This window comes from Microbacterium sp. MYb64, assembly GCF_002979495.1.
In the GTDB taxonomy this organism is placed as follows: Bacteria; Actinomycetota; Actinomycetes; order Actinomycetales; family Microbacteriaceae; genus Microbacterium; species Microbacterium azadirachtae_A.
Genome location: NZ_PCOW01000011.1, coordinates 1 through 56,932, shown reverse-complemented (window position 1 = coordinate 56,932; position 56,932 = coordinate 1). Strand labels below are relative to the sequence as shown.

Genomic DNA, 56,932 nt, shown 5'->3' with positions numbered 1-56,932 from the left:
GCCTCGGTCCTGGCGCTGCTCTTCCTCGTCGCGGCGATCGTGCCGCAGGTGTTCGCGCAGTTCGACCCGACCAAATGCGATCTCATGTTCAGCAACGAGGGTCCGGCCGCCGGTCACCCGCTGGGGTACAACTTCCAGGGCTGCGACATCTACTCGCGTGTGATCTGGGGCGCGCGCACTTCGCTCGCGGTCGGTGTGATCGCCACGACGCTCAGTGCGGTGATCGGTCTCATCATGGGTGCGATCGCCGGCTTCTACGGGGGCTGGCTCGATTCGCTCCTGTCCCGGATCGGGGACATCTTCTTCGCGATCCCGTACATCCTCGCGGCGATCGTCGTGATGACCGTGCTTCACGACTACCGCAACGTCTGGACCCTCGCCCTGGCGATCGGTGGATTCGCCTGGGCATCGACCGCACGCGTGGTGCGAGCGGAGATCCTCCGGGTGAAACAGGCGGACTACGTGATGGCATCCAAGGCGCTCGGGCTCGGCAAGTTCCGGATCCTCCTCCGCCACGTGATGCCCAACGCGATCGCTCCGCTGCTCGTCGTCGCGACCCTCGGGCTCGCCTCGGCCATCGTCGCAGAGGCGACGCTGTCGTTCCTCGGCGTCGGCCTCGGCAGCGACGTGGTCTCCTGGGGCAATGACATCAGCGGGGCGCAGGCCGCCCTGCAGATCGCTCCGATGGCACTCATCTATCCGTCGATCGCGCTCACCTTCGCGGTGCTCGCGTTCGTCACTCTGGGCGAGCTGATCCGCGACGCCCTCGACCCGAAGGCGAGGGCACTTCGATGAGCACTCCCGCACAGAACAGTCAGGCCCCCGTCCTCACCGTGCGCGACCTCAAGGTTGCGTTCAAGGGTCAGGAAGGGCTCCGCGAGGTCCTGCACGGCGTGTCGTTCGACGTCTACGCCGGCGAGACCGTCGCGATCGTGGGGGAGTCGGGATCCGGCAAGTCGACGACCGCGACAGCGATCATCGACCTGCTCCCGGGAACCGGACGCGTCACGGAAGGGTCGATCACCCTCGACGGCCGAGAGCTCACGCAGCTCGGCCGGCGCGGGATGGAGCACGTCCGCGGACGTGACATCGGCTTCGTGCCGCAGGATCCGATGGCGAGCCTCAACCCGGTGTGGTCGATCGGTTTCCAGGTGAAGGAGGCGATCCGTGCCAACGGCATCGCCACCAGCCGTGCCGCTGTCAAGGCACGCGCGATCGAGGTGCTGCAGCAGGCGGGCCTCGCGGACGCCGCGAGTCGACTGCACCAGTTCCCTCATCAGTTCTCGGGTGGAATGCGGCAGCGCGCGCTGATCGGCATCGGCCTGGCGGCCGATCCGAAGCTGTTGATCGCCGACGAGCCGACCTCGGCTCTCGACGTGACGGTGCAGCGCGTGATCCTCGATCACCTCGCCAGGCTGACGACGGAGAAGGGCACTGCGGTGCTGCTCATCACGCATGACCTCGGGCTCGCCGCTGAGCGCGCCTCGAAGATCATCGTGATGAACAACGGCAACATCGTCGAGTCCGGGCCCAGCCGGGAGATCCTGGAGAATCCGCAGCATCCGTACACGCGCAGGCTCGTGGCCGCGGCACCGAGTGTCGCGTCTCAGCGGATCCAGGCCGTGGTCGAGGACCGCGGCGTGCAGACCGAGAAAGACCTGTTCGACGGAACGCCGCGGGTGCGGGTGGCAGGCCTGACGAAGGACTATTCCATTCGTCAGGGGCAGTTCCGCAGCGTGCCGTTCCGTGCTGTCGACAACGTCTCCTTCGAGATCCCGAAGGGCAAGACGCTCGCTCTCGTCGGCGAGTCCGGTTCCGGCAAGTCGACGGTCGCGAAGATGGTGCTGAAACTCGAGGAGCCGACGTCCGGCACGATCGAGATCGACGGCAAGGACGTCTCGCGGCTGTCGTTCGGTCAGGCTTTCGGCCTGCGCCGGCGGATGCAACCCGTGTTCCAGGATCCGTACGGGTCCATGGATCCGCTGCGCAACATCGGCAACACCATTGCGGAGCCGCTCGACATCCACAACATCGGAGACCGTGCCTCTCGTCAGGAGCGGGTGCTGGAGCTGCTGGATCAGGTGTCGCTGCCGCGAGTGCTCGCCTCGCGATACCCGAACGAGCTGTCCGGCGGTCAGCGCCAGCGCGTCGCGATCGCGCGCGCTCTGGCTCTCAAGCCCGACATCGTCGTGCTCGACGAGGCGGTCTCCGCGCTCGATGTGCTCGTGCAGGACCAGGTGCTGAAGCTGCTCGCAGACCTGCAGCACGAGCTCGACCTCACCTATCTGTTCATCACGCACGACCTCGCGGTCGTGCGTGTATCGAGCGACCTCGTGTGTGTGATGGAGAAGGGCAAGGTCGTCGAGCAGGGAACCGTCGACGAGATCTTCGCCAACCCGCAGCAGGAGTACACGGATCGGCTGTTGCAGGCGATTCCCGGCGCCTCGATCGCCCTGGGCAGCGGCGGCGCGTGAGGTCGATGGATCACATGCCCGTGGGCGCGCGGACCTACCGCGCGCCCACGGGCATCGCCGTTCTGGTGGTCTGCGCCCTGCTGGCCGTCTTCGTGCTCGGTGACGCGGTCATGCGCAGCAGCTGGGCGCAGATGCTGCTGTACGCCCCGTGGGTACTGCTCGTCCTCTGGCTGATCTACGTGATCAGCGTGGTCTCGATGGTGCATGTCGACGAGGACGGCGCGAGAGTGCAGAACTTCTTGCGCCGTACCGCCTTCGGCTGGCGACGGGTCACCGATGTCGACCTGCGCTGGCAGCTGGACTTCGCCCTCGACGACGATCGGAAGCTCTCCTGCTGGGGCGGTCCGGGCCGCATCCAAGCGCCGCGGCAGGCGAGACGCTCCGGAGAGCTCAAGGTACCGCAGAGCCTGCAGGTGCTCACCGAGGTGCGCACCCGCTGGGAGAAGGGGGTGGAGCGGCCCGCCGGTGCCGCGGGGGAGGGCGTCGACGCCCCGATCCGCCGCAGCTGGGACTGGCCCGCGATCGTCGCCCTCGTCGTGATCCTCGGCTGGGCCGCGATTTCCGTCGCCGTCACCCGCTGACCGCGCCCTTTCTCTGACCGCGAGACTCCAACTCCGCGACGAGACTGCGCTGTTTGGGTGCAGTCTCGTCGCCCAGTTGGAGTCTCGCGGTCAACGCGGGGCGTCGAGGTCAACGCGGGGCGTCGAGGTCAGTGCAGGGCGTCGCGGAGCGAGGCCAGCAGGAACGGGTCGGCCGGGAGCGGGCGCGGTACGCGTGCTGTGCGGAGGATGTCGATGAGCGGATCCACCTCTCGCAACTCGGGCCAACCCCATCGGATCCGGTGCGAGGCGCGGCGCAGGAGCCTGGCTTCTCGGCGCTTCTCCTTGACGATCGCCTTCGTCGGGTCGCCGAGCTCGCCGGTGTACTTGACGGCGCCGTCCGCCTCGCCGATGAGGTCCCGCGAACGCCAGAAGAAGTCGATCCGGTCTTCGGCACCATCGATGAGGAACGTCACCTGGGTCTCCGGCAGCTCGAAGCCCGCGAACTCCATCGCGGCAAGGCTGAGCGATTCGAGCACGCTCTCGGGAACGCCGGTCGCCCGGTCGAGAGCCCATCGGGCCCTGCGCCGGTTGCGTGACGAGAGGCGCGACTCGTTGATCGCGCGGAGCTGCGCGGCGGTGAGGCGGGGCGTACGGCGCATCAGCGCGTCGACGTAGGCGAGGCCGGCGCCGGGCGACGACGCGCGGGCGACATCGACGGCGGTGTCGGCAGCCGACGTCAGCCGGATCCCGTCGATCTCGTCGATCGCGCGCTGGTCGGCGGAGGTGAGAACGCGGACGACGCCCGAGACGCGGCTGGTGCGATCGGGATCCAGGATGAGGACGGGATCGTGTTGCCGTCCCAGGAACACTCCGCGGAGAGCAGCCGCAGTCGCGCCGCAGAACACGAACCCAGGGTTGGCGAGGCTCACGGCATGCACTCGGGCCAGATAGCGGTCCCAGGGAGCCAGTGCCTCCCATCCTCCGACCGGTGCGTAGACGCCCGGGACGACGCGGATGAGTTCGCCCTGCCGCCAGGCCCGGTCGAGGACGGTCGTGTTCGCCGCGCCGTGCGAACGCATCAGCTCGGTCGGAGAAGGTGCAAGTCCTGGCGCGAGAGTCGACTTCGGCATGCGCCGATCCTCTGCGAACCGCGCCCCCGATGGTTCTCGCCCCACGAGACCCGTGCAGAACCTCCCTCCCGACCCGTCTGTGCGGATCGAAGCGAGCGCCAGCCGCATCTGACCGCGAGACTCCAACTCCGCGACGAGACTGCGCGTATCAGCCGCAGTCTCGTTGCCCAGTTGGAGTCTCGCGGTCAAGAGAGCCCCGGGCGCGGGCGGGCGCGCGTCAGTGCGCGGGCAGGCCGAACAGGGCCGGCCACGTCGACGCGGCCCAGGGGTAGCCGACGAACACCGCCGCGTCGATGAGGAAGTGCGCGACGAGGAACGGCAGGAGCCGGCCGGTGCGCAGGAACAGGAAGCCGAACAGCAGGCCCATGCCCAGGTTCCCGATGAACGCGCCGGGTCCCTGGTACAGGTGATAGCTCGCGCGCAGCACGGAGGTGGCGAGGATGATCGTCCACGGGCCCCAGCCGAGCTGGCGCAGCCGGGCGAAGAGGTATCCCAGCACCACGAACTCCTCCTGCACGGAGGCGCGTGCGGCGGACAGCAGCAGCACGGGGATCGTCCACCAGTACGCGCTCTGCGCTCCCGGATCCACCGCGACGAACAGACCCATCGCGCGCCCCGTGAGGTAGAGCGCGAGCCCGGGGATCCCGATCGCGAGCACCAGCAGGAGACCTCCGCCCGTGTCGCGGCCGACGCGGGCGCCGTCGAGCCCCAGCGCGCCGAGGTGCGGGCGCGCCGGCCGCCAGAGCAGGAAGCACACCAGCAGAACCGGGACGACGGAGAACCCGATCCCGAGCACCTGGTAGAGGAAGTCGAACAGCTCGCGGCTGGACTGCGACGGATTCAGCGTCGCCGTCTGGTCCGCGAGAGGGGTCGAGAGGGACAGACGGTCCAGGAGCTGGACGATCGCGTACACGGCGGATTGCCCGAGCCCGAGGCCGAGCACGATCGCCATCTCCCACCCGAGGCGCTTACTGGACGGGGCGTCCGGCGGGTCGAGCGGCAGGGCGATCCTCATGCGATGAGCGTACGCGTCGCCGCGCAGAGGACGTCCAGGAGCGGTGATGTATCCTGAAGAGTCCGGAATCCCGGGCGAAACCCCAGCTGCATTGGATTCCTTCATGGCGCACGCCCTCCGTTCCGATCTCCGCAACGTCGCCATCGTCGCGCACGTCGACCACGGCAAGACCACGCTCGTGGACGCCATGCTCCGCCAGACCGGTTCCTTCGGGGAGCACGCGCACGTCGAAGAGCGCGCGATGGACTCCAACGACCTGGAGCGTGAGAAGGGCATCACGATCCTCGCTAAGAACACGGCGATCACCTACAACGGCATCCACGCCGAGAGCCCGATCACGATCAACGTGATCGACACCCCGGGCCACGCCGACTTCGGCGGCGAGGTCGAGCGCGGTCTGTCCATGGTCGACGGCGTGGTGCTGCTCGTGGACGCGAGCGAGGGCCCGCTTCCGCAGACCCGCTTCGTGCTGCGCAAGGCGCTCGAGGCGAAGCTCCCGGTGATCCTGCTGGTGAACAAGACCGACCGTCCCGACGCGCGCATCGCCGAGGTCGAGGAGGAGGCGCACGACCTGCTGCTGGGCCTCGCGTCCGACCTCGTCGACGACGTGCCCGACCTCGACGTCGACGCGCTGCTCGACGTGCCCGTGGTGTACGCCTCCGGCCGCGCCGGCGCTGCGTCGCACAACCGCCCGGAGAACGGCGCGCTGCCGGACAACGAGGACCTCGAGCCGCTGTTCGAGGCGATCCTCGAGCACGTGCCGGCCCCGGCCTACGACGACGAGGCGCCGCTGCAGGCGTGGGTCACGAACCTCGACTCCTCGCCGTTCCTCGGCCGCCTCGCGCTGCTGCGCGTCTTCAACGGCACCCTCAAGAAGGGTCAGACCGTCGCCTGGGTGCGCGCGGACGGCTCCACCAGCAACGCCCGCGTCACGGAGCTGCTGAAGACCCGCGCGCTCGAGCGCTACCCCGCGGAAGAGGCCGGCCCCGGCGACATCGTCGCGATCGCCGGTTTCGAGGACATCACGATCGGCGAGACCATCGCCGACCCGGAGGATGTCCGTCCGCTGCCGCAGATCCACGTCGACGACCCCGCCATCTCGATGACGATCGGCACCAACACCTCGCCGCTCATGGGCAAGGTCAAGGGCCACAAGCTCACCGCGCGCATGGTGAAGGATCGCCTCGACCGCGAGCTGATCGGAAACGTCTCGCTCAAGGTCGTCGACATCGGACGTCCGGACGCCTGGGAGGTGCAGGGCCGCGGTGAGCTGGCGCTGGCCATCCTCGTCGAGAACATGCGTCGTGAGGGCTTCGAGCTCACCGTCGGCAAGCCCCAGGTGGTCACGAAGCAGGTGAACGGCAAGACCCACGAGCCGTTCGAGCACCTCACGATCGACGCGCCCGAGGAGTACCTCGGCGCGATCACCCAGCTGCTCGCGGCCCGGAAGGGCCGCATGGAGGGCATGTCGAACCACGGCACCGGATGGGTGCGCATGGAGTTCGTCGTCCCGTCGCGCGGCCTGATCGGCTTCCGCACCGAGTTCCTCACCACGACCCGCGGCACGGGTATCGCCAACGCGATCTCGCACGGCTACGAGCCGTGGGCCGGCCAGATCACGACTCGCCAGAACGGCTCGATCGTCGCCGACCGCATGGGCGTCGTCACGCCGTTCGCGATGATCGCGCTGCAGGAGCGGATGTCGTTCTTCGTCCAGCCGACCCAGGAGGTCTACGAGGGCATGGTGATCGGTGAGAACTCGCGCGCCGACGACATGGACGTGAACATCACCAAGGAGAAGAAGCTCACGAACATGCGTGCCGCGAGCTCCGACACCTTCGAGTCGATGACGCCCCCGCGCCTGCTGACGCTCGAGGAGAGCCTCGAGTTCGCCCGTGACGACGAGTGCGTGGAGGTCACCCCGGAGGCCGTGCGCATCCGCAAGGTGGCGCTGGACCAGACCACCCGTGCGCGTGAGACCGCGCGCCTGAAGCGCCAGGACGCCAACGCCTGAGTCTTCGATGCTCGAAAACGGCCCGTCTGCTCCGGCAGGCGGGCCGTTTCGCGCGCCGGGCGTTCGCGCGCCGTGTCCTGGCGTGCGGCGCGCAACGCGGCTCAGCGCAGTTCGGAGATGAGCACCGCGGATGTGCCGGGCTCGAGGGCCTCGAACACGTGGGAGGCGTCTCCGGGGTAGGAGAGGTAGTCGCCGGGGCAGAGCTCCTCGGAGGCGTCCGCGGGCCCGATCAGGGCGCGTCCGCTGATCAGCACCACGTGCTCCGTGGTGCCCACGTGGTGCGGCTGCGAGCGGCGTGGTTCGCCCGGCTCCGCCTGGATGATGTACAGGTCGCGGCGGGCGCCCGGGGGACAGGCCGCGATGAGAGTCGCCAGATACGGCGCCGCGGCCGAGGGCACGCCGGCGTGGTCACCGGCGCGGATCAGGGTCGGGGCGTTCGTGCGCTCTTCGACGAACGCGGCGAACGGGACCCCGAGCGCGTCGGCGATCGCCCACAGCGTCTCCACGCTGGGGCCAGAGGATCCGTTCTCCAGCTGCGACACCGTCGCCTTCGAGATGCCCGCGCGGCGGGCGAGCTCGGAGACGGAGATTCCCGCCGCCTCGCGCTCTCGACGCAGGGACCGGGAGATGCGCTCGCGGAGATCATCCATGCGGCCAGTATTCCAAACGATCGTTCACCTTGACAAACGATTTGCCCTTGTTCACAATGATCGTCATGCGTTCAGAGGAGCGAACGATCGAGAACGGCCACGAGGACGACGTCGCCGCCGAGGTGCGCATCGCGCGCCGGGAGGCGTTCGGCGTCGCCCTCGCGACGAGCGCGTACGGCATCTCCTTCGGCGCGCTCGCGGTCGCCAGCGGCTTCGACGTCTGGCAGACGTGCGTGCTCAGCCTGCTGATGTTCACCGGCGGATCGCAGTTCGCCTTCGTGGGCGTGATCGGGGCGGGCGGTCTCGCCGCCGCACCCGCCGCGATCGCCTCCGCGCTGCTGCTGGGCGTACGCAACGTCGCCTACGGCATGCGGATGTCGCCGGTGATCGGACGCGGGGCCCTCCGGCGCGGTCTCGCCGCTCCGTTCACGATCGACGAGTCCACTGCCGTGTCGCTCGCGCAGCGCTCGCCGCGTGCGCGCCGCGTCGGGTTCTGGATCACCGGTGTCGGAATCTATCTCGGCTGGAATCTGACGACCCTGCTCGGTGCGCTGCTGGGCGACGTGCTGGGGGATCCGAAGACCTATGGACTGGATGCGGCGGCCGCTGCGGCATTCCTCGCGCTGCTGTGGCCGCGCCTGCGCAAGCGTCAGGCCATCGCGGTCGGCATCGCGGCCGCCGCCGTCGCCACGGTGCTCACCCCTGTGCTGATCCCCGGCCTTCCGGTGCTCGTCGCGGCGTTCGTCGCGATCGTCGTCGGCTGGTTCAACTGGTTCGCGCCGAAGAGCGTCGTCCGGACGCCAGGGGAGGAGGCGGCATGACCCTGTGGAACGCCGTGCTGCTGGCCGCCATCGGCTGCCTGGCGCTCAAGGGCGCGGGCTATCTCGTGCCGGCGTCGGTGCTCGAGGCCCCGCGGCCGGCGCGGATCACCGACCTGCTGACGGTCGCGCTGCTGGCCGCCCTCGTGGCGGTGCAGACGCTCGCGGCCGGTCCTCACATCGTCGTGGACGCGAGGGTGCCCGCAGTGCTCGTCGCGGCGGGCCTCCTGCTGCTGCGGCAGTCGTTCCTCGTCGTGGTGATCGCCGCCGCGGTCGTCGCGGCTCTCCTGCGGCTCCTAGGGTGGGCCGCGTAAGCTCGGACCGTGCGTGAATCCTGGCTCGGCAGAGCGCTGTCGTGGGTGGCCCTGTTCGTGGTGGGGGCGGTGTTCGGCCTCGCGACGACGGTCACGCACGCGACCTCGGTCTGGGGACTGCCCTGGGCCGGCCTGGTGCTCGGCGCCATCGCGTGCGGCGGGATGCTCCTCGCGGTGCGGCTGCTGCTCCACGACCGCTGGGGTGCGCTCGCGACGGGTCTGGGAATGCTCCTGGGCATGGTCGTGATCTCGGGTCGCGGACCCGGCGGCTCGGTCATCGTTCCGAACGATCTGCTGGGCGTGACCTGGACGTGGACCGTCGCCGTGATGGTGCTCCTGGTCGCCGCCTGGCCGGACTTCTCGCGGATCCGCCGTCTCCAGCAGGAGCAGGCGGCTCGAGGGCGGGTGGCGGGAGAAGCGTCCGCCGACGGGTCGTAGACTGGATCCGTGACATATGTGATCGCTCTTCCCTGCGTCGACGTGAAGGATCGTGCCTGCGTCGACGAGTGCCCCGTGGACTGCATCTACGAGGGTGAGCGATCGTTGTACATCCACCCCGACGAGTGCGTCGACTGCGGCGCGTGCGAGCCCGTGTGCCCTGTCGAGGCGATCTACTACGAGGACGACCTCCCCGAGGAGTGGGCGGACTACTACAAGGCGAACGTCGAGTTCTTCGACGAGATCGGATCCCCTGGCGGGGCCGCCAAGGTCGGCGTGATCCACCACGACCACCCGGTCATCGCCGTGCTGCCGCCGCAGGGCGAGTAGCCACCGCCATGTCCGTCCGCGATCTCGCCGACTACCCCTGGGACGCGGTCACCCCGTTCCGTGAGCGTGCGGCCGCGCACCCCGACGGCATCGTCGACCTCGCGATCGGCTCCCCGGTGGATCCGACGCCCGAGATCATCCGCCATGCGCTCGCCGAAGCGACCGACGCGCATTCCTATCCGCAGACGGTCGGCACCCCGGCCGTGCGCGAGGCGATCGTGGACTGGTACGCGCGGCGCCGTGGCGTGCCCGATCTGCGCGTGGACAACGTGATGCCCACGATCGGCTCCAAGGAGCTCGTGGCGCTGCTGCCGACGCTGCTCGGGCTCGGCGCCGGCGACATCGTGGTGCAGCCGCGCGTCGCCTACCCGACCTACGCGGTCGGTGCGCAGGTCGTCGGCGCGACGGTCGTGAGCGAGGACGATCCCGCGCTCTGGCCCGAGGGCGCCAAGCTCATCTGGATCAACACCCCCGGCAACCCGGACGGACGCACCTGGAGCGTCGACGAGCTCGCCGCGGCGGTGGGACGGGCGCGCGAGCTGGGCGCCATCCTCGCGAGCGACGAGTGCTACGCCGAGCTCGGCTGGGACGGTCCGTGGGCCACGGAGCCCGTGCCCTCCGTGCTGGACCCGCGCGTCACGGGAGGGACCAGGGCGGGCCTGCTCAGCGTGTACTCGCTCAGCAAGCAGTCCAACCTCGCCGGCTATCGGGCCGCATTCGTCGCCGGCTGCGCCCGCGTGGTGGGGGAGATCCTCACCGCCCGCAAGCACCTCGGCCTCATGCCGCCCGCGCCCGTGCAGCACGCCATGGCCGTCGCCCTGCGCGACGACGAGCACGTGGCGGCGCAGAAGGAGCGCTACCGGCAGCGGCGCGACGTGCTGCGGCCGGCGCTCCTCGATGCGGGCTTCCGGATCGACGGCTCGGAGGCCGGCCTGTACCTGTGGGTCACCCAGGGCCGCGACGCCTGGGAGTCCATGGGCGTGCTCGCCGACCTCGGGATCCTGGCCGGTCCAGGGCCGTTCTACGGAGAGCACTCTCCGCAGCACGTGCGGCTCTCGCTGACGGCGCCGCTCGAGCGGATCGAGGCGGCCGCGGCGCGCCTGCGCGGAATGGCTTCGTAGGTTTCCACAGGGCCCCGGGCATCACTCTTGGTCGTTTTCACAGTAGGTCTGCGCGCGGACTAGGCTGTATGAGCGACGCGATCACGGGCCCACCGGCACGGATCGCGCATCCCCCACACGAGACAGACGCATGAGGAGGTCTGCGTGAGCGCAGCGGGCGAGCGGCCTACGAAGGCAACGCTGACAGTAGGCGACAAGACCGCGGAGTTCCCGATCCTGCATGGCACCGACGGGCACGCCAGCATCGACTTCTCCACTCTGACCAGGCAGACCGGCCACACCGGTCTCGACTACGGCTTCGTGAACACGGCCTCCACCAAGTCGGAGATCACGTTCATCGACGGAGACAAGGGGATCCTGCGCTACCGCGGCTATCCCATCGAGCAGATCGCCAACTCCTGCTCCTACCTCGAGGTCGCCTGGCTGCTCATCTACGGCGAGCTGCCGAGCGCTACGGAGCTGGCGGAGTTCGACGAGAAGATCCGTCGGCACACGCTGCTGCACGAGGATCTCAAGCACTTCTTCTCCGCACTGCCGCACACGGCGCACCCCATGTCGGTGCTGTCGAGCGCGGTTGCGGCCCTCTCGACGTACTACGAGGGCGAGACGGACGTGAACAACCCGGAGCACGTCGAGCTGAACATGGTGCGCATGCTCGCCAAACTCCCGGTGATCGCGGCGTACGCGCACAAGAAGAGCGTCGGCCAGGCGTTCCTCTACCCGGACAACTCGCTGAGCTTCGTGGACAACTTCCTCAAGCTCAACTTCGGCGTGCACAGCGAGCCCTACGAGATCAACCCCGTCATGTCGCGGGCGCTCGAGCTGCTGCTGATCCTGCACGAGGACCACGAGCAGAACGCCTCCACCTCCACGGTGCGCCTGGTGGGCTCCACCGGGGCGAACCAGTTCGCGTCGATCTCCGCCGGGATCCAGGCGCTCTCCGGACCGCTGCACGGCGGCGCCAACGAGGCCGTGCTGACCATGCTCGGCCAGATCCGCGACTCGGGTCAGAGCGTGCAGCGCTTCGTCGAGCGGGTGAAGAACAAGGAAGACGGCGTGAAGCTCATGGGCTTCGGGCACCGGGTCTACAAGAACTACGACCCGCGCGCCAAGCTCGTCAAGGCCGCCGCCGACGAGGTGCTCACCGAGCTCGGCGTCACGGATCCGCTTCTCGACCTGGCGAAGGAGCTCGAGGAGATCGCTCTCGCGGACGACTACTTCCAGGAGCGCCGCCTGTACCCGAACGTCGACTTCTACACCGGCGTGATCTACAAGGCGATGGGCTTCCCGACCCGCATGTTCACGGTGCTGTTCGCGATCGGTCGCCTGCCCGGCTGGCTGGCGCAGTGGCGCGAGCTGAACCTCGACCCGCAGACCAAGATCGGCCGCCCGCAGCAGCTGTACACGGGGTCGCGCGAGCGCGAGTTCCGCCGCAGCTGAGTCGGCGCACAAGAAAGGGGGATCCGATTCGGATCCCCCTTTCTTCGTCTCCGGCGGCTCAAAGTCCGCGAGACTCCATCTGGGCGACGAGAATGCGGCTAATTACTGCAGTCTCGTCGCGGAGTTGGAGTCTCGCGGTCAGGAGCTGGTCAGGAGGCGGTCGGCGAAAGCGGTCAGCGGCCGGTCGGCGTGCCCTGCGGGCGCGACGAGCGACGGCGGCGGCGCCGGGCGGGAGCGGGAGCCGAGGCGTCGCTGGCTCCGGCCGCGCGGCGCTGTCCCTGGGGCTGCCGGTTCTGCGCCTGCGGGGCGGGCTTCTTCTTCGGCGCCTGACGCTGCGGCTGCTGGGCCGGTGCGGGCTTCACGTACGCGGCGGTCTCGCCGACGAGCTCGGCCACGGCAGGGGAGGTCGCGGAGACCGGTTCGATGGCCGCGGTGATCTTCGCCTTGCGCAGCAGGTCCTTCACGTCGCGGCGCTGCTCGGGCAGCAGCAAGGTGACGACCGTGCCCGCCGCGCCCGCGCGCGCCGTGCGACCGGAGCGGTGCAGGTACGCCTTGTGCTCGGCCGGCGGATCCACGTGCACGACGAGGTCGACGTCATCGACGTGCACACCGCGGGCGGCCACGTCGGTCGCCACGAGCACGCGCACGCCGCCGTCGGCCGGATCGCCGGAGAACGCCGCGAGGTTGCGCTCGCGGGCTCCCTGGGAGAGGTTGCCGTGCAGGTCCACGGAGGGGATGCCGGCCGTGGTGAGCACCTTGGCGAGCTTCTTGGCCTGGTGCTTCGTGCGGGTGAACAGGATGCGTCGGCCGGCGCCGGAGGCGAGCGTCTGCACGAGCACCTTCTTGACGTCGGCGTCGGCGACCTCGAGCACGCGGTGGGTCATCTCGCCCACCGGCACGCTGGACTCGTCGACCTCGTGGCTGACCGGGTTGGGCAGGAATCGGCGCGCGAGCACGTCGATGCCGTTGTCGAGCGTGGCGCTGAAGAGCAGGCGCTGGCCGTCCTTCGGCGTCGCGTTCAGGATGCGGGTCACGCCGGGGAGGAAGCCGAGGTCGGCCATGTGGTCGGCCTCGTCGAGCACGGTGATCCGCACCTCGTCGAGGCGCACGACGCCCTGCTTCATGAGGTCTTCGAGGCGGCCGGGGCAGGCCACCACGATGTCGACGCCGCGGCGCAGCGCCTCCTCCTGGGGCCGCTGGCTGACTCCGCCGAAGACCGTGGTCACGCGCAGGTTCGCGGCCTTGGCCAGCGGCGCGATGGTCGCGGCGATCTGCGAGGCGAGCTCGCGGGTCGGCGCGAGCACGAGGCCGCGCGGGTGCTGCGGCCGGGCCTTGGCTCCGGACAGCCGCGCCACGAGCGGGATCGCGAAGGCGAGGGTCTTGCCGCTGCCGGTGCGGCCACGGCCGAGCAGGTCGCGGCCGGCGAGGGAGTCGGGCAGGGTGCCCTGCTGGATCGGGAACGCTTCGGTCTTGCCGTCGGCTTCGAGCACGGCGGCGAGCTCGGCGGGCACGCCGAGATCGAGGAAGGTAGGCATGGATATCTCCTGGACCGGATCGTCCGGCCGCATACGGGCGTCTGTTCGACGCGAGAGGTCGCCGCTCGAGAACCGGATCGCGAGGGGGAGCAGGGCTCCGCTTCCAGGGATCGAATCCAGGGGATCCGGGATGGCGACGAGATGCCGGAAGATCCGACATCCCGTCCATCATATCCTGGATCCCCCGATCCTCGGTTCAGGCGTCGACGAGCTCGGGAAGCGCGGTCGCCGAGGTGGTGACCGCGGGGCGGGTGCGCACCACCCAGACGATCGCACCCGCAAGGAGCGTCGCGACGGCGACGAGCCCCCACGCGGTGGCGAAGCCGGAGCCGGTGCCGTGCGGGGCAGCGCCGAACACGATCGCGCCGGTCGCGGCCGAGCCGATCGCCGATCCGATCGTGCGGAGGTTCGCGTTCACGCCGGTCGCGACGCCGGTGACCGCGGCGGGCACGCTCTGCACGACGATTCCCGCGGAGGCCGCGTACGCCAGCCCGCATCCGATCCCGAAGCCCGCGCCGGCCAGGGCCAGCTGCCACGGCGCCGAGTGCGCGAGGGCGGCGGACGCGCCGGAGAGGCCCATGAGCACCGATCCGGTGATCAGCAGGGTGCGCAGCGACAGGATGCGGTTCAGCGCACCGGTGGCGAAGCCGACGCCGCTCATGCCGATGAGCATCGGGACGAGCATGAGCCCGGCGTCGCGCACGGTGAGACCCGCACCGCCGGCGGACGTGGACAGCTCGAGGAACTGCGGCAGGTAGCCCCAGAACGCGAAGACGCCGGCCCCGATCAGGAGCGATGCCGCGTTCACCGGCCAGATCGCCGGCGAGGCCAGGAGGCGGAGATCCACGAGGGGTTCCTTCGCGCGGAGCTCGCTGACGATCCAGGCGGCGAACGCGAGGGCGGCGACGGCGAACAGCGCGAGCACGGCCGGCGACGTCCAGCCCCAGCGCGAGCCCGTGCTGAGAGGTACGAGCAGCGCCACGAGCCAGGCGGAGAGCAGCACGGAGGAGAGCGTGTTGACCCGTCCCTGCGCGCGGACGCCGCTGTCGCGGACCGCGGCGAGGGTGAGGAAGGCGCCGAGCGCCGCCACCAGGAAGGGGACGGCGAACGTGCCGCGCCAGCCGACAAGATCGGCCAGCGGGCCGGCGAGCACCGTGCCCGCGGCGCCGCCGATGCCGATGACGGCGCTCACCACGCCGATCGCCCCGGTCACGCGTTCGCGGGGCAGGGCGTCGCGGAGGAGACCGTAGGCCAGGGGGAACAGGGCGCCGCCGACGCCCTGCAGCACACGGGCGACGATGAGCACCTCGAGCGTCGGGGCGATCGCGGCGAGCACGTCGCCGGCCGCGGTGACGCCCAGGGTGATGAGGAAGGTCGTGCGCCGGCCGCGCAGATCGCCGACGCGTCCGAGCGTGGGCGTCGCGACAGCGGCGGCGATCAGCCATGCGGTCATGGTCCAGCTGGCCGCATCCGCGGTGACGCCGAACTCCGCCTGGATGAGGGGCACGAGCGGGATGACGAGGTTCTGAAGAAGCGCGATGGAGGAGACCGCCACGGCGATCGCGACCAGGATCGAAGTGGATGAGCGGGACATGAGTTCCCTTCCGGAGCCTGGAGAAGAGGGGTAAAGTGGAGGGAGACCTCCGAACGGAGGATGCCTCCGGATTGAGATTACCGGAGGGTCCCTCCGTTTTGCAAGGGGTCTTCCGAGACTTTTTGGAAGGACGGCACGATGGGCGGCCAGAACCGGGCGACGACGACGCTGGAGGAGCGGCGACCGCGCCGCGCCGACGCCGCGCGGAACTTCGACGCCCTCGTCGCGGCAGGGCGCGAGGCGTTCGCCGAGGACGGCTCCGGCGCCTCGCTCGAGGACATCGCACGCCGGGCGGGCGTGGGGATCGGCACGCTCTACCGCAACTTCCCCACCAGGGACGACCTCATCGAGACGCTCTACCTCCGCGAGGTCGCCGCGCTCGCCGACGCCGCCGACGAGGTCGCCGACCTGCCGCCGCGGCAGGCGTTCGAGGCGTGGCTCGACCGCTTCGTCGAGTACGTGGGCACCAAGCACGTGCTGCTCGACGGCCTGAACCGGGAGTCGACGGTGTTCGCGGAGTGCCGCGGTGTGATGCTGGGCGCGGGGGAGCCGCTGCTGCGGCGCGCGCAGGAGGACGGCGCCGTCAAGGCGGACGTCGCGATCGCCGACGTCGTCAAGCTCATCGCCGGTGTGAGCGCGGTCGCCTACGACGACGAGGAGCAGCGCCGCCGCGTGCTCGGCCTCGCGATCGGTTCGCTGCGCTCCTAGGCGTGCAGCGCCTCGTTGAGGGTGACGCCCACCCCGGCGCGGCGCACGGCCTCGACGGCGCCGGAGAGCGAGTTCCGGCGGAACAGGATCCCGTTCTCGCCGCTCAGCTCGCCGCCCTTGACGACGGGGCGGCCGCCGTCGGCCAGGGGGGCGCCGTCGGCGAGCACGATCTTCGTGCCGGCCGTGACGTAGAGCCCCGCCTCGACGATGCAGTCGTCGCCGAGGGAGATGCCGATGCCGGCGTTCGCACCCAGCAGCGTGCGCGCGCCGATCGAGACGCGGTGCGTGCCGCCGCCGGAGAGCGTGCCCATGATCGAGGAGCCGCCGCCGATGTCGGATCCGTCGCCGACGACGACGCCCTGCGAGATCCGGCCCTCGACCATGGAAGCGCCGAGCGTCCCCGCGTTGAAGTTCACGAAGCCCTCGTGCATGACCGTGGTGCCGGGCGCCAGGTGGGCGCCGAGGCGCACCCGGGAGGCGTCGGCGATCCGCACGCCCTCGGGGAGCACGTAGTCGGTGAGCCGCGGGAACTTGTCCACGCCGGAGATCTGGATCCCCGCGCGCTGCAGCAGCGGGCGCAGCCGCGCGGCGTCGGCGGGGAGCATCGGGCCCGCGCTGGTCCACGCGACGTTCGGCAGGTGGCCGAAGATGCCGTCGAGGTTCAGCTCGTTGGGGCGCACCAGCAGGTGCGAGAGGGCCTGCAGGCGCAGGTAGGCGTCGGCGGTCGAGGCTGGAGCGGCGTCCAGGTCGATCGACAGCTGCACCGCCTCGACGGTGACGTTGCGGCGCTCATCCGGACCGGCGAGCGCCTCGAAGGTCATCGCGGAGGCGGCGAGGTCTCCCGCGGACGGCTCGACCGTGCCGATCTCGGCGAACCAGGCGTCCAGGACGGTGCCGTCGCCGGAGATGGTGGTCAGTCCGGAGCCGTGGATCATGCGCGCGTCGGTCATGCCTCCACGGTACCGAACGCCTGCCCCCAGCTTGCCCTTCATGACGCGGCGCTAGGGTGGGGACCATGCCGCTCGATCTCACCGCCTCCGCGGCGGACATCACCCGCGCGATCTGCGACATCCCCAGCGTCTCGGGGGAGGAGAAGCCCCTCGCCGACCTGATCGAGGAGGCCGTGCGCGCACTCGGCCATCTCGAGGTGCTCCGCGACGGCAACACGATCGTCGCCCGGACGAATCTGGGCCGCGCGCAGCGCGTCGCGATCGCCGGGCACATCGACACGGTGCCGATCAACGCCAACGTGCCCACGCGCGACGTGGAGATCGACGGCGAGGCGCTGATCTGGGGGCGCGGCACGGTCGACATGAAGGCGGGCGTCGCGGTGCAACTCAAGCTCGCCGCCGAGCTCACCGCGCCCGTGGTCGACATCACCTGGATGTGGTACGACAACGAGGAGGTCGAGGCCGCGCGCAACGGCCTCAAGCTGCTCGCCGACCACCGGCCGGATCTGTTCCAGGCCGACTTCGCGATCCTCGGCGAGCCCTCGAACGGAGAGGTCGAGGGCGGCTGCAACGGCACCCTGCGCGCGGTCGTGCGCACGACCGGTGTGCGCGCGCACTCGGCGCGCGCCTGGATCGGCGAGAACGCGATCCACCGTGCGGCGCCGATCCTGGCCCGCCTGGCCGAGTACCGTCCGCGCGAGGTCGCGGTCGACGGCCTGGAGTACCGCGAGGGGCTGAACGCGGTGCGGATCAGCGGCGGCATCGCCGGCAACGTGATCCCCGACGCCTGCGAGGTCGAGGTGAACTACCGCTTCGCCCCGAACAAGTCCGCCGCCGACGCCGAGGCGCACGTGCGCAACGTGTTCGCCGGGTTCGCGGTCGAGATCACCGACGTCGCCGAGGGCGCCCGCCCCGGCCTGGACGCCCCGATCGCGCAGGAGTTCGTCGCCGCCGTCGGCGCGACCCCGAAGCCGAAGTACGGGTGGACCGACGTGGCGCGGTTCTCCGCGCTGGGCATCCCCGCCGTCAACTACGGACCAGGGGATCCGCATCTCGCGCACCATGACGAGGAGCGGGTGCCGCTCTCGCAGATCACGGCCACCGAGCGGGGCCTGCGTTCCTGGCTCAGCGGTGCCTGAGCTCGCCGCCACGGCGGTGCCTCGCCGACGCAACGCCGCCGCAGCGCCGCGATGGGCCGCGCGGTTCTACGCCCGCACGCCCGCCTGGGCGGGGATCCTCGCGATCTACGTCGGCGCCCGCCTGATCACCACCGGCCTGATGTTCTGGGCGACCACGCTGTCCGGCGCGCCGGGCTCGCGGTTCGGCAACGGGGCATCGATCGCGTCGTTCGTGACCGGGTGGGATGCGCAGTGGTATTGGTACATCGTCGTGTACGGGTATCCGACCGTCCTGCCGCTCGGCCCGGACGGGCACATCACCCAGAACGCCTGGGCGTTCCTGCCCGTGTACCCGTGGGTCTCGCAGGTCTTCGCGTTCCCGTTCGGCAGCGGCGGCTGGGGTGTGGGCGCCGCACTCGTCTCCCTCGTGGCCGGATATCTCTGCTGCCTCGTGCTGTTCCGGATGATGCGCGGCCGGATCGGCCGGATGGCGGCCGTGTGGACGGTCATCTTCTTCGCCTCCGGCCCTCTGGGCGCCCTGTTCCAGGTGGGCTACGCCGAGGTCCTGAACATGCTGTTCCTGCTGCTCGCGCTGGACGGCCTGATCCGCCGCCGCTACGTGCGGCTGTATCCGCTGATCGTGCTGATGGGCTTCACGCGGCCCGGTGTCCTGGCCTTCGCGCTCATGCTCGGCCTCATGCTCGTGGTGCGCTGGGTGCGGCGGAAGGCTGACCCGCTGACCGGCCGCGAGATCGCGCACTACCTCGCCCTCGGAGCGCTCGGCGTCGTCGTGGGCTTCGCCTGGCAGGTGATCGCGGGGATCGCGACGGGCGTGCCGAACGCCTACCTGGAGACCGAGCTGAGCTGGCGCGGGTTCTGGATGCCGCAGGACGGGCACACCGTGTTCTCGCCGTTCGAGGGATGGCTGAGCGCGGTGCCGTACTGGGCGCAGCTGCTGGGCCTGCCAGGGTGGCTCGGGCTCGTGGTGCTGGCACTGCTCGTCCTGCTGTTCGCCGCGGCGCTGATCTTCGGCCCCGGTGTGCGGAGGCTCGGACCGGAGATCCGCCTCTTCTCGGCGAGTTACGCGCTGTACCTGCTGGCGGTGTTCTTCCCCCAGTCCAGCACGCTGCGGCTCATGTTCCCGATCGCTCCGCTGTGGGGCGCGGTCGGATGGCGCCGCTCCTGGTGGCTGCGCGTCGCGGTGCTGCTGGCGTGCATCGGGCTGCAGGCGCTGTGGATCGCGAACGTGTACGGCTTCGCGAACACCTTCTGGCGCGTGCCCTGAACCGGCCCGAACACGGCACGGCCCGGCCGCGCCGCGGTAAGCGGTGTCCCAGCACCCACTAATATGGGAGTCGTAGACCACCGAGGAAAGGGAGCACCGCGATGGCAGCGATGAAGCCGAGGACTGGCGACGGACCCATGGAGGCCGTGAAGGAGGGCCGGCTGATCATCGTGCGCGTCCCGCTCGAGGGCGGCGGGCGTCTGGTCGTCTCCGTCAACGACGCGGAGGCGAAGGAGCTTCACGACGTGCTGAGCAACGTCGTGGCAGCCGCCTGAGTGATCCGCACGATTGCACAGATCCAGATCTTCTCAGATCTTCGAAAGGCCCGCATCCTGCGGGCCTTTCGTCATTCCGCGATGCCGGTCAGCTGCAGCAGGCCCTCTCCGACCGTGCTCAGCGCGGCGAGCACGGCGGGGGACTGCTGGGTCTCCTGGATGAGCGAGCGGTAGGCGACCGTCACCTCGTCGCGCTGCACCGGGTCCGCGACCCTGCCGCCGGCGAGCACCCGCGGCACGAGCACAGTCCCGCCGGCGCGCACGAGTCGCAGGCCGTGCTCGACGTACTCGATGACGTTCTCCGGATCCGCGTCCACGAGGACGATGTCGTAGGCGGCCTCGTTCATGCGGGGCAGCACATCGGCGGCCCTGCCGGAGATGAACCGGGCGCGCGTCGGGGCGATCCGGGCGTCCTGGAAGGCGCTGCGGGCGGCGGCGAGGTGCTCCGGCTCGTTGTCGATCGAGGTGAGCACGGCCTTGGGGGCACCGCGAAGCAGCCACAGGCCCGAGACGCCGGCACCGGTGCCGATCTCGACGATCGAGCGTGCGCCGGTGGCCGCGGCGAGCACGGCGATCTGGGCTCCGACGGCGGCGCTGATGGGCTGCGCGCCGAGCTCGACCGCGTGCGCGCGGGCCCGCACGATCTCATCCGGCTCGATGATGGCTTCTCGCACGTACCGTGCGTTGGCGTCCTGCTCGCTCACTTCGACTCCCTGGCGGTCGCTCACTGCACCGCATGTTCCCTCAGCGTAGGCGTCCTGTGTGTCTGCGCGAGCGAGGCGCGGCGGTACCCTTGTGACATGTTCTTCGGCATCACCATCGAGAAGCTGCTCGTGATCGGCGTGATCGCTGCCCTTCTCGTGGGCCCCGAGCGCCTTCCGAGGTACGCGGAATCGTTCGCGCACCTGGTCAAGAAGGCCGGCGACTACCTGCGCGGCGCCAAGGATCGGATGCGCGAGGAGGTCGGGCCGGAGATCGATGAGCTCGACTGGCGCAAGCTCGACCCGCGGCAGTACGACCCGCGTCGCATCATCCGGGATGCGCTGCTGGACGACACCCCCGCCGTGCAGGCTCCCGCCGCCCCCACGGCAGCGGTCGAAGCCGCTCCTGCGCCCGCGGCCGCGGGTTCCGCCGCGGCACTGCTGGCCACCGCGACCGCGATGAACGCCGCGTCGGCCTCGGGCGAGACCGTGCCGGCGACGAAGGGGCCGAAGGTGTTCTCCTCCGAGGAGCTTCCCCCCTACGACAGCGAAGCCACCTGATCCCGCTCAGCGAGGGGTGACGGACAGGCGCCGCCCGGCGAGGCCGCGGCCCGCCTGATCGACGGCGTCCGCGACCGCGAGGATCGCGCGCGCCGCAGGATCCTGAGGATCCCCGAGCACGATCGGCAGACCGGCGTCGCCGCCCGTGCGCAGTGCGGGGCTCAGCGGAACCGAGGCCAGCAGCGGGACGGGGTCCGCGTCCTGCGAGAGCGCGTCCGCCACGGCCTGTCCGCCGCCGGAGCCGAACAGGTCGAGCACGGTCCCGTCCGGCAGGGTCAAGGCGGCCATGTTCTCCACGACCCCGATCACGCGCTGCCCGGTCTGCCGTGCCACGAGCCCGCTGCGGATCGCCACGTCGGAGGCGGCCTCCTGCGGCGTGGTCACGACGAGCACCTCGGCGTGGGGCAGGAGCTGGCCGAGCGTGATCGCGATGTCGCCGGTGCCGGGCGGCATGTCGATGAGCAGCACGTCCAGGTCGCCGAAGAACACGTCGGTGAGGAACTGCTGCACCGTGCGGTGCAGCATGGGCCCGCGCCATGCGACGACGGATTCGCCGTCGCGCAGGAACATCCCGATCGAGATCGCCTTCACGTCGTGCGCGACCGGGGGCAGCATGAGGTCGTCGATCCGGGTGGGCTGGGTGCCGGGGGCGATGCCGAGCAGGCCGGGGATCGAGAAGCCGTGCACGTCGGCGTCGATCAGGCCGACCCTGCGGCCGCGCGCGGCCAGCGCGACGGCGAGGTTGGCGGTGAGCGAGGACTTGCCGACCCCGCCCTTGCCGCTCGTGACGGCGATCACGCGGGTGAGAGAGTCCGGGCCGAACGGCATCTGCCGGGGGGCCCTGCCGTCGCGAAGGCGTTCGGTGAGCGCGCGGCGCTCCTCGGGCGTCATCACGCCCACCGCGACCTCGACGGCTTCGATCCCGGGGACGGCGGCAGCGGCCGCGTGCACGTCGGACTCGATCCGCGTCGCCGCGGGGCAGCCGACGATGGTCAGCGCGATCCCGACGTGCGCGACCGTGCCGTCCACCGTGATGTCGCGGAGCATGTCGAGGTCGGCCAGCGGGCGGCGCAGCTCGGGGTCGGTGACGGCGCCGACGGCGCGCCGGACCACGTCGGCGAGGTCGCCGGTCACGGAGCCTGCTCCGCAGGATCCTCGTCGCGCAGCTCCGCGAGCATCGCCCTGAGCTCGGCGCGCAGCACCTCTCGGGTGACGCCCTGGGCCGAGCGCTCCTCGAGCGCCATGCGCAGCGCGACGATCTCGCGGGCCAGGTACTCGGTGTCGGCGAGATTGCGTTCTGCGCGCTGCCGGTCCTGCTCGATCTGCACGCGGTCGCGGTCGTCCTGCCGGTTCTGCGCGAGCAGGATCAGGGGAGCGGCGTAGGAGGCCTGCAGCGAGAGGATCAGGGTGAGCAGGGTGAAGTTCGTCGCGGCCGGGTCGAACTGCCAGTCCCGCGGCATGGCGATGTTCCACCACAGCCAGACGATGACGAACACCGACATCCCGATGAGGAAGCCGGAGGTGCCCATGGCCCGTGCGAACGCCTCAGAGAACCGCCCGAAGGTGTCGCTCGACGGCATCGAGGACGAGCCGCGGCCGAGCATGCCGGAGCGGCCGCGGGGCAGATCCAGCCCGCGACGGCCCGACTTCGCCATCATCCCGCCGCTCCCGGCGTCGTGACGGACCGCGCGGATCCGTTGTGGTCATCCGCGTCGTGAGAGCGCCAGTCGTCGGGGAGCAGATAGTCGAGCACGTCGTCGACGCTGATCGCGCCGACGAGGCGGTGCGCCTGATCCACGACGGGGAGCGAGACGAGGTCGTAGCTGGCGAGCATGCGCGCCACCTCGGCCGCTGATGCGGTCGCGGGCACGGGTTCGAGCGTGTCGTCGACGATGGCGCCCAGCCGTTCGTGCGGGGGGTAGCGCAGCATGCGCTGGAAGTGCACGACGCCGAGCAGGCGTCCCGTGGGCGTCTCGAACGGCGGCAGCGTGATGAACACCGCGGCGGCCAGGGCGGGGTGCAGCTCGTGCCGGCGGATCAGGGCCAGCGCCTCGGCGACCGTGGCGTCGGCGGAGAGGATGATCGGCTCCGGGGTCATCAGACCGCCCGCGGTGTCGGGGCTGTAGCGGAGCAGCATGCGCACGTCTTCCGCCTCCTCGGGCTCCATGAGCTCGAGGAGGTGCTCCAGGCGGCCCTGCGGCAGCTGTGCGAGAAGGTCGGCGGCGTCGTCCGGCTCCATCTGGTCGAGGATGTCTGCGGCGCGCTCATCGCCGAGACGATCCAGGATGTCCATCTGGTCGTCCTCCGGCATCTCCTCGAGGGCGTCGGCGAGCCGCTCGTCCGGCAGCTCCTCCGCGACCTCGATACGGCGCTGCTGGGGCAGGTCGAGCAGGGTGTTCGCGAGGTCGGCGGGGTGCATCTCGGAGTAGGTGGCGACGAGCTGCTCCGCCGACTGCGCCTCACCGGGACGGTTGTGCTCGTGCACCTGGTTCCACGTCGCGAACGTGGTCGGCCCCTTCGCGAACGGAGAGGCGCTGGTCTTGGGCTTGCGCAGGAAGAGCTGGCTCACGGACCACTCGCCGAGCCGATTCGGCTCGATCGCGACGTCCTCGATCACCGCGGTTCCGGAGGCGTCGGAGAAGTCGACCCGCCGGCCGACGAGCTCGGCCATGATGCGCACCTCGCCGTTGCGCGGCTTGAAGCGGCGCACGTTCATCAGCCCGGACGTGATGACCTGCCCCGTGCTGATGGATCCGACGCGTCCGATCGAGAGGAACACCTGCCTGCGGCCGGGGATCTCGCACACCAGGCCGATCACGCGAGGGGCCGCGCTACTTCGGTACACGACGACGACATCACGGACTTTCCCGATCCGGTCGCCGGCGGGGTCGAACACGGCGCACCCGGCCAGGCGCGCGACGAAAACCCGCTGTGTGCTCATGGTTCCAGCGTACTGTCCGAATCCCTCCGAACCGGGGCGGGTGACGGCATCCGGCGGCCGCATCGCGGGCGCATGGAACAATGGACCGATGAGCATGATGAACGCGTCAGGCCCCGCGGGCGAGATCGGCGAGACGGTCGCCTCCGTCTCGGAGTACGAGGCCGCGCAGAAGCTCGTCTCGCAGCTGATCGCGGGGGAGATCCCGGCCAGAGCGATCGCCATCGTCGGCGTCGGCGTGCAGACCGTGGAACGGGTCACCGGCCGCCTCGGCTATGCGAACGCCGCGCGCTCCGGCGCGGTCAACGGCGTGCTCATCGGACTCTTCCTCTCGGCGATCTTCGTGCTGGGCAATCCCTCCGTGCCGATGCAGGCCTTCGTCGGGATCCTCTTCGTCGGCGTCGCGATCGGCATGATCCTGAGTCTCATCACGTACTCGATCGTGCGTCGTCGCCGCGACTACGCGAGCGTCATGCAGCTCAAGGCCGACCACTACGAGGTGACCGTGCTGCCGGATTCCGTCGGCAAGGCGCGCCAGGTGCTCGGCCGCGCCGTGACGCCCGTCCCGCCGTCAGGGGCGGCCGCCGCACCGGCCGCCGGCCCGGCCGCCGGTCCCGCGGTCGCGCCCCCGCAGTACGGCGAGCGCATCGAGGAGCCGCCCCGCTACGGCGAGCGCATCGTGCCCCAGCGTCCGCCGATGCCGCCGGCCCCGCCTGTCGTCCCTGTGCCGCCGGCGCCCGTGGAGACGCCCGCCGCTCCGACGGACGGCCCTGCTGCCGCACCCGCGGCGACGCCGCCGGTCGAGGGCGAGCCGGTCGAAGGCGCGCCCGTCGCAGACAAGCCCTCCGAGGGTGCGAACCCCGCCGAGGGCGAGAACCCGGCGGGCGACGGCGCCGCGCGATGACCGCGCTCCCCGAGGAGCGGTTCCGTCTTCCGGTCCCGCTCCCCGCCGGGACCGTCGAGGTGTCGGCGGTGTTCGGGCCCGCGAGCGGCGGCGCGGACGTCGGGGCCGCCGCGCCGACCGTGGTGATCGCGCACGGGGCAGGAGCGGGGATGGACCATCCGTTCCTCACCGGCTTCACCGCCGCGCTGCGGGCCGCGGGCCTGCACACGCTGCGGTTCACCTTCCCGTACCTCGAGGCGGGGCGGCGCATGCCGGGCCCCGCCGCGCACGCGATGCTCGCCTGGCGGGCCGTGATCGCGGCGGCGCGCGAGCGCGGATCCGGATCCGTCGTCGCGTGCGGCAAGTCCTACGGCGGACGGATGGCGTCGATGGCCGCCGCCGAGGAGGCCGGCCTCGACGCGGACGCGCTGGTCTACCTGGGCTATCCGCTGCATCAGCCCGGCAAGCCGGAGAAGCCCCGGATCGAGCATCTGCCGGCGGTCGCGCAGCCGCAGCTCTTCGTGGAAGGCTCGAACGACCCGTTCGTGCAGCCGCTCTCGCAGCTCGAGGAGGCCGTCGCGTCCTGCCAGGACGCGCGGATCGTCTGGATCGACGGCGGCGGGCACTCGTTCGAGGTGAAGGGCCGCAAACGCCCGTCCGACGAGATCGGGGCGGATCTGGCGCCTCTCGTCGCCGGCTTCGTCCGGGCGGGTTTCGTGATCGATGCGTCCGTACCGGGCGCATCAGGGAAGGACGAAGAGGGAGACGCATGAGCACGGCGGAGGAGCTGGACGCGATCGGGATCGACAGGCTGCGCGAGATCGGCAGCCTGAAGTGGTCGGTGTTCCCCGAGGCGATCGGCGCGTTCGTCGCCGAGATGGACTTCCCGCCCGCCCCGGCGATCGCCGCCGCCATGAAGGGCGCGATCGACGACGGCCTGACCGGATACCTGCCGGCGGCCGTGCGGACGCGCATGACCGAGGCGACGGCGCGGTGGCAGCGGGACCGCTACGGCTGGGACGTGCCGGCGGAGCGGATCCGCCCCGTGCCCGACGTGCTCACCGCGCTGCGCGGGACCATCGACTTCTTCACGGCTCCCGGTTCCAAGATCGTGCTGCCCACCCCCGCGTACATGCCGTTCCTCACGATCCCGGCGATGCACGATCGCGAGATCATCGAGGTTCCGATGCTCGTCGAGGACGGGCGCCACGTCTACGACCTGGACGGCATCGACCGGGCGTTCGCCGAGGGCGGGGGCCTGCTGATCCTGTGCAATCCGTACAACCCGCTCGGGCGCGTGTTCGAGCGGGCCGAGCTCGAAGCGGTCGCCGAGGTGGTCGCGCGGCATGGCGCTCGCGTGTTCTCGGACGAGATCCACGCGCCGCTGGTCTTCGCGCCGCACCGCCACGTCCCCTATGCGAGCATCAGCGCGGTGACCGCGGGACACACGATCACGGCGGCGAGCGCGTCGAAGGCGTTCAACCTGCCGGGCCTCAAGGCGGCGCAGGTGATCCTGACGAACGACGCGGATGGGGAGACGTGGGCACGGCCGGAGGTCGCCTGGGCCGAGCACGGCACGGCGAACCTCGGCGTCATCGCGACCACGGCGGCCTTCGACGAGAGCCGGGAGTGGCTCGACGGCACGCTCGACTACCTCGACGGCAACCGGCGGATCCTCGGCGACCTCCTCGCGGAGCACATCCCTGAGATGGGCTACCGCGCGCCGGAGGGCACCTACATCGCGTGGCTGGACGCGCGCGGGCTCGGCATCGAGGGTTCGCCCGCCGCGTTCTTCCGCGAGCACGCGGGCGTCGCCATGACGGACGGGATCGCATGCGGCGCCGCGGGGGAGGGGTACCTGCGCTTCATCCTCGCGACGCCCCGCCCCGTGATCGAGCAGGCCGTGCGCCAGATGGCCGCGGCGCTGCGCGAGCGCACCACGCGCTGAGCGCGCCGCGCGCTCCCGGTCGCGGCCACTTACGCCGAGGCCCCCTCGCAGCACCGAAGCCCCCTCGCAGTCACGCAACTGCGAGGGGGCTTCGGCGTTCAGAGGGGGTCTCGACGCCCGTGGGCGGTCAGGACGCGGATCCCTGCACGCGGGCGATCCAGGCCTCGACCTCGGCGGAGGTGCGGGGGATGGCGGACGAGAGGTTCACCGGGCCGTCGGCGGTGATGAGGATGTCGTCCTCGATGCGCACGCCGATGCCGCGGTACTCCTCCGGCACGGTCAGGTCGTCGATCTGGAAGTACAGACCGGGCTCGATCGTGAACACCATGCCGGGCTCGATCGTGCCGTCGTAGTACATCTCGCGGCGGGCCTGGGCGCAGTCGTGCACGTCGATGCCGAGGTGGTGGCTCGTGCCGTGCACCATGTAGCGGCGGTGCTGGCCGCCGTTGTCGGCGTCGAGCGCTTCCTCGGCGGTGACGGGCAGCAGCCCCCACTCGGCGGTGCGGCGCGCGATCACGTCCATCGCGGCTGCGTGCACCTCGCGGAACAGCACCCCGACCTTCGCGGCGGCGAACGCGGCGTCCGCGGCCTCGACCGCGGTGTCGTAGATGCGGCGCTGGACGTCGCTGAACGTGCCGCTCACCGGCAGCGTGCGGGTGATGTCGGCGGTGTAGAGGCTGTCGGCCTCGGCCCCGGCGTCGACGAGGATCAGGTCGCCCGGCAGCACGGCGCCGTCGTTGCGGGTCCAGTGCAGGTAGCAGGCGTGCGGGCCGGACGCGGCGATCGTGTCGTAGCCCTCCCAGTTGCCGTCGCTGCGGGCGCGCTGGTGGAAGACGCCCTCGACGATGCGCTCGCCGCGCGGGTGCGCGATCGCGCGGGGGAGGTCGCGGATGATGTCGTCGAAGCCGTTCGCGGTGATCTCCACGGCACGGCGCATCTCGGCGACCTCGTAGGCGTCCTTGACGAGGCGCAGCTCGGACACGAACTGCGTGAGCTCGCCATCCTCGTCGACCACGAGGTCGTGGTCGCCCGCCGCGAAGTCGTCGAGGTGCGCGGTGGCCACGCCCAGGTCCGCGGCGACGCCGGCGAGGGCGGGACGGGGTCCGATCCAGAACTCGCCGATCGTGGCGTCGGAATAGAACTCGCTCGTGGTGCGGTCGGCGCGCTCGCGGAAGTACAGGGTCACGTCGTGACCGTCCGCGGTGGGCTCGAAGACGAGCAGGGAGTCGGGCTCGGAGTCGGCGGCCCACCCGGTGAGGTGCGCGAACGCGGAGTGCGCGCGGAACGGGTAGTCGGTGTCGTTGCTGCGCTGCTTGAGGGATCCGGCGGGGATCACGAGGCGCTTGCCGGGGAAGGCCGCGGAGACGGCCGCCCTCCGGGCCGCGGCGTACGGCGCCTGCGCGCGCGGAGCGGGCGAGGACTCAGGACGCTCGGCCCAGCCCGTGGAGATGGTGTCGAGGAAGCCCTGGGGGAAGGGCTGGCGGCGGTTGGTGATGGTCGAGGTGGTCGCGGCGGCGTCGCCCTGCTGCTCGATCGTGTCGTGCTCGGAGGTCATGGATCCATCCTCTCACCGGCTGGTGTGAGAAGGATCCGGGTGGCAGGCGACGAAGGGGCTCGGACCGCCGGTTTCGGCGATCCGAGCCCCTCCTGTCGATCGGGATCAGATCACTGCACGGCCTTGAGCGCGTTCACGATGCCGTGACCGTAGTAGCTGTTCAGCTCCGGCGTGCCGACGCACGCGGCGCCCTCGTCGTACTGCGGAGTCGAGCATGCGGTCGGCGTCGCGTCGTCCTCGAGCTTCTGCACCATCTGCGCGGGCGTCAGCTCGGGGTGTGCGGACTTCATGAGCGCGAGCACGCCGGCGACGTGCGGGGACGCCATCGAGGTGCCGCTCTTGAGGCCGTATTTCCCGCCGGGGATCGTGGAGAGGATCCGGGATCCGGGCGCCGCCACGTCGATCTCGCCGAGACCGCGGTTGGAGAAGTACGACAGCTGGCCGGTCTGCGTGAGCGAGGAGACGGTCACGACGCCGGGGACCTGCGCGGGGATGTCCTTGCAGCCCTGGTTGATCGTGCGCGGGGTCGGCTGGGCGGCGTCGTCCGGGCTGCCCTCATCGCGCGTGTTCACCGTCAGGTCGAGGCCGGAGTTGCCGGCCGCTGCAGCGCTCACGACACCCTTCGAGTTGGACCAGTTCACGGCGCGGGCCACGGCTTCGCGGACCGCCGCCTGGTCGGGCTGGTCGTCGCACCAGAACTCGAACGGGTCGATGTAGTAGCTGTTGTTGGTCACGTCCATCCCGCGCTGCGCGGCCCACATGAAGCCGCAGACCGCGTACTCGGGGTAGATGAATCCGTCGTCGTTGACGACCTTGACCGACGCGAGGCGCACGTTCGGGGCGACGCCGACGATGCCCACGCCGTTGCGGGCCGCCGCGATCGTGCCGGCGACGTGCGTGCCGTGGTCGGACGTGGTCGGGTACCAGCCGCCCTCGGCCTGGTCGGGCCGTCCGCCCGTGGTGCAGTTGACGGAGTCCGCGACGTCGATGTTGGCCTGGAGGTCGGGGTGGGTCGGGTCGATGCCGGAGTCCAGCACGCCCACGAGGACGTTGCGGTTGCCGTCGGTGACCTGGTGCGCCTGATCCGCCTGGATCATCATCATGTCCCACTGCTGGGATTCGAGCGAGTCGGAGGCGGCTGCGGGCACCGGCTCGGTGGGCTCGTCGCCGTTGACGGGCTTGTTCTTGCCCTGCTTCCAGCCGGAGGCGCCAGGTCCCCACGGCGCCTGCGGGCCGGTGACCTTGTCCTTGACCTCGACCGTGCGGGTCGCGCCGACCGACGCGACGACGTTCTTGCCCTTGGCCTTCACGGTGTCGCGGAACGCCGCGCGGTCGGACTGCGCGATGACCACGCCGATCTCGGGCCAGCTCTGCACGACGACGCCGCCGGCCTCGGTCACGGCCTTCTCCGCCTTGCGGGTCTGACCGGGGTTGGCGTGGCCGATGTTGACCACGTAGCTCATCACGGTGCCGTCCGGCGGGGTGATCGGGACGGGCGTCGACGGCTCGTTCGTCGCCGCGGTGGCGCTGACGGAGCCCGCCAGGACCAGACCCAGCGCCGCGACGGTGCAGGCGATGGTGCGGAACGAGCGGTGGGCGTTTGGCATCCTCATCAGTGAGGGTCCTCTCGTGGGGGTGGGTGCCGACCAGGTCGGCGCGGGCGGATGGCCCTGCATCGTTTCTAGCCGCGTCTCCCAGCCATTTCAATGCTTGCTGATAGCGGAGTATCAGGGTAGGAGCCGGATCCGGATCCGGACCCCGCGGCGCCGTGGCGCATAGTCCGCCGGGCTAGCGTGGAGGCATGACCGAAGCCGCCCCCGCCCGCCGATCCGCCCTGTCCTGGCCGTGGGCGGTGGGGATCGACGCCGTGCTCGTGATCGTGTTCGCCGCGATCGGACGCGCGAGCCACGAGCACGGCATCGACGCGCTGGGCGTCCTGGAGACGGCCTGGCCGTTCCTGGTCGGGCTCGTGGTCGGCTGGCTCGCGCTCCGGGCCTGGAGAGTGCCCGCCGCGCCGCTGCGCACCGGGGCGGGGCTGGTCGTGATCACCGTCGTGTTGGGGATGATCCTGCGGGTCGTCAGCGGCGGCACGACTGCGGTCGCGTTCATCCTCGTCGCCACCGTGACGCTGCTGGTCTTCCTCGTGGGCTGGCGGGGGATCGCCGCGCTCGTCGCCAGGGCGCGCGCACGCCGCTGAGCCGACGGCGGGATCCGCCCCTGCTCCGGACGGGCGCTAGGGGGTCGCGCGCTCGAGCTGCGTGATGAGCGCGCGGTGGTCGCTGCCGCCGGTGCCGGCGGGGAGGACGGCGGATCCGGTCGCCCGCCAGTGCGTCGTGGCCATGACGTGGTCGATCGGGGCGCCGAGGAGCACCGGCACCGACGTCGGCCAGGTGCCGACCCCGCCGGAGCCGGAGCGCGATGCCGCGTCGCGGCAGGCGCCGAGGTCGCCGCCGTCCGTGCCGAGCCCGCCCATGTGGTCGAGCGTCGCGTTGAAGTCGCCGGCGAGGATCACGTTCTTCCCGGCAGGGCACTGGTCGGCGACCCAGCGCAGATCCCGCGTCCAGTCCGCCATCTCCTCCTGGCGCGGGGCGACCGTGTGCACGGCGACGACGGTGGGCCCGTCGCCCGAGACCGGCATCACGACGGCACTCGGCACCGAGGACGTGTTGCTGGATCCGTCGGCGGAGGAGGGGATGACCGAGTAGTCGCCGAGCGAGGGGGAGATGAGCACCGTGGTCTGCCACGAGTCCGGTCCCTGGGTGACCTCGGGGCGGTACTGCACGTGATGCACCCACATCGGGTGCCCCGCCTCGCGCAGCGTGAGCGCGATCTCCTCGCCCACGGCCTCGGTCGTCTCCGGCAGCGCCACGATGTCGGCCTTCTGGGTGACGATCGTGTTCGCGATGTCGCCGGCGGAGACGGCCTCGCCCGCGGTGTTCCAGGCCAGCACGCGCACGCTCGTCGCGGTCTTCTCGGGCAGGGCATCGGCGGTGTCGACGCCGCGCAGCGCGAGGATGGCGGCCGACGCGCCGCCGCCGAGCAGCGCCACGAGCGCGATCGACGCCGCGAAGCCGCGCAGCGGGCGCGCCAGGAGGAGCAGCAGGGCCAGCACGAGGATCGCGCCGAACGCGAGTACGAGAACCGCGCGCGAGGCCACGATCTGCGTGATCGGGAACGTCTGCTCGAGGTGGAAGAACTGCGGCCAGGTCACGACCGCGGTGGCGATCGCGAAGAGGACGGTGAGGAGGATCCCGATCAGTCGAAACATCGCCTTCGAGCCTAGGCGAGCGGATCTGTGAGGGTTCTGGAGTATGGCCCTGGATCCGCAGAGGACGAGCACGGCGGCGCGGCGCGTGGCGGTCGGCGGTCCACGGCGGCGCGGGGCGGTCTCCGGACGTGCGGAATCGCTACGCTCGGAGGATGACCGATGCCGATCCGACGTCACGACCCGCCCTCTTCGACGGGCCGGTCGATCTGCATCTGCATTCGAACCGCTCCGACGGCACGGAGGATCCCGCGACCCTCGTCGAGCGCGCCGCGCACGAGGGGCTGCGCACCATCGCGCTCACCGACCACGACACGACGGCCGGATGGGTGGATGCGGCCGCGGCCGCGACGGCGCACGGCATGACGTTCATCCCGGGTATGGAGCTGTCCGCCAAGGACGGCTGGCGGAGCGTGCACGTCCTGGCGTATCTGTTCGACCCGACGGATCCGGACCTCGCCGCCGAGACCGCCCGGATCCGCGAGGACCGCATCGGCAGGGCCGAACGCATCGTGAAGGGCATCGCCCGCGACTATCCGCTGCGCTGGGAGGACGTGCTGGAGCAGACGGATCCGGGGGCGACCGTCGGTCGGCCGCACATCGCTGATGCGCTGGTCGCACGCGGGATCGTGCGCGATCGCGGGGAGGCGTTCGACGGGATCCTGCACCCGCGACAGGGGTACTACGAGGCCCACTACGCGCCGGATCCGCTCACGGCGATCGAACTCGTCGTCGGGGCCGGGGGAGTGCCGGTGATCGCGCACCCCGCGGGACGCGAGCGCATGACGGATGCGACCGTGCGGCGTCTCATCGACGCGGGCCTGGCCGGGCTCGAGATCGATCACCGCGAGAACACGGCGGAGGGGCGCGCCTGGCTGCGCGGCATCGCCGCCGAGAACGACCTCATCGTGACCGGGTCCAGCGATTACCACGGCGCGGGCAAGCCGAACGTCCCCGGCGAGAACACCACGGATCCGGCGATGCTGCAGCGCATCATCGACAGCGGTTTCGGCTCCGCCCCGGTGTACCCGGTCCGCACCCGGTAGCCGTTCCGCACCGGGGGAGCTATCCGCGAAACTGCAACTGGGCGACGAGACTGCACATGTGAAGTGCAGTCTCGTCGCCCAGTTGAAGTCTCGCGGTCAGAGATGAGCGCGGTGCGGGGACAGGCGCAGGCGCGCGGGCAGGCCCGCGGGGTCAGGCCCCGGGCTGCGGGGCGCTGCCGGCGGCGGCACCGCCGGAGGGGCGACGGCGGCGGCGGCGACGGCGCTGAGCGGCCGGCTTGCCGTCGTGGTGCTCCGCACCCTGGCCGTCGTGCGTTCCGGATCCCTCGGCGGCGCGATCGGCGTCACCGGAACCGGAGGCCTTGGCGGCGGGAGCCTCCGCACCCTCGGCGAACGTCGATCCGACCTCGTCCTCCGCGTTGCGGCGGCGGCGACGGCGGCGCGTGGTGCCGTCGCTCGTGCCCTCCGCGGCCGCGTCGGCGGCCCGCTGCGGCTCGCGCTGCTTGCGGGCGGGCTTCTCGGACACCGGCGCGGTGACCAGGCGGCCCTTGGTGCCGGCCGGGATGTTCAGGTCCTCGTAGAGATGCGGGCTCGACGAGTAGGTCTCCACGGGCTCGGGCTGGCCGAACTCGAGTGCGCGGTTGATCAGGGCCCACTTGTGCAGGTCCTCCCAGTCCACGAACGTGACCGCGATTCCGGTCTTGCCGGCCCGGCCGGTGCGGCCGGCGCGGTGCAGGTACGTCTTGTCCTCGTCCGGGATCGTGTGGTTGATCACGTGGGTGACGTCGTCGACGTCGATGCCGCGGGCGGCGACGTCGGTCGCGACGAGCACGTCCCTCTTGCCCGCCTTGAACGCGGCCATCGACCGCTCGCGCTGATCCTGACCCATGTCGCCGTGCACGCCGCCGACGTTGAAGCCGCGATCGCTCAGCTCGTCGACCAGGCGCTGCGCCGCACGCTTGGTGCGCGTGAAGATCACCGTCTTGCCACGCCCCTCGGCCTGGAGGATGCGGGCGATGACCTCGTCCTTGTCGAGCGAGTGCGCCCGGTAGACGAGGTGCTTGATGTTCGCCTGGGTGAGGCCCTCGTCGGGGTCGTTCGCGCGGATGTGGATCGGGTTCGTCATGAACCGGCGGGCCAGCGCCACGATCGGTCCGGGCATGGTCGCCGAGAAGAGCTGCGTGTGGCGCACCGCGGGGACCTTGGAGAAGATCTTCTCGATGTCGGCGAGGAAGCCGAGGTCGAGCATCTTGTCGGCCTCGTCGAGCACGACCTCGGTCGCGTGCGAGAGGTCGAGCAGGCGCTGGTTCGCGAGGTCGATGAGGCGGCCGGGGGTGCCGACGACGATCTGCGCGCCGGCCTTGAGCTGGTCGATCTGTCCCTCGTAGGCCTTGCCGCCGTAGATCGCGACCACGCTCGTCGAGCGGTTGCTGGTCAGCAGGTCCATGTCCTCGTACACCTGCACCGCGAGCTCGCGGGTCGGGACGACGATGAGCGCCTTGACGCCGTGCTCGGGGTCGAGACCGAGGCGCTGCACCACGGGGATGCCGAAGCCGAAGGTCTTTCCGGTGCCGGTCTTGGCCTGTCCGATGATGTCCTGGCCGGGAAGGCCCAGGGGGATGGTCTGCTCCTGGATCGGGAAGGCGTCGACGATGCCCTTCGCCGCGAGGGCGTCCACGATGTCCTGATCGATGCCGAGATCGGCGAAAGAAGTCACAGTCTTTGATTGCCTGTCCGGCGGGCCTTGCGATCGTGGCGCCGCCTCGTTGATGGGGTCCACGCCGAATCCGTATGCACAGGCGCGGGGCTCCGATCCGTCGCCGGAGCGGGTTCCAGCCTACCGGAGCAGGCCCCCGTCCTCGGGATCGGATCACGCGGGGCGCGCGCCGCCCCTGATGCGGCCGAGCGGCTCCACTAGGCTGGGCGCGTGGTGAGGTGGTTCTGGCAGCGCGACAAGGCGCCGCGACGCACCCTGGTGCTCCGCTCCCGGGGCGACGTGGGCGACGCGACCCGCGTCGACTTCGCCGAGCTGGCGCCCGAGCTGAACACCTTCCTCGGGCAGGCCGCGTATCTGCAGCTGGGCTACTTCGAGACGCTCACCCGCCTCATCCGCGCCACGGACGATCTGGCGGAGAAGGAGATCCTCTCCCGCGCGGCCGGCGCCGCACTCGCCAAGCACCACGCGATCGTCGCGATCATCGCCGCGCACGGCGACCGGCCGACCGAGGTGATGCTCCCGTTCCGGGAGCAGCTGGACGCGTTCCGGCGGAAGACCCTCGGGCCGCGCATCGCGGAGACCATGCTCGCGGTGTACCTGACGGCCGGGATGCTCGACGATTTCTATATCTCGCTCGCGTCCAGCTACGGCGAGATCGGAGCGGAGGTCGCCAGGATCCTCTCCGAGGCCGACGACCGGCACGAGATCGTCGGAATCGTGCAGGCGACGATCGCGAGCGACGAACAGTGGCGCTCGCTGCTGTCGATGTGGGGACGCCGGCTCGTCGGCGACACGATCCTGGTCGCCAGAACGGCGCTGCGTCCGCACCTCCCCGGCGCCGAGAACGACCGGCTCGAACCCGTCTTCACCGAGCTGATGGGCGCGCACGCCCGCCGCATGGACGCGATGGGGCTCGCGTCCTGACGAGGACGCTCAGCCGGCGGCGATCGCCTGCATCCGCTCGAGCCGGCGGGTCAGCCGCCAGGCGATCGCGACGGGTATCACGCCGAGGATCGCCGCCGGAGGAGGCGGCCACCCTCGGCTCAGACGCCGAGCTCGGCGCGGCGAACGGCGTCGCCGTGGCGGCGCACCCGCGTGAGGAGGATGCCGACGGCCGCGGAGACCACGACGGCGCCGCCCAGGGCGAGCAGCCACAGCCACACGCTCGACTCCTTCAGCCCGGCCCACTGTCCGAGCGCATAGGCCGCGGCCGCGATGGCGGTGGCGACCGCAGGGACGAGGGCCACTCCGCGAAGATCCCGGTGAGGGATCGCGTAGTGCACCACGACGCCGAGCGCGCAGGCGGCGATCAGCGCGAGCAGGATGTACACGCGGCCGGCCTCGGGTCAGGCCACGAAGCCGACGCGGCGGGACTCCTCGGTCCCGAGCTCCACGTAGCCGAGGTTCGCGGTCGGCACGATGTAGGAGTTGCCCTTGGTGTCGCTCAGCGAGAGGTGGCTCGCGCCCTGGTCGAGGGCGCCGGCGATCTGCGCGCGCACCTCGTCCGCGGAGGCCGAGGTCTCGAAGTTGAGCTCACGGCCGGTGTTGATGATGCCGATGCGGATCTCCACGGGAATGCTCCTTGAAAGGTTGAGGTCTCGTCACTCTATCGCGGGGTCCGCAGGGCGGGACCGCGTGTGCCGCGGTGTTCGCCGATGGCGATTGCCCGGGCGACCACAAGTCCGGATCCGGGGCCGCGGAAGGGCGGCGAGCGACCATGACGCCCGGGCGCCCGACGACTTCTGGAGGACGATCGCAGCTTCCGAGGACGGGTCCGGGCGGAATCTCCTGCGGACGTGCATCCGTCCTGCAAATGTGTCCCTGGGCGGCGGGCGGCGGGCCCCGGGCGGCGGGCCCCGGGCGGATCCGCGGGCAGGCCATGACAGACCACCCGGCGCGGAGGGCGATGTCGGTCGCGCCAGATAGCGTGGGAGCATGCCCGCACAGCCCGCCCCCACCCCTGCGCAGGCGGCGGTGATCGACGCGCCCTCGGCGGCGGTCGGCACGGTGATCGGCGCGCCGGGCACCGGCAAGACGCACGCTCTCGTGGAGCGGATCGCGGCGCTCGTCGAGAGCGGCCTCGCCCCCGAGCAGGTGCTCGCGCTGACCCCGAACAGACAGGCCGCCACCGCGCTGCGCGATCGGATCGGCGTGCGCGTGCGCGTCGCGACGCCGGGCCCGCTCGCGCGGTCCCTGGGGTCGTTCGCCTTCCAGTTGGTGCGCGGCACGATGGTGCACGCGGGGCAGGAGCCGCCCGCGCTGCTGACCGGCGCGGATCAGGACCGCATCATCGCGGATCTGCTCGCGGGCGAGGCGGAGGATGAGGGCGAAGGGATCCGCAGCCGCTGGCCGGAGAACCTCGGCGCCGCGGTGCGGTCGTCGCGGGCGTTCCGTTCCGAGCTGCGCGCGTTCCTCGCCGAGTGCACCGAACTCGGCGTCACCCCGGCCGAGCTGGAGCGGTCGGAGCGTCCGGCCTGGCGCGCGGTCGGATCCTTCGCCCTGTCGTATCGGAGCGTGCTCGACCGTGCCCGCGCCGCGCACCGCGATGCCGCGGATCTGCTGGCGGAGGCCGCCGCGATCCTGCGCACCGCGGAGCCGGAGATGCTGGGGCCGCTCGGCCGGCTGCGCGTGGTGCTCATCGATGACGCGCAGGAGCTGACCGCGGGCGGGGTGGCCCTCGTCGCGGCGCTCCGCACCCGCGGGATCGCCGTTCTCGCCTTCGGGGATCCGGACATCTCCTCGGGAGCGTTCCGCGGCGCAGGCCCCGAACTGTTCGCGAGCCTCGTGACCATGCTCGGCGACGTGCACGTGCTCGACGAGGCGCACCGGCAGGATCCGCCGCTCACCGCGCTCACCCGCACCGTGGTGCAGACGATCGGAGCCTCGGGGCGGATCGAGCATCGTCGCGCTCCCGGTTCCGCGGCGGCCGATGCCCCAGGGGACGCGCTGCAGGCGTTCATCGCGCCGTCGCCGCACGAGGAGCACGACCTCATCGCGCGCACGCTGCGGGAGTGGCACCTGCTCCACGGCATCGGCTGGGAGCGCATGGCGGTGATCGCGCACGACACCCGCCAGGTCGCCGCGCTCGAAGCCGAGCTGGCCGCCCGCGAGGTGCCCACACGCGCGGCAGGCGTGCAGCGCCCGCTCGGCAGCGAGACGGTCGTCCGCGACATCGTGGGGATCGTGCGGCTGGCGCTCGCCGAGCCGGCGGAGCGGGATCCGCAACTGCTGGCGGAGGCGCTGCGCACGCCGTTCGGCGGGCTCGACGGCGTGGGGCTGCGGCGACTGCGCGCGCGGCTGCGGCACCTCGAGCTGGAGGCCGGCGGATCCGCCCCGGCGCGACTGCTGCTGCGCGACGGCATCGCCGAACCCGCCAGGCTCGCCCTGCTGGACACCGCCGAGGCGCGCGTCGCGGACCGGTTCGGCACCGTGCTGCACGAGGTGCGCGAAGCCCGGCAGCGCGGGGAGACGATCCACGAGCTGCTCTGGCGGGTGTGGGATTCTTCGCGCGCCGCCGACGGCCGGCGCCTCGCGCTCGCGTGGCAGGAGACGGCGAGCTCGCCCTCCGGCGCCGAGACCGCGCGCGCACTGGACGCCCTGGTCGCCCTGTTCGACGCGGCGAAGCGCTCGGTCGAGCGCGCGCCGGAGAAGGGTCCTGAGGCGTTCATCCATGACATCCTCGACAGCGAGGTGCCGGAGGACTCCCTGTCCGCTCCCGAGCGTCCGGCCACGGTCACCCTGATGACGCCCGCGACCGCGCTCGGCACCGAGTTCGACGCCGTCGTGATCGCCGGAGCGCAGGACGGGGTCTGGCCGAACGTGCGGCTGCGTGGCGGACTGCTGGAGACATGGCGGCTCGGCGAGGCGGTCGCCGCTGCCCGCTCGGGCGAGCCGGAGCACGAGCACTCCACGCTCGACCGGCGCCGGGCGGCGCTGCACGACGAGCTGCGACTCTTCGTGCGGGCGCTCTCCCGCGCCCGCCACAGGCTCCTGGTCACCGCGGTCGACGACGACGACCAGAGCCCGAGCGCGTTCTTCGGGTTCCTTCCGGATCCGCTGCCGCCTCAGGAGCGGCATGCGCATCCGCTGACGCTGCGCGGTCTGGTCGCGAAGCACCGCAGGGTGCTGACCACCTCGTCGGATCCGGTGGCACGTGCCGAGGCGGCGGGGCAGCTGCGTCTGCTGGCCGAGGCCGATGTCCCCGGTGCGGATCCGGACGAGTGGTTCGGCGTGCGCCCTCCGTCCGATGAGCGACCTCTGCGCGACCTCGACACCGGGTCCGTGCCGGTCTCGCCCTCGCGGCTCGAGGCGTTCGAGGAGTGCGGGGTGAACTGGGTCGTGTCCGCGCTCGGCGGCGACACGGTCGCACCGCCGTCGGCCGGGATCGGCACGATCGTGCACGCAGCGATGGAGCACGTGCCGGACGGCGACCTGGAGGCCATGCGCCGCATCCTCGAGGAGCGCTGGGGCGAGCTCGACTTCGAGACGCCGTGGATCGACGCGAAGGAGCGCCGCAGAGCCGACCTCTACCTGCAGCGACTGCACGATTATCTGGCCGAGGTGCGACGCGAGGGCGGAAGGGTGGTCTCCTCGGAGGGCGGATTCCGGTTCGCCGTCGACCTCGCCGCCGAACCCGCCGCGCACCCCGTCGATGCGGAGAAACCCGCCCAGCAGGCGGTCGTCAGCGGCTACATCGACCGTGTCGAGGCGTATCCGGCGGGCGGAGGGGAGCACGAGGCGGCGCGCGGGCGCACCTGGAACACGATGGCGGACGGTGCAGGGGGAGAGCGCGTGGTGGTGGTGGATTTGAAGACGGGCAAGTACGAGCCGGGGACGGAGGCGCTCGTGGCAGAGCACGCCCAACTGGCCGCGTATCAGCTCGCGGTCGAACAGGGACAGGTCGAGGACGCGGATCCCGCCGCGCTCGCCGGTGCTCGCCTCGTGCTCGTCGCGCAGACCATCGGGCAGAGCCCCTACCGCGTCGCGCACCAGCACCGGTTGGGCGATGAGGCGCGGGCCGCCTTCCTGGAGCGCGTGGCCGAGGCAGGGCGCGGCATGGCCGCGTCGAGCTTCACGGCCCAGGTCGAGGCGCACTGCGCCGACACCCAGGTGCGGATCAGCCCGTGCCGTATCCACACGATCCCGGCGGTGAGCGCATGAGCGGCGCGGGGGAGCAGGTCGTCGCGGACGCCTCGGTGGCGGATGACGGCGGGATCGGCGCCTGGGAGGGCGGCCACGGCATCGCCGCCACCGACATCTCGGCGGCCCTCGGGCTGCCCACGCCGACACTGGCGCAGCAGCGGGTGATCGAGGCGCCTCCCACGCCGGCGCTCGTCGTCGCGGGCGCGGGCAGCGGCAAGACCGAGACCATGTCGGGCCGCGTGGTCTGGCTCGTCGCGAACGGGCTCGTCGCGCGGGACGAGATCCTCGGCCTCACCTTCACCCGCAAGGCCGCCGGCGAGCTCGCCGAGCGGATCGCGCTGCGCCTCGACCGCATCGACGAGTACGGCCGCCGCGGCCTGCTGCCCCATCTTCCCGAGATCGTCCGCACCGGCGCGCTCGACCGGGTGTCCGCGGCGGCGAACCCCGCGCAGCGCGCGGTCGTGCAGCGCGAGGTGCTGGACGAGCTCGCCGTGCGATTCGACACCGGCTGGGATCCGGCGGCCCCCCGCGCGGCGGAGGACCTCATCATCCGGCCCCGCGTGTCGACGTACAACGCGTTCGCGGACGGCATCGTGCGCGAGCACGCGGCGCACATCGGCCGGGATCCCGACTCCGCGATGCTCAGCCAGTCGGCGTCGTGGCTCATCGCCCGCGCCGTCGTGCTGCGCGCGGATCTTCCAGGGCTCGACGAGGTGGACCGCTCGCTGAACGGCGTGATCGACGCCGTCCAGCGCCTCGCGGGCGACGTGCTCGACCACCGCGTCGACCTGGAGGCGATGGTCCGCATCGCGGTCGAGCAGGCCGACGACTTCGAGCCCTATCGCGGCAACGCCGACGTGGCCAAGGCCGTGGACAACCTCCGGACGATGCCGATCCTCGCGGATCTGGTCCGCGAGTACATCGCGGAGAAGGGGCGCCGCGGCGTCCTCGACTTCGCCGACCAGGTCGGCGGCGCGTTCGACATCGTGCAGGCGTCCCCCGACGTGCGCGCGGAACTGCGCGCGCAGCACCGGGTCGTGCTGCTGGACGAGTACCAGGACACCTCCGTGATCCAGACCCGGTTCCTCGCCGCGCTGTTCCGCGACGGCGCCGTGATGGCGGTGGGGGACCCGCACCAGTCCATCTACGGGTGGCGCGGCGCGAGCGCCGACAACCTGTACGCGTTCGGGCGCACCTTCGCCGCGGAGCGGACCGCCGAGACCTACAGCCTGATGACCAGCTGGCGCAACGACGAGCGGATCCTCGACGTGGCCAACCGCCTGCTGCTCCCGCTGCAGCGCCCTGGGCTCGACGTCCCGGCTCTCGAGCCGCGTCCGGGATCCGGCGCGGGCCGGGTGCAGGTGCAGTACGGCGAGACCGCGGACGACGAGGCCGCGGCGGTCGCGACGTGGTTCGCCGAGCGCCGCGCCGCGCACGACGAGGCGCAGGCGGGACGCCCGCACGAGGCTCGTCAACACACCGGGGCGATCCTGTTCCGCTCCAAGCGGCACATGCAGACGTTCGCGGGAGCCCTTGCCGCTCAGGGGATCCCGCACCGCATCCTCGGCCTCGGCGGGCTCCTGGCGACGCCCGAGGTCGTCGATGTGGTGTCGGCGCTGCGGGTGATCCACGATCCGACCGCGGGATCGGCGCTGATCCGGCTCCTCGTCGGGCCGCGCTTCGCGATCGGGGTCGCCGACATGGCGGCGCTGTACGATCTGGCGCGCGAGCTCGCCGTGCGGGACGGGTCGCTCGCGCCGCTGACCGACGAGCTCAAGCAGCGTCTGCGCTCCTCGCGCGGCGCCGACGAGGCCGTCTCGATCGTCGACGCCGTCGACTTCGTGCGCTCCGCCCGCGACGACTACCGGCTGCTGGAGCGGATCAGCCCCACCGGCCGCGCGAGGCTGCGCGCGGCGGGAGAGATGCTGGAGCGACTGCGCCGGGCGGCCGGTCAGCCGATCCTCGAGCTCATCCGCACGATCGAGTCGGAGCTGCGGCTGGACATCGAGCTCGCCGTGAACGAGACGCGAGGCCCGGCGAGGGTCGCGGCGACCCAGCTGCGAGCCTTCGGCGACGAGGTGCGCGCGTTCCTCGTCGCGGACGACCGCGGCACGATCTCGAGCCTGCTCGCCTGGCTGGACAAGGCCGAGATGACGGACGAGCTCATGCCCCGGACCGAGCCGCCGGAGCCCGGCGTGGTGCAGCTGCTCACGATCCACGGCTCCAAGGGGCTGGAGTGGGATGCGGTCGCGGTGGTGCGGCTCGTCGAGGACGAGCTGCCGGGGCGGATCTCCGACGCGCAGGGCTGGTTCGGATTCGGCGTGGTGCCGTTCGCCCTGCGCGGCGACTGCGACGCGCTGCCGCGGTTCAGCTGGGATCCGCAATCGGCCAGGGACGCCGTCGGCGACGACCCCCGCAAGCGCGAGAAGGCGGCCCTCGACTCGCTCGCCGCGGGCGTCACCAAGGCCTATCCGCACGGCGGCGCGCTCCGCCGGTTCAAGGACGACTACCGCGACTACCAGCGCGCCGAGGAGCGCCGGCTCGCCTACGTCGCCGTCACCAGGGCGCGCACCGACCTGCTCCTGACCGGCTCGCACTGGTCAGGGCAGAAGAACATGCGCAAGCCCAGCCCCTACCTGCTGGATGCGATCGACGAGCTCGGCCTCGACCCGCTGCCCGGGCCGGAGTCCGAGGACAACCCGTACGAGGGCGCGGCCCGCACGAGCGTGTGGCCGATGGATCCGCTCGGCGGACGCAGGGACCGGGTCGCGGGCGCGGCCGAGGACGTGCGCCGCGCGATGGCGGATCCGGAGGCCCCGGCACCGAGCGAGGAGCTCGAGCGACTGCTGGTCGAGCGGGCGGCCCGCCAGCGCGGGATGATCGCCGACGCGCCCACGCGCGTACCCGCCTCACGCTTCAAGGACTACGTCACCGACTACGGCGGCACGATCCGCACGATCGCCCGACCCATGCCCGAGCGCCCCTACCGGCAGACCAGGCTCGGCACGCTCTTCCACGCGTGGGTCGAGCACCGCTCGGGATCCGTCGGCGTCGGAACCTCTCTGGACGACGCGCTCTGGGAGCTGGACGACGATCTCGCCTCGCTGTCCGGGGGAGACACGAGCCCTGCCGGCGAGGCAGGGGACGAGATCGCCCGCGCGGATGCCGAGGACCTCGCGCGCCTGCGGGAGATCTTCGAGCGCAGCGAATGGGCGACGCTCCAGCCGATCGCCGTGGAGACCGAGATCGACTTCGCCCTGCCCGTCGGCGAGGGCGAGCCCGCGCGCATCGTGATCTGCAAGCTCGACGCCGTCTACCGGCGCGAGGACCGGGGCGGACGGATCGAGATCGTCGACTGGAAGACCGGCAGGCCGCCGGGGACGGCGGCCGAGCGCGAGGAGCGCATGCTGCAGCTGGCGCTGTACCGGCTCGCCTACCACCGCCGGTTCGGCGTGCCCCTGGACGAGATCGACGTGGCGCTGTTCTACGTCGCCGACGACCTCGTGCTGCGGGGCGACGTCGTCTACTCGGAGGAGGCGCTGGTCCAGCGCTGGAACGCGGCCCGCGCCGCGCGGTGAGCCTCGGCGACATCGGGGTCGGAGCCCGCGATGCCGCCCTCGCTCGGCAGCAGCGTGCCGGGGCGCGCCGGGCGATTCTCGTCCTCGTCCTCATCGTCGTCGGGGAGGCTGCCACGAGGGTCGCTGCCGGTGGAGGAGAAGGACTCGCGCAGGTCGCCGAGATCCTCGGTGGCGTTCGGATCCAGGTCCGCGATCGCACCGGTCGCCGTCAGATCCTCCCGCTCGGCATCGTCCGCTGCAGGGTCCTGCTCGCCCTGCTCCGGGGCCCCGGCCTCGGAGCGAGTTCCGCCGCGCGGCCCGAAGGCGGAGGTGTCGTCCATCGAGATCCCGGCGAACGCGCTCGCGTCGTAAGTGTCGGTCTGCATCGAGGTGTCGATCCTGGTCGCGCCGGTGGCGGGCACGCGGTCCAGGGCGGACATCGCCTCGTCCACGCCGGCGCCGGCTCCCGCGCGCGGGGCCAGGTCGTCGTGGATGCCGTCGGCGAGGGCGTCCAGCAGCTGTGCGGCGTCGTCGACGATGTCCGCGCGGTGCGTGTCGTGCCCGTGCAGCAGCCAGCGCGCCAGCTCGAGCTCGGCGAGCAGGCGCGCCCGCGGGGAGAGACCCTCGTCGGGGGCGCGCAGCGTGGCCGACGCATAGGCGTCGAGCACGTCGGAGCGCGCGTCGGCGGCCATGGTCAGCCAGGCGAGGTCGACGGCGGGGTCGCCGATCGACAGCGCATGCCAGCCCACCACGCCGGTGACGCGGGGGCCGCGCTCGTCGTCGTCCGCGAACAGGAACGATTCCGCGTGCGCGCCACCCAGAGTGACTGCGGATTCGAAGCGCCACAGGTCGTCGGCCTCGACGGCCTCGCGCCAGCGGACCGTGAGACGCGCCGAGACCCGTCCGGTCGAGGCGGCCCGATCGATGAGGACGCGTACGTCCTCGCGGGCCTCGGCAGGCGTCCGCTCGGCCAGGCCGGCGTTGCGCACGACGGAGACGGGCAGCGCGTGCACGCCGGCGATCGCCTTGCCGATCGCGACGGCGGCGCCGGGGCCGGACGGCACGTCCGCGGCATCGATCTGGAAGCCGGGCAGGAGCGTGGTGACCAGGGCGCGCGTGTCTCCGACGCGTCCGTCGCCGAGGTGCTCCGGTGCGGCGAAGCGCAGCATCGAGCGCGCACCGGGCGTGAGCGCGCGCAACGCCAGGCTCTCCTTGGCGAGTTCGGAGGCGGTCTCGTCGTCGTTCGATGCGCGGATCGCGACCTCGGTGCCATCGGCCAGCGTCGCCACGGCGGAGTCGAAACGGGCGTCGCCGTCGGACGAGAGGGCACGGGCGCCGACGACATCGGCTCCGGGCACCGCCGCCGTGACCGCCGCGGCTAGAGTGAAGGGTGAGCGCGCCATGTCACCAGGGTAGGTCGAGCCTCGTCCGCACAGGGCCCGCCACGCCTGTGAGAAGGGGAGTCGAGACCGTGCCGGAGACCATCCCCGAACCGAACGCCGACGAAGCCACCATCCTCGACAGGGCCGCGGAATGGCGCGTCGATCCCCAGACGATCGACCGGCTCCGCGCGGACGCCCGCACCGGAGTGCTCGTCGTGCGCGAGCGCCGCGTGCCCCTGGGCGACGGTCTGATCGTCCTGCACGCGGGGGACCCGGTGCTCGCCCGCACCCGTGAGTGGGCGCTCCTCGGACGCCGTCCCGACGGCACAGGGCTACTCCTCGCGCTGCAGGATCCCGAGGACGACACGGATGCGGACGGATCCTGGGCGCCGCACTGGAGCGACCTGCGCGAGACGCTTCCCGTGGTCGACGCGGCCGATGCCGAGCTCGTCGTCGCCGCGATCGCCCTGGCGGGCTGGTTGCGGGATGCGGCCTTCTGCCCCGCATGCGGGAACCCGGCCGAACTGCGGCAGAGCGGCTGGTCCCGGCACTGCGGATCCTGCGGGCGCGAGCATTTCCCGCGTACCGACCCCGCCGTGATCGTGGCCGTGCAGAGCGTCGACGGCGAACGCCTGCTGCTCGGAGCCAACGCGCAGTGGAAGGGGCGCTTCTACTCCTGCTTCGCCGGATTCGTCGAGGCGGGGGAGTCGCTGGAGACCACGGTGCACCGCGAGCTGTTCGAGGAGGCGGGGGTGCGCTTGCGCGCCCTGGAGTACTTCTCCTCGCAGCCGTGGCCGTTCCCGCGCTCGCTCATGGTCGGCTTCCACGCCACCGCCGTGGACGAGGACGAGGTGCACGGCGACGGCGAGGAGATCATCGACGTGCGCTGGCTCACCCGCGCCGAGATCGGATCCGCTCTCGCCGGGAACGGCCCCGTCGGCCTCCCGGGTGAAGCCTCCATCGCGCACCGCCTCATCGTCGACTGGTATCGACGGTGAGCGCGCTCGACGGTCTCGACGAACGCCAGCGTGAAGCCGCGTCCGTGCTGCGCGGACCTGTGGCGGTGCTCGCCGGCGCCGGCACCGGCAAGACCCGCGTGATCACGCACCGGATCGCGCACGGCGTCGAGACCGGCGCGTACACGCCCTCACGCGTCATGGCCGTGACGTTCACCGCGAAGGCCGCGGGGGAGCTGCGCGGCCGCCTGCGCGCGCTCGGTGTGCAGGGCGTCGCGGCGCGCACCTTCCACGCCGCCGCCCTCTCCCAGCTCGGCTTCTTCTGGCCGCAGCTGGCCGGATCCCCGGCTCCGGCGATCGTGGACAACAAGGTGCGGCTGCTCGCCCAGGCCGCGGACATGCTCCGCCTCCGGCCCGACACGGCGACGCTGCGAGACCTGGCCTCGGCGATCGAGTGGCGCAAGGTCTCCATGATGTCGATCGAGGAGGCGGCGCGGCGAGGGCGGTCGATCGGGCGTCTGGATGCCGGGCAGGTGGCCGAGCTCTCCGGCGCCTACGAGACGCTCAAGGACGACCGGCATCAGCTCGACTTCGAGGACGTGCTGCTCGCGTGCGCGGGCATGCTCGAGGCGGAGCCCAGGGTCGCCGCCGCCGTGCACGAGCAGTACCGGCACTTCACCGTCGATGAGTTCCAGGACGTCTCGCCCCTGCAGCACCGCCTGCTCGAGCTGTGGCTCGGCGAGCGCGGAGACCTGTGCGTGGTCGGGGACGCCTCGCAGACCATCTACTCCTTCGCCGGCGCCGACCAGCACTACCTGCTCGACTTCGAGCGCCGCCATGCGGATGCGACCGTCGTGCGGCTCGAGACCAACTACCGCTCGGCCGCGGGCGTGCTGGGGGTCGCGAACGCGCTCATGAAGGGCCGTCCCGGCGCCCTAGAACTCGTGCCGGCCGCTGCTGCGGCCGTCGCAGAGCCGCCCGCCGTCGCCGCGCCGGATCCGGTCGTGGTGGCGTTCGACGACGACGCGGAGGAGGCCAGGGGAGTCGCCGCGGCGATCGCCGCGCGCATCTCCGCCGGCGTGCCGCCCGAGGAGATCGCGGTGCTGTACCGCGCCCATTCGCAATCGGCGGCCGTGCTGCAGGCGCTCGCCGGGGCCGGGGTCGCCGCCACGGTGCTGGGCGGCAAGCGCTTCTTCGACCTGCCGGAGGTGCGCCAGGCCGTGCAGGCGCTGCGCGCCTCCGCCGTCGCCCCGCAGCAGCACTCCTTCCTCGGCGCCGTGCGCGACGTGCTGCGCGGACTCGGCTACACGGACGATCCGCCCGAGGCCGGGGGCGCGCTGCGCGACGCCTGGGAGGCCCGCCGCGCTGTGCTGCGCCTCGCCGAGGACGCACCTGCCGGAACGACCATGCGCGGCTTCGCCGACGACCTCTTCGCGCGCGCCAAGGATCAGCACGAGCCCGTGCTGCGGACCGTGACCCTGTCGACGCTGCACGCCGCGAAGGGCCTGGAGTGGCCGCACGTCTACCTCATCGGCTGTTCGGAGGGCCTGCTGCCGATCTCGTATGCGACCGGCTTCGAGCAGATCGACGAGGAGCGGCGGCTGGCCTATGTCGGCGTCACGCGGGCCGCGACAACGCTGACGATGTCGTGGTCCAGAGACGTCGATCGTGCAGGACGACGTCCGTCGCGCTTCCTTGCGGAGATCGGCAGAGGCAGTCTGAGTGAAATCCGGCCGTCCGCGATGATCGCCGCCCCTCAGGGCTGATCCGGATCATCCGGCCCGATCCGTCTCGCACCGCCTCGCGTCGTGCCGCGAGCAGCTCCGCGATCGCCTGTGCGGCGGCCGCGATCCCGCCCAGCGGGATGCGGCCGGGATCCCGCTCCAGCAGCTGCACGTGCAGTGCCGCCCACGCGGGGTCGCGGTCGCGATCGTGGGAGTCGCGGCAGGACAGGCACGGTGTGCGCCCCGGCGTCACCAGGGGGCCGACGGTCGATCCGCCCGCGTCGAAGGCCACGGGCAGGTGCGCCCTGTCCGCGGACAGCAGGGCCGTGGCGTCCCGCGCGGGCACGGCCCCGTGCCGCACGAGCACCGCGACCGCATCGGAGCGGTCCACGACGTCGACACCGTGATCGGCGAGCGCCTCCTCGAGGCGCAGCAGCGTGCGGGCGCCGACGACGGGCGACGGCACCAGGCGCGCCGAGTGCCGGGGGAGCACCTCGACGAGCACGGGAGCGAGCTGAGCGCGCAGCCGGCGGGCGGCGGGCAGCGGGGCGCCGATCCCGTGTGCGACCACCTCGAAGGTGCGAGCGGGGATCCCTCGCGCGAGTTCGTGGAGCATGCGAGGGATCCAGGGCGCCCCGACGGGCAGCGTCAGGACCGGGTCGGCCCCGAGCTGCACGGTGTCGGCGTCGCGCCACAGCACGGGGTGCGCGGGGTCGAGTCGGATCGTGGGCATGCCCGATCATGACCGGATCCGCGCCCCGCTCGGGAGCAGGATGCGAAAACGGTGGAGAACTCGCTCAGACGGGCTTCTCGCCGGACCCGTCACCCGATCCGCCGGCGTCGCCCGAATCCGCGTCGTCGGGACCGCCCTCAGCGGGGCCGTCCTCCGCAGTGTCGTCCGCGTCCGCCGCCCCGCCGAAGTCTTCGCCGCTGAGCAGCCGCTCGAGCGCCTCGTCCATCTCGTCCGGCGCGGGCTGCTCGCCGCGGGCACGTGCCTGCAGCCGCGCGACGAGTGCGGCAGGATCGTCGATGTCCGAGGCATCCGGCATCAGGTCCGGGTAGTCCCAGAGGGCGTCGCGGGCCTCCACACCGACCGCGTCGGTGACGGCGCGCCACATCGCGGCGGCCTCGCGCAGCCGGCGCGGACGGATCTTCAATCCGACCAGAGCGCCCAGAGCGTCCTCGGCCGGCCCGCCCGCCGCGCGGCGACGGCGCGCCGCCTCCGCGATCCGCACGCTGTCCGGCAGCCGCGAGGTGGCCTGCGTCGTGACCACGTCGACCCATCCGTCGATCGTCGCGATGAGGTTCTCCAGCCGCTCCAGCGCCTCGCGCTGTGCGTCCGACAGCTCAGGCAGCAGCGCCCCGCCCTCGATCGCCTCGCGGAGCTCCTCGGGGTTGGACGGATCCAGCCGGCCCGCGACGTCCTCGAGCTTGTCGACGTCGACCGTCACGCCCTTCGCGAACTCGGTGATCTGGGTCATCACGTGCAGGTGCAGCCAGCGTGCATGGCGGTACAGCCGTGCGTACGCGATCTCGCGGGCGGCCAGGTACAGCGCGATCTGGTCCTCCGGGATCTCCAGGCCTTCGCCGAACGCGGCCAGGTTCTGCGGGATGACGGCGGCGGTGCCCGCCGGCAGCACGGGGATCCCGACATCGCCGCCGGAGACGACCTCGAGCGAGAGATTGCCCAGCACCTGCCCGAACTGCATCGCGAACACCGAGCTGCCGATCCCGCGCATGAGGCGTCCCGCGCCCTGCACCATGCCCTGCATGTCCTCGGGGGTCTGCCCCTCGAGGGCGCTCATCAGCGCGTCCGCGATGCTCGTGGACACGGGAGCGGCGACCTCCTTCCAGATCGGAAGGGTCTGCTCGACCCACTCGCCGCGCGTGAGCGCCCGCGGCGCCGCGCCGAGCTCGGAGATCGTCGTCGCCTCGCCCACCCACAGATCCGCGAGCGCGAACGCGTCCGCGATCGAGGAGCGGGAGCCCGCGTCGATGCCGAGGCCGTCGCGGTTGGCGATGTGCAGCGCCTGCTTGAGCGTGGTCTCCCAGGGGTCGCCGCTCATGGCGTTCTGCATCTGCTGCATCATCTGCTGCATCATCGCGGGGTCGAGGTTCAGGCCCTCCATGCCCTGCAGGGCACTCAGGTCGAAGTCCTCCGCGGATCCGCCGAGCATGCGGCGGAGGAACTGCAGGAAGTCGTCGGAGTTCGGGTCGTTCTCAGCCATCGGAAGCCCTCTCAGCACGTGTATAGCCCGTGCTGACTACGCTAGTTGCACCACCACAGGATGCGCCGGGAACGGACCGCTCCGCTGTACGCCGCTCGCGAACGAGCATCCGACACCCCGGCCTGGAGGCCCTGTGACGATCAGTCCCGCGTCGAGCGGCCCCGAGCAGACCGGGCACGAGGTGCCCGATGCGATCGCGACCAGGGCCGCGCGGCGCGCCTCCCGCCGGACCAGGATCGGGCTGATCGCGTTCATCGCATCGCTCGCCGCCCTGCTGGTGCTGACGTTCCTTCCGCTGCCGTACGTGATCGAGCAGCCTGGCCCCGTCTTCAACACGCTCGGCGAGGTCAAGGATGCGAAGGGCAAGGGCGTTCCGCTGATCTCGGTCACCGGCGCGGAGACGCATCCGACCAAGGGCGCGCTGGATCTCACGACCGTGCAGGTCGTGGGCAACCGGGAGAACCCGCCGTCGTGGATGCAGCTCGTGCTGGCGTGGTTCGAGCCGTCCAAGGCCGTCGTTCCGGTGGACGCCGTGTTCCCCCAGGGCGTCACCTCGACGCAGCGCGACCAGGCCAACCAGCTGATGATGGTCGACTCGCAGCAGGAGGCCACCGCGGCCGCGCTGCGCGAGCTCGGCCACGACGTGCCTGTCACGATCCAGGTGGCCTCGGTGACCGACGACGGGGCCGCGCGCGGGATCCTCAAGGCCGGCGACACCGTGATCGCGGTGAACGGGGCGAATCCGGCGGACACGGACGCGATGCGCGCCGAGATCCAGCAGTCGGCAGGAGCGCCGGTCACCCTCCTGATCGAGCGCGACGGCACGCAGCAGGAGGTCTCGGTCACCCCGAAGGAGCAGAGCCAGAACGGGACCAGCCGGTGGCTGCTCGGCATCACGCTGCAGCAGAAGTACCACTTCCCGATCGACGTGAAGCTGCAGCTGGACAACGTGGGCGGTCCGAGCGCCGGCATGATGTTCGCGCTCGGCATCATCGACACGCTCACGCCGGGAGCGCTCAACGGCGGCAAGCAGGTCGCCGGCACCGGCACCATCACCGGCGACGGCACCGTCGGCCCGATCGGCGGCATCCGGCAGAAGCTCTACGGCGCGCGCGCGGCGGGCGCGGCCTACTTCCTCGCCCCCGGATCCAACTGCGACGAGGTCTACGGGCACGTCCCGTCCGGGCTCACGGTGGTGCGCACCGACAACCTGAAGCAGTCGCTGGACGCGTTGAAGGTCATCGCCGACGGGGGAGACGTCGCGGCGCTGCCCACCTGCACCGCGGCGGACGTCAAGAAGTAGCGCGCGCGTTCGCGAAGGGCGAAGCCGGGAACCGCCCGGCTCAGGATCCCGCGAAGGGGCCGACCTAGGATGGGACGGTGACCACCTCACCTGCACCGGCCGCGCCCCGTACTGCCCGACGCATCGTCCTCGCGACGGTGGTGATCCTCGCCGTGCTCATCGCCGCGTTCTTCGTGTTCGCGTCCATGTTCACCGATTTCCTCTGGTACGACCAGCTGAACTTCGCGCAGGTGCTCACCACCCGGTGGATCGCGACGGCCACCATGTTCGTCATCGGGTTCCTCGGCATGGCGGTGCCGATGTTCATCGCGATCCAGCTCGCGTACCGGATGCGACCCGTCTACGTGCGGCTGAGCTCGCAGCTGGACCGGTACCAGGAGGTCGTGGAGCCGCTGCGCCGTCTGGCGATGTGGGGGATGCCGGTCTTCTTCGGCCTGTTCTCCGGCTTCGCCGCCGCCGGGCAGTGGGAGACCGTGTGGCAGTGGGCCAACGGCACGGCGACCGGCCAGACCGACCCGCAGTTCCACCTGGACACCGGCTTCTACCTGTTCGACCTGCCCTTCTACGAGGCGCTCCTCGGCTTCATCTCCGCGGTGCTGATCCTGTGCCTGCTCGTGTCGGCCCTCGTGCTCTACCTGTACGGCTCGGTGCGGATCGGCCAGGGCGAGCTGCGGATCTCCAAGGCGGCGCGGGTGCAGCTGGCCGTGATCGCCGGCATCTACCTGCTCACGCAGGCCGTGAGCCTGTGGGTCGACCGGTACAAGACCCTCACCACCACCGAGGACAAGATCACGGGCGCCGCCTTCACCGGAGTGAACGCCGTGATCCCCGGCCTGTCGATCCTCGCGATCATCGCCGCGCTCGTGGCCGTGCTGTTCTTCGTCACGGCCGTGATCGGGCACTGGCGCTTCCCGCTGGCGGCGACCGCACTGCTCATCGTCGCGGCCCTCGTGCTGGGCGTCGCCTATCCGTGGGCGGTGACCACCTTCCAGGTGAAGCCGAACCAGAACCAGCTGCAGGCGCAGTACTACGAGCGCAACCTCAAGGCGACGAAGGCCGCCTACGGCATCGACGGAGTCGACACCACGCCGTTCAAGGCGCAGACCACGGCCGAGACCGGGCAGCTGCGCAGCGACGCCGACACCACGGCGTCGATCCGCATCATGGATCCGAACGTGATCGGCCCGACGTTCCAGCAGCTCGAGCAGTACCGCAGCTACTACAAGTTCCCGTCGAAGCTCGATGTGGACCGCTACACGCTCAACGGCAAGACCCAGGACGCCGTGGTCGCGGTGCGCGAGATCGATACGAGCCGGATCCCCAGCCCCACCTGGAACAACAGCACGCTGGTCTACACGCATGGCTACGGGCTCGTCGCCGCGGCGGGCAACCAGCGCACCGATGACGGCGAACCCGTCTTCCTGGAGCGGGGGATCCCGACCTCCGGCACGCTGACCAGCAGCGAGAAGTTCGAGCCGCGGGTGTACTTCGGCGAGAACTCCCCGGCGTACTCGATCGTGGGCGCGCCGAAGGGCACCTCGCCCGTCGAGATCGACTATCCGCGCGGACAGGACTCGAGCGAGAACCAGACCAAGACGACCTTCACGGGCGACGGCGGACCGCGCGTCGGCAACTTCTTCACGAAGCTGCTCTACGCGCTCAAGTTCCAGTCCGAGCAGATCCTCTTCTCGGACAGCGTCAACGCGGACTCGCAGATCCTCTACGACCGGGATCCGGCGACCCGCGTGCAGAAGGCTGCGCCGTACCTGACGCTGGACAGCGACCCGTACCCGAGCATCGTGGACGGCCGGATCGTGTGGATCGTGGACGGCTACACCACGAGCTCGAGCTACCCGTACTCGACCACGGCCAACCTGCCCAAGGCGATCAGCGACTCCGTGAACACGCAGCCCGGCTTCGTGACGGACGACATCAACTACATCCGCAACTCGGTCAAGGCCACCGTCGACGCGTACGACGGCAAGGTCACCCTCTACGCCTGGGATCCGACCGACCCGGTGCTGAAGACCTGGCAGAAGATCTACCCGGGGACCCTGAAGTCGATCAGCGACATGTCGGGGCAGCTCATGAGCCACGTGCGCTATCCGACCGATCTGTTCAAGGTGCAGCGCGCGATGCTCGGCACGTACCACGTGACCGACGCGGCCTCGTTCGCGCGGCAGGACAACCTCTGGGAGACTCCGAACGACCCGCAGAGCGATTCGGCCAACCCCGAGCTGCAGCCGCCGTACTACCTGACCATGAAGGTGCCGGGACAGAACCAATCCCAGTTCTCCATGTACACGACCTTCATCCCGGCCTCGCAGGGGGCGAACAGCAGGAACGTGCTGATGGGCTACCTCTCCGTCGACGCCGACGCCGGCTCCACCGCAGGCAAGAAGTCCGACTCGTACGGCAAGCTGCGGATGCTGGAGATCGATGCCGACACCACGGTGCCGGGCCCTGGTCAGGTGCAGAACTCGTTCGACTCGGATCCGACGGTCGGCCAGCAGCTCAACCTGCTCAAGCAGGGCCAGTCGAAGGTGACCCACGGAAACCTCTTGACCCTGCCCGTCGGCGGCGGATTCCTGTACGTGCAGCCCGTGTTCGTGCAGTCGTCGGGTGGCACCCAGGTGCCGCGCCTCCAGAAGATCCTGGTCGCCTTCGGTGACAAGATCGCGTTCGCGGACACGCTGACCGAGGCGCTGGACCAGTTGTTCGGCGGCGACTCCGGCGCGGCAGGCGGCGACAACAACATCACGCCCACGCCGAACCCGACGCCGACCCCCGGCACCGGGACGGGCACCGGGACCACGCCCCCCTCGGGCGACGCGGCGTTCCAGGCGGCTCTGGCCGACGCCAAGGCGGCCATGCTCGCCCGTGACGCTGCGCTGAAGGCCGGCAACCTGACGGAGTTCGCCGCGCAGGACCAGAAGCTCACCGACGCGGTGAACCGCCTGCTCGCGCTCGAGGGGAGTGGCAGCAGCACCACGAAGTAGCGCTCGATTCGCGCCGTGCGAAATCCCGTGTTAGGCTATCTCTTGTGCCGCGGGGTGGAGCAGTTCGGTAGCTCGCCGGGCTCATAACCCGGAGGTCGCAGGTTCAAATCCTGTCCCCGCAACGAGAATGCGACACAAGAAAGGCCCCTGACCTGGAGAAATCCAAGGTCAGGGGCCTTTCGCTTGCGCTCAGTGCGCGCGCATCTGCGCGACGGCGGCCTCCCGGTCGATCAGGTTCATCACGTCGCCGATCGAGTTCACGAGCGGCGCGGGCGCGATCACGAGCGTGTTCTTGTCGACGCCGATCTCGACCAGCGTCTGCAGGGTGCGCAGCTGGAGCGCGAGCGGGTGCGACATCATCGTGTCCGACGCCGTGCCGAGCTGGGCGGCGGCGAGTGCCTCGCCCTCTGCGGCGATGATCTTGGCCCTCTTCTCACGCTCCGCCTCGGCCTGCTTCGCCATCGCGCGCTTCATCGAATCGGGCAGCAGGATGTCCTTGAGCTCGACGAGGGTCACCTCGACACCCCACTCGACCGTCGTGACATCGAGGATCTCGCGGATGTTCGCATTCAGCGCGGCGGTGTCGGAGAGGATCTCGTCGAGATGGTGCTGTCCGACGACCCGCCGCAGCGTGGTCTGTGCGATCTGATCGATCGCGGCGCGGACGTTCTCGATCGCGATCACCGACTTCACCGGCTCCTGGATCCGGTAGTAGGCGACCGCGGAGACGCCGACGGTGACGTTGTCCTTCGTGATGATGCCCTGCGACTGGATCGGCATCGTCACGATGCGCAGCGAGACCGGGATGAGGACATCGACGATCGGGAAGATGAACCGGATCCCCGGCTCGCGCACGTTGTGCAGCCGTCCGAAGCGCAGCACCACGCCGCGCTCGTACTGCCGCACGATCCGCGCGGACATGAAGAACAGGATGATCGCGAGGAGCACCGCGACGATCAGGGTGATGAGCGGGATCATGGGAACCGCCTCCTCCGGCTCCGGTGACGTGCCGCGGGCCAGTGCTTCCATTGTCCTCCGGTCGGCCGGTCGTATCGCGGGATCCGGAGGATCCGTGCGCGCCGATCGCCGACGCGTCAGGGTGCGGGATGATGGAGCAATGACCACCGCAACCGTGTCCGTCGCCGTGTGCCAGTTCGCACCCGTCGACGACCGCGCGACGAACCGGGAGCTGATCGCCGACCTCGTCGCCCGAGCCGCGGAGCGCGGTGCGCGGCTCGTCGTGCTGCCGGAGTACTCCAGCTACTTCGTCGACCCGATGGACGAGACCCTCGCCGCGAATGCGGAGGAGCTGGACGACGCCTTCACCGTGCGGCTGCGGGAGCTCGCGGATCGGCACGGGGCGGTGATCGTCGCGGGACTGGTCGAGCGCGCGGACGCCGGTCGGATCCGCAACGCCCTCGTCGCCGTGGACGGGACGGGCCTGCTCGCCGTCTACCGCAAGCAGCACCTGTACGACGCGTTCGGCCAGTCGGAGTCCCGCTGGATCGAGGCGGGAGATGTCGGCGATGCGGCGACCTTCGTCGTGGACGGCCTCACCTTCGGGCTGATGACCTGCTACGACCTGCGCTTCCCCGAGGTCGCGCGCACTCTCGTCGACGCGGGGGCCGAGGCGCTCGTCGTGCCCGCGGAGTGGGTGCGCGGCCCGCTCAAAGAACATCACTGGACCACCCTGCTCGCGGCGCGCGCGATCGAGAGCACCGCCTACGTGGTCGCGGCCGACCACCCGACCCCCGTCGGTGTGGGGCACTCGGCCGTGATCGACCCGCAGGGCGTCGTGATCGCCGGCGTCGGCGCGGGGGAGGGGATCGCGGTCGCCGAGCTCGACGCGGCGACTGTCGCCCGGGTGCGCGAGGTCAACCCCGTGCTGCGGCTGCGCCGCTACCGCGTCGTGCCGCGCTGACCTCGCTCACACTCCTGCGCGCAGGCCGGCCAGGCGCTCGGCGGCCTCGGCGATCACGTCGGGGCGCTTGCACGCAGCGAAGCGCACCAGGCCGCGGTACGCGTCGCGATGCTCTGGACGCACGAACGCCGTGAGCGGGATCGCGGCGACGCCGATCCGCTCCGGAAGCGACCGGCAGAACGCGTCCGCATCCGCTCCGCCGAGGGGCGAGGCGTCCGCGACCGTGAAGTAGCCGCCGTCCGGGCGGTGCACCTCGAAGCCCGCCGCATCGAGGCCGGCCGCGAGCTGGTCGTGCTTCGCGCGCAGACGCTCGGCCGCATCCGTGAAGAACGCGTCCGGAAGACGCAGACCCGCCGCGACGGCGGGCTGGAACGGCCCGCCGTTGACGTAGGTGAGGAACTGCTTGACGCTGAGCACCGCGGTGATGAGTTCGGCCGGGCCGTGGATCCACCCGATCTTCCACCCTGTCACCGAGAACGTCTTGCCCGCCGAGGAGATCGTGAGGGTGCGCTCCGCGGCGCCGGGCAGGGTCGCGATCGGCACATGCGGCGCCGTGAAGGACAGGTGCTCGTACACCTCGTCGGTGACGATGATCGCGTCGTGCTGGTGTGCCAGCCGTACGATCTCGGCACGGATCCCGTCGCTCAGCACGGCGCCGGTGGGGTTGTGCGGATCGTTCACGAGGATCACCCGGCAGCGGTCGGTGACGGCGGCGGCGAGCTCCTCCGGATCCGGCTGGAAGTCGGGCAGCCGCAGGGGCACCGTGCGCAGCGTGGCGCCGCTGAGCGCGGCGATCGCCGCGTAGGAGTCGTAGTACGGCTCGAACACCACGATCTCGTCCTCTGGGCCGTCCACGAGCGCGAGGAGGGCCGCCGCGATGGCCTCGGTCGCTCCCGCCGTCACCACGATCTCGCGGTCGGGGTCCACGTCGAGCCCGTAGAAGCGGCGCTGATGCTCCGAGACCGCCCGCAGCAGGTCTGGAGCGCCGCGTCCCGGCGGATACTGGTTGGCTCCGGCGAGGATCGCGGCACGGGCGGCTTCGAGCACCTCGGCCGGGCCGTCCTCGTCGGGGAAGCCCTGCCCGAGGTTGATCGCCCCCGTGCGGCCCGCGAGGGCGGAGATCTCGGCGAAGATGGTGGGGGCGACCTCTCCGGCTGCGGAGAGCAGCCCGGCACCGGCCGCCGTACGGCGCCAGGCGCCCGGCAGGATTCCCATGTCGCCCAGGGTAACGCCATAGCGGAATCTCCCAACGGGCATAAGAAAAACACAGAAACGGTCGTCAGTCTGTAAGGGCAAGGTTCAAAGGAGCAGACATGAACGAGCAGACGCCTCACCCGGACGCCGGGCACTCCGTGCCCCCGGCGTTCGGGTGAGGCGTCTGCTCGTTCATGTCTGCT

At 71.2% G+C, this 56,932-nt stretch carries 48 protein-coding genes and 1 tRNA gene (1 of these 49 cut by a window edge); 29 read left to right on the top strand and 20 right to left on the bottom strand.

Annotated features, from left to right (window positions below; genetic code table 11):
* The 3 genes in view from CQ044_RS11325 to CQ044_RS11315 are tightly spaced (at most 14 nt apart) and all read left to right on the top strand, a layout consistent with a single transcriptional unit that may run on beyond the window.
* A protein-coding gene (locus CQ044_RS11325) for an ABC transporter permease (RefSeq protein WP_105688564.1) crosses the window boundary here: on the top strand, positions 1-795 show its 3' portion. The gene continues 147 nt to the left of window position 1, outside the view; the window shows 795 of its 942 coding nt (coding positions 148-942); the start codon falls outside the window, past its left edge; the stop codon is at positions 793-795.
* The gene (locus CQ044_RS11320) at positions 792-2,474 is read left to right on the top strand and encodes an ABC transporter ATP-binding protein (RefSeq protein ID WP_105688563.1); all 1,683 of its coding nucleotides are present in this window, start codon (positions 792-794) and stop codon (positions 2,472-2,474) included. The genes CQ044_RS11325 and CQ044_RS11320 overlap by 4 nt, the downstream gene beginning before the upstream one ends.
* Before the next feature lie 14 nt (positions 2,475-2,488).
* A complete protein-coding gene (locus CQ044_RS11315) occupies positions 2,489-3,055 on the top strand; it encodes a PH domain-containing protein (protein ID WP_258133274.1) in 567 nt (188 codons plus the stop codon).
* Positions 3,056-3,183: 128 nt separating this feature from the next.
* On the opposite strand, the gene CQ044_RS11310 is transcribed toward CQ044_RS11315, so the two are convergent.
* Together CQ044_RS11310 and CQ044_RS11305 are read right to left on the bottom strand one after the other, a co-directional pair.
* On the bottom strand, positions 3,184-4,146 hold the full coding sequence (locus CQ044_RS11310) for a hypothetical protein (RefSeq protein WP_105688561.1): 963 nt from the start codon (positions 4,144-4,146) through the stop codon (positions 3,184-3,186).
* 217 nt (positions 4,147-4,363) lie between these two features.
* A complete protein-coding gene (locus tag CQ044_RS11305) occupies positions 4,364-5,161 on the bottom strand; it encodes a CPBP family intramembrane glutamic endopeptidase (RefSeq protein WP_105688560.1) in 798 nt (265 codons plus the stop codon).
* A gap of 103 nt (positions 5,162-5,264) precedes the next feature.
* Here CQ044_RS11305 and typA point away from each other — a divergent pair, with 103 nt between their 5' ends.
* Positions 5,265-7,175: a translational GTPase TypA gene (typA, locus tag CQ044_RS11300; protein ID WP_105688559.1), complete on the top strand. Its 1,911-nt coding sequence runs from the start codon at positions 5,265-5,267 to the stop codon at positions 7,173-7,175.
* A 101-nt stretch (positions 7,176-7,276) separates the two neighbouring features.
* Here the strand turns inward: typA and CQ044_RS11295 are convergent, their stop codons facing one another.
* A complete protein-coding gene (locus CQ044_RS11295; RefSeq protein WP_105688558.1) occupies positions 7,277-7,825 on the bottom strand; it encodes a helix-turn-helix domain-containing protein in 549 nt (182 codons plus the stop codon).
* Positions 7,826-7,890: 65 nt separating this feature from the next.
* Here CQ044_RS11295 and CQ044_RS11290 point away from each other — a divergent pair, with 65 nt between their 5' ends.
* The 6 genes from CQ044_RS11290 to CQ044_RS11265 all read left to right on the top strand — a co-directional run bounded on the left by CQ044_RS11290 (position 7,891) and on the right by CQ044_RS11265 (position 12,286).
* Positions 7,891-8,646: an AzlC family ABC transporter permease gene (locus tag CQ044_RS11290; protein ID WP_105688628.1), complete on the top strand. Its 756-nt coding sequence runs from the start codon at positions 7,891-7,893 to the stop codon at positions 8,644-8,646.
* Positions 8,643-8,957 carry an AzlD domain-containing protein gene (locus CQ044_RS11285; protein ID WP_045272230.1) on the top strand — a complete coding sequence of 105 codons (315 nt, stop codon included), beginning with the start codon at positions 8,643-8,645 and terminating at the stop codon, positions 8,955-8,957. The genes CQ044_RS11290 and CQ044_RS11285 overlap by 4 nt, the downstream gene beginning before the upstream one ends.
* Positions 8,958-8,966: 9 nt before the next feature.
* Complete coding sequence (locus tag CQ044_RS11280) at positions 8,967-9,395, top strand: histidinol dehydrogenase (protein WP_181158285.1); 429 nt, start codon at positions 8,967-8,969, stop codon at positions 9,393-9,395.
* Positions 9,396-9,404: 9 nt separating this feature from the next.
* Positions 9,405-9,725 (top strand): ferredoxin, encoded by a 321-nt coding sequence (gene fdxA / locus CQ044_RS11275; RefSeq protein ID WP_045272231.1) that lies wholly within the window; start codon positions 9,405-9,407, stop codon positions 9,723-9,725.
* A gap of 8 nt (positions 9,726-9,733) precedes the next feature.
* The gene (dapC, locus tag CQ044_RS11270; protein WP_045272232.1) at positions 9,734-10,846 is read left to right on the top strand and encodes a succinyldiaminopimelate transaminase; all 1,113 of its coding nucleotides are present in this window, start codon (positions 9,734-9,736) and stop codon (positions 10,844-10,846) included.
* A gap of 144 nt (positions 10,847-10,990) precedes the next feature.
* On the top strand, positions 10,991-12,286 hold the full coding sequence (locus CQ044_RS11265; RefSeq protein WP_105688557.1) for a citrate synthase: 1,296 nt from the start codon (positions 10,991-10,993) through the stop codon (positions 12,284-12,286).
* 173 nt (positions 12,287-12,459) lie between these two features.
* Here CQ044_RS11265 and CQ044_RS11260 read toward each other — a convergent pair whose 3' ends face one another.
* Positions 12,460-13,821 carry a DEAD/DEAH box helicase gene (locus tag CQ044_RS11260; RefSeq protein WP_105688556.1) on the bottom strand — a complete coding sequence of 454 codons (1,362 nt, stop codon included), beginning with the start codon at positions 13,819-13,821 and terminating at the stop codon, positions 12,460-12,462.
* A gap of 196 nt (positions 13,822-14,017) precedes the next feature.
* The gene (locus tag CQ044_RS11255) at positions 14,018-15,415 is read right to left on the bottom strand and encodes an MFS transporter (RefSeq protein ID WP_105688555.1); all 1,398 of its coding nucleotides are present in this window, start codon (positions 15,413-15,415) and stop codon (positions 14,018-14,020) included.
* 138 nt (positions 15,416-15,553) lie between these two features.
* On the opposite strand from CQ044_RS11255, the gene CQ044_RS11250 reads away from it, so the two are divergent.
* A complete protein-coding gene (locus tag CQ044_RS11250; RefSeq protein ID WP_045272236.1) occupies positions 15,554-16,123 on the top strand; it encodes a TetR/AcrR family transcriptional regulator in 570 nt (189 codons plus the stop codon).
* Here the strand turns inward: CQ044_RS11250 and dapD are convergent.
* The gene (gene dapD / locus CQ044_RS11245; protein ID WP_105688554.1) at positions 16,120-17,073 is read right to left on the bottom strand and encodes a 2,3,4,5-tetrahydropyridine-2,6-dicarboxylate N-succinyltransferase; all 954 of its coding nucleotides are present in this window, start codon (positions 17,071-17,073) and stop codon (positions 16,120-16,122) included. The two genes, CQ044_RS11250 and dapD, sit on opposite strands and share 4 nt — an antisense overlap.
* A gap of 65 nt (positions 17,074-17,138) precedes the next feature.
* Between dapD and dapE the strand changes: the two genes are divergently transcribed.
* The 3 genes from dapE to CQ044_RS11230 all read left to right on the top strand — a co-directional run bounded on the left by dapE (position 17,139) and on the right by CQ044_RS11230 (position 19,751).
* Complete coding sequence (dapE, locus tag CQ044_RS11240; RefSeq protein ID WP_105688553.1) at positions 17,139-18,212, top strand: succinyl-diaminopimelate desuccinylase; 1,074 nt, start codon at positions 17,139-17,141, stop codon at positions 18,210-18,212.
* Positions 18,205-19,476 (top strand): hypothetical protein, encoded by a 1,272-nt coding sequence (locus CQ044_RS11235; RefSeq protein ID WP_258133273.1) that lies wholly within the window; start codon positions 18,205-18,207, stop codon positions 19,474-19,476. Before dapE ends, CQ044_RS11235 begins: the two co-directional genes overlap by 8 nt.
* Positions 19,477-19,577: 101 nt before the next feature.
* Complete coding sequence (locus tag CQ044_RS11230; protein WP_082076728.1) at positions 19,578-19,751, top strand: DUF3117 domain-containing protein; 174 nt, start codon at positions 19,578-19,580, stop codon at positions 19,749-19,751.
* A gap of 71 nt (positions 19,752-19,822) precedes the next feature.
* Here the strand turns inward: CQ044_RS11230 and CQ044_RS11225 are convergent, their stop codons facing one another.
* A complete protein-coding gene (locus CQ044_RS11225) occupies positions 19,823-20,455 on the bottom strand; it encodes an O-methyltransferase (RefSeq protein WP_105688552.1) in 633 nt (210 codons plus the stop codon).
* Positions 20,456-20,551: 96 nt separating this feature from the next.
* On the opposite strand from CQ044_RS11225, the gene CQ044_RS11220 reads away from it, so the two are divergent.
* Positions 20,552-21,013: a Sec-independent protein translocase TatB gene (locus CQ044_RS11220; protein ID WP_105688551.1), complete on the top strand. Its 462-nt coding sequence runs from the start codon at positions 20,552-20,554 to the stop codon at positions 21,011-21,013.
* Positions 21,014-21,019: 6 nt separating this feature from the next.
* Here the strand turns inward: CQ044_RS11220 and CQ044_RS11215 are convergent, their stop codons facing one another.
* The 3 genes from CQ044_RS11215 to CQ044_RS11205 are packed head-to-tail and all read right to left on the bottom strand — an operon-like array spanning position 21,020 to position 23,954.
* Complete coding sequence (locus tag CQ044_RS11215; RefSeq protein ID WP_105688550.1) at positions 21,020-22,147, bottom strand: Mrp/NBP35 family ATP-binding protein; 1,128 nt, start codon at positions 22,145-22,147, stop codon at positions 21,020-21,022.
* The gene (locus CQ044_RS11210) at positions 22,144-22,668 is read right to left on the bottom strand and encodes a DUF1003 domain-containing protein (protein ID WP_105688626.1); all 525 of its coding nucleotides are present in this window, start codon (positions 22,666-22,668) and stop codon (positions 22,144-22,146) included. Before CQ044_RS11210 ends, CQ044_RS11215 begins: the two co-directional genes overlap by 4 nt.
* Positions 22,668-23,954, bottom strand: coding sequence for a magnesium transporter (locus CQ044_RS11205; protein WP_045272243.1), 1,287 nt, complete (start codon positions 23,952-23,954; stop codon positions 22,668-22,670). Before CQ044_RS11205 ends, CQ044_RS11210 begins: the two co-directional genes overlap by 1 nt.
* An 88-nt stretch (positions 23,955-24,042) precedes the next feature.
* On the opposite strand from CQ044_RS11205, the gene CQ044_RS11200 reads away from it, so the two are divergent.
* The 3 genes from CQ044_RS11200 to CQ044_RS11190 are packed head-to-tail and all read left to right on the top strand — an operon-like array spanning position 24,043 to position 26,782.
* The gene (locus CQ044_RS11200) at positions 24,043-24,855 is read left to right on the top strand and encodes a general stress protein (RefSeq protein WP_181158284.1); all 813 of its coding nucleotides are present in this window, start codon (positions 24,043-24,045) and stop codon (positions 24,853-24,855) included.
* Complete coding sequence (locus tag CQ044_RS11195; protein WP_105688549.1) at positions 24,852-25,607, top strand: alpha/beta family hydrolase; 756 nt, start codon at positions 24,852-24,854, stop codon at positions 25,605-25,607. The genes CQ044_RS11200 and CQ044_RS11195 overlap by 4 nt, the downstream gene beginning before the upstream one ends.
* Positions 25,604-26,782, top strand: a complete 1,179-nt coding sequence (locus CQ044_RS11190; RefSeq protein WP_105688548.1) for a MalY/PatB family protein — start codon at positions 25,604-25,606, stop codon at positions 26,780-26,782. The genes CQ044_RS11195 and CQ044_RS11190 overlap by 4 nt, the downstream gene beginning before the upstream one ends.
* 127 nt (positions 26,783-26,909) lie before the next feature.
* Here CQ044_RS11190 and CQ044_RS11185 read toward each other — a convergent pair whose 3' ends face one another.
* Positions 26,910-28,337: an aminopeptidase P family protein gene (locus CQ044_RS11185; protein ID WP_105688547.1), complete on the bottom strand. Its 1,428-nt coding sequence runs from the start codon at positions 28,335-28,337 to the stop codon at positions 26,910-26,912.
* A gap of 110 nt (positions 28,338-28,447) precedes the next feature.
* A complete protein-coding gene (locus CQ044_RS11180; protein ID WP_105688546.1) occupies positions 28,448-29,950 on the bottom strand; it encodes a S8 family serine peptidase in 1,503 nt (500 codons plus the stop codon).
* Positions 29,951-30,138: 188 nt separating this feature from the next.
* Between CQ044_RS11180 and CQ044_RS11175 the strand changes: the two genes are divergently transcribed.
* Positions 30,139-30,534, top strand: coding sequence for a DUF3054 domain-containing protein (locus tag CQ044_RS11175; protein WP_105688545.1), 396 nt, complete (start codon positions 30,139-30,141; stop codon positions 30,532-30,534).
* Between the two features lie 36 nt (positions 30,535-30,570).
* Here the strand turns inward: CQ044_RS11175 and CQ044_RS11170 are convergent, their stop codons facing one another.
* Positions 30,571-31,605 (bottom strand): endonuclease/exonuclease/phosphatase family protein, encoded by a 1,035-nt coding sequence (locus CQ044_RS11170; RefSeq protein ID WP_105688544.1) that lies wholly within the window; start codon positions 31,603-31,605, stop codon positions 30,571-30,573.
* 152 nt (positions 31,606-31,757) lie between these two features.
* Between CQ044_RS11170 and CQ044_RS11165 the strand changes: the two genes are divergently transcribed.
* Entirely contained in the window at positions 31,758-32,648 is an 891-nt protein-coding gene (locus tag CQ044_RS11165) for a PHP domain-containing protein (RefSeq protein ID WP_105688543.1), read from the top strand.
* Positions 32,649-32,799: 151 nt separating this feature from the next.
* On the opposite strand, the gene CQ044_RS11160 is transcribed toward CQ044_RS11165, so the two are convergent.
* Positions 32,800-34,323 (bottom strand): DEAD/DEAH box helicase, encoded by a 1,524-nt coding sequence (locus CQ044_RS11160; protein WP_105688542.1) that lies wholly within the window; start codon positions 34,321-34,323, stop codon positions 32,800-32,802.
* Between the two features lie 210 nt (positions 34,324-34,533).
* Here CQ044_RS11160 and CQ044_RS11155 point away from each other — a divergent pair, with 210 nt between their 5' ends.
* A complete protein-coding gene (locus CQ044_RS11155) occupies positions 34,534-35,247 on the top strand; it encodes a ferritin-like fold-containing protein (protein ID WP_105688541.1) in 714 nt (237 codons plus the stop codon).
* A 119-nt stretch (positions 35,248-35,366) separates the two neighbouring features.
* Here the strand turns inward: CQ044_RS11155 and CQ044_RS11150 are convergent, their stop codons facing one another.
* Positions 35,367-35,654, bottom strand: a complete 288-nt coding sequence (locus tag CQ044_RS11150; RefSeq protein ID WP_105688540.1) for a hypothetical protein — start codon at positions 35,652-35,654, stop codon at positions 35,367-35,369.
* A 15-nt stretch (positions 35,655-35,669) separates the two neighbouring features.
* Complete coding sequence (locus tag CQ044_RS11145) at positions 35,670-35,894, bottom strand: DUF3107 domain-containing protein (protein ID WP_045272255.1); 225 nt, start codon at positions 35,892-35,894, stop codon at positions 35,670-35,672.
* A 364-nt stretch (positions 35,895-36,258) separates the two neighbouring features.
* On the opposite strand from CQ044_RS11145, the gene CQ044_RS11140 reads away from it, so the two are divergent.
* Together CQ044_RS11140 and CQ044_RS11135 are read left to right on the top strand one after the other, a co-directional pair.
* Positions 36,259-39,483 (top strand): ATP-dependent DNA helicase, encoded by a 3,225-nt coding sequence (locus CQ044_RS11140; RefSeq protein ID WP_105688539.1) that lies wholly within the window; start codon positions 36,259-36,261, stop codon positions 39,481-39,483.
* Complete coding sequence (locus tag CQ044_RS11135; RefSeq protein WP_105688625.1) at positions 39,480-43,043, top strand: ATP-dependent DNA helicase; 3,564 nt, start codon at positions 39,480-39,482, stop codon at positions 43,041-43,043. Before CQ044_RS11140 ends, CQ044_RS11135 begins: the two co-directional genes overlap by 4 nt.
* Here the strand turns inward: CQ044_RS11135 and CQ044_RS11130 are convergent.
* On the bottom strand, positions 42,989-44,425 hold the full coding sequence (locus tag CQ044_RS11130) for a phosphotransferase (protein ID WP_105688538.1): 1,437 nt from the start codon (positions 44,423-44,425) through the stop codon (positions 42,989-42,991). The two genes, CQ044_RS11135 and CQ044_RS11130, sit on opposite strands and share 55 nt — an antisense overlap.
* Positions 44,426-44,493: 68 nt before the next feature.
* On the opposite strand from CQ044_RS11130, the gene nudC reads away from it, so the two are divergent.
* Together nudC and CQ044_RS11120 are read left to right on the top strand one after the other, a co-directional pair.
* A complete protein-coding gene (gene nudC, locus CQ044_RS11125; protein ID WP_258133271.1) occupies positions 44,494-45,402 on the top strand; it encodes an NAD(+) diphosphatase in 909 nt (302 codons plus the stop codon).
* Complete coding sequence (locus CQ044_RS11120; protein ID WP_105688537.1) at positions 45,399-47,126, top strand: ATP-dependent helicase; 1,728 nt, start codon at positions 45,399-45,401, stop codon at positions 47,124-47,126. The genes nudC and CQ044_RS11120 overlap by 4 nt, the downstream gene beginning before the upstream one ends.
* A 755-nt stretch (positions 47,127-47,881) precedes the next feature.
* Here the strand turns inward: CQ044_RS11120 and CQ044_RS11115 are convergent.
* The gene (locus CQ044_RS11115; protein ID WP_105688536.1) at positions 47,882-49,312 is read right to left on the bottom strand and encodes a zinc-dependent metalloprotease; all 1,431 of its coding nucleotides are present in this window, start codon (positions 49,310-49,312) and stop codon (positions 47,882-47,884) included.
* Between the two features lie 181 nt (positions 49,313-49,493).
* Here CQ044_RS11115 and CQ044_RS11110 point away from each other — a divergent pair, with 181 nt between their 5' ends.
* The 3 genes from CQ044_RS11110 to CQ044_RS11100 all read left to right on the top strand — a co-directional run bounded on the left by CQ044_RS11110 (position 49,494) and on the right by CQ044_RS11100 (position 53,736).
* Positions 49,494-50,615 carry a S16 family serine protease gene (locus CQ044_RS11110; protein ID WP_258133278.1) on the top strand — a complete coding sequence of 374 codons (1,122 nt, stop codon included), beginning with the start codon at positions 49,494-49,496 and terminating at the stop codon, positions 50,613-50,615.
* 77 nt (positions 50,616-50,692) lie between these two features.
* Complete coding sequence (locus CQ044_RS11105) at positions 50,693-53,614, top strand: UPF0182 family protein (RefSeq protein WP_105688535.1); 2,922 nt, start codon at positions 50,693-50,695, stop codon at positions 53,612-53,614.
* Positions 53,615-53,662: 48 nt separating this feature from the next.
* Positions 53,663-53,736 (top strand) — tRNA-Met (locus CQ044_RS11100).
* Positions 53,737-53,803: 67 nt separating this feature from the next.
* Here CQ044_RS11100 and CQ044_RS11095 read toward each other — a convergent pair.
* On the bottom strand, positions 53,804-54,592 hold the full coding sequence (locus tag CQ044_RS11095; RefSeq protein WP_105688534.1) for a slipin family protein: 789 nt from the start codon (positions 54,590-54,592) through the stop codon (positions 53,804-53,806).
* A 139-nt stretch (positions 54,593-54,731) separates the two neighbouring features.
* On the opposite strand from CQ044_RS11095, the gene CQ044_RS11090 reads away from it, so the two are divergent.
* On the top strand, positions 54,732-55,535 hold the full coding sequence (locus CQ044_RS11090; protein ID WP_105688533.1) for a carbon-nitrogen hydrolase family protein: 804 nt from the start codon (positions 54,732-54,734) through the stop codon (positions 55,533-55,535).
* A gap of 6 nt (positions 55,536-55,541) precedes the next feature.
* Here CQ044_RS11090 and CQ044_RS11085 read toward each other — a convergent pair whose 3' ends face one another.
* Entirely contained in the window at positions 55,542-56,750 is a 1,209-nt protein-coding gene (locus CQ044_RS11085; protein WP_105688532.1) for an aminotransferase class I/II-fold pyridoxal phosphate-dependent enzyme, read from the bottom strand.
* Between the last annotated feature and the right edge of the window lie 182 nt (positions 56,751-56,932).

What these genes read in the sequence shown, in the direction of transcription:
- CQ044_RS11320 (WP_105688563.1), top strand. Translation starts at nt 792, where the DNA reads ATGAGCACTCCCGCACAGAACAGTCAGGCCCCCGTCCTCACCGTGCGC.
- CQ044_RS11315 (WP_258133274.1), top strand. Translation starts at nt 2,489, where the DNA reads ATGCCCGTGGGCGCGCGGACCTACCGCGCGCCCACGGGCATCGCCGTT.
- CQ044_RS11310 (WP_105688561.1), bottom strand. Translation starts at nt 4,146, where the DNA reads ATGCCGAAGTCGACTCTCGCGCCAGGACTTGCACCTTCTCCGACCGAG.
- CQ044_RS11305 (WP_105688560.1), bottom strand. Translation starts at nt 5,161, where the DNA reads ATGAGGATCGCCCTGCCGCTCGACCCGCCGGACGCCCCGTCCAGTAAG.
- typA (WP_105688559.1), top strand. Translation starts at nt 5,265, where the DNA reads ATGGCGCACGCCCTCCGTTCCGATCTCCGCAACGTCGCCATCGTCGCG.
- CQ044_RS11295 (WP_105688558.1), bottom strand. Translation starts at nt 7,825, where the DNA reads ATGGATGATCTCCGCGAGCGCATCTCCCGGTCCCTGCGTCGAGAGCGC.
- CQ044_RS11290 (WP_105688628.1), top strand. Translation starts at nt 7,891, where the DNA reads ATGCGTTCAGAGGAGCGAACGATCGAGAACGGCCACGAGGACGACGTC.
- CQ044_RS11285 (WP_045272230.1), top strand. Translation starts at nt 8,643, where the DNA reads ATGACCCTGTGGAACGCCGTGCTGCTGGCCGCCATCGGCTGCCTGGCG.
- dapC (WP_045272232.1), top strand. Translation starts at nt 9,734, where the DNA reads ATGTCCGTCCGCGATCTCGCCGACTACCCCTGGGACGCGGTCACCCCG.
- CQ044_RS11260 (WP_105688556.1), bottom strand. Translation starts at nt 13,821, where the DNA reads ATGCCTACCTTCCTCGATCTCGGCGTGCCCGCCGAGCTCGCCGCCGTG.
- CQ044_RS11255 (WP_105688555.1), bottom strand. Translation starts at nt 15,415, where the DNA reads ATGTCCCGCTCATCCACTTCGATCCTGGTCGCGATCGCCGTGGCGGTC.
- CQ044_RS11250 (WP_045272236.1), top strand. Translation starts at nt 15,554, where the DNA reads ATGGGCGGCCAGAACCGGGCGACGACGACGCTGGAGGAGCGGCGACCG.
- dapD (WP_105688554.1), bottom strand. Translation starts at nt 17,073, where the DNA reads ATGACCGACGCGCGCATGATCCACGGCTCCGGACTGACCACCATCTCC.
- dapE (WP_105688553.1), top strand. Translation starts at nt 17,139, where the DNA reads ATGCCGCTCGATCTCACCGCCTCCGCGGCGGACATCACCCGCGCGATC.
- CQ044_RS11230 (WP_082076728.1), top strand. Translation starts at nt 19,578, where the DNA reads ATGGCAGCGATGAAGCCGAGGACTGGCGACGGACCCATGGAGGCCGTG.
- CQ044_RS11220 (WP_105688551.1), top strand. Translation starts at nt 20,552, where the DNA reads ATGTTCTTCGGCATCACCATCGAGAAGCTGCTCGTGATCGGCGTGATC.
- CQ044_RS11210 (WP_105688626.1), bottom strand. Translation starts at nt 22,668, where the DNA reads ATGGCGAAGTCGGGCCGTCGCGGGCTGGATCTGCCCCGCGGCCGCTCC.
- CQ044_RS11205 (WP_045272243.1), bottom strand. Translation starts at nt 23,954, where the DNA reads ATGAGCACACAGCGGGTTTTCGTCGCGCGCCTGGCCGGGTGCGCCGTG.
- CQ044_RS11200 (WP_181158284.1), top strand. Translation starts at nt 24,043, where the DNA reads ATGAGCATGATGAACGCGTCAGGCCCCGCGGGCGAGATCGGCGAGACG.
- CQ044_RS11195 (WP_105688549.1), top strand. Translation starts at nt 24,852, where the DNA reads ATGACCGCGCTCCCCGAGGAGCGGTTCCGTCTTCCGGTCCCGCTCCCC.
- CQ044_RS11190 (WP_105688548.1), top strand. Translation starts at nt 25,604, where the DNA reads ATGAGCACGGCGGAGGAGCTGGACGCGATCGGGATCGACAGGCTGCGC.
- CQ044_RS11185 (WP_105688547.1), bottom strand. Translation starts at nt 28,337, where the DNA reads ATGACCTCCGAGCACGACACGATCGAGCAGCAGGGCGACGCCGCCGCG.
- CQ044_RS11180 (WP_105688546.1), bottom strand. Translation starts at nt 29,950, where the DNA reads ATGAGGATGCCAAACGCCCACCGCTCGTTCCGCACCATCGCCTGCACC.
- CQ044_RS11175 (WP_105688545.1), top strand. Translation starts at nt 30,139, where the DNA reads ATGACCGAAGCCGCCCCCGCCCGCCGATCCGCCCTGTCCTGGCCGTGG.
- CQ044_RS11170 (WP_105688544.1), bottom strand. Translation starts at nt 31,605, where the DNA reads ATGTTTCGACTGATCGGGATCCTCCTCACCGTCCTCTTCGCGATCGCC.
- CQ044_RS11165 (WP_105688543.1), top strand. Translation starts at nt 31,758, where the DNA reads ATGACCGATGCCGATCCGACGTCACGACCCGCCCTCTTCGACGGGCCG.
- CQ044_RS11140 (WP_105688539.1), top strand. Translation starts at nt 36,259, where the DNA reads ATGCCCGCACAGCCCGCCCCCACCCCTGCGCAGGCGGCGGTGATCGAC.
- CQ044_RS11135 (WP_105688625.1), top strand. Translation starts at nt 39,480, where the DNA reads ATGAGCGGCGCGGGGGAGCAGGTCGTCGCGGACGCCTCGGTGGCGGAT.
- CQ044_RS11130 (WP_105688538.1), bottom strand. Translation starts at nt 44,425, where the DNA reads ATGGCGCGCTCACCCTTCACTCTAGCCGCGGCGGTCACGGCGGCGGTG.
- CQ044_RS11115 (WP_105688536.1), bottom strand. Translation starts at nt 49,312, where the DNA reads ATGGCTGAGAACGACCCGAACTCCGACGACTTCCTGCAGTTCCTCCGC.
- CQ044_RS11095 (WP_105688534.1), bottom strand. Translation starts at nt 54,592, where the DNA reads ATGATCCCGCTCATCACCCTGATCGTCGCGGTGCTCCTCGCGATCATC.
- CQ044_RS11090 (WP_105688533.1), top strand. Translation starts at nt 54,732, where the DNA reads ATGACCACCGCAACCGTGTCCGTCGCCGTGTGCCAGTTCGCACCCGTC.
- CQ044_RS11085 (WP_105688532.1), bottom strand. Translation starts at nt 56,750, where the DNA reads ATGGGAATCCTGCCGGGCGCCTGGCGCCGTACGGCGGCCGGTGCCGGG.